Origin of the sequence: Methanoculleus sp., assembly GCF_030019085.1 — an archaeon.
Classification (GTDB): Archaea; Halobacteriota; Methanomicrobia; order Methanomicrobiales; family Methanoculleaceae; genus Methanoculleus.
Genome location: NZ_JASEFJ010000005.1, coordinates 1 through 57,671, shown reverse-complemented (window position 1 = coordinate 57,671; position 57,671 = coordinate 1). Strand labels below are relative to the sequence as shown.

Sequence of the window (57,671 nt, the reverse complement as noted above, 5' to 3'; positions counted from 1 at the left end):
TCTTCCCTCTGTCTGCGCTACGTGCTCAAAGCCGCCGGCCCTGACTCCGTCCTGGTCGTACCAGCCTGTTGTACCAGCGTCATCCAGGGGATCTATCCTGCCACGGCAATGAACGTGCCCGTCTACAACGTGGCGTTTGCCGCGGCAGCCGCCTGCGCTTCCGGGATGAGCGAGGCGTTTGCAGCCACAGGAAGAGATACCAACGTGATCGTCTACGCAGGCGATGGCGGAACCGTCGATATCGGGATCCAGTCGCTCTCCGGGGCGTTTGAGCGGGGGGCCAACTTTCTCTACATCTGCTACGATAACGAAGCATACGGCAACACCGGGATGCAGCGCTCGGGTTCGACGCCGCTGGGGGCACGCACAACCACGACCCCGGGAGGCAAGCCCACGGCCAAGAAAGACCTCGATCGGATAGTCCAGGCACACAACCCACCCTACATGGCGACAGCCTGCAGCGCCTACCCCCTGGACCTCTACAAGAAGGTCAGGAAAGCGCTCTCGATCAAGGGTCCGAAGTTCATCCATATCCTTGCACCATGCCCACCGGGGTGGCGCTACCCCACGGAGAAGACGGTTGAGATGGGGAAACTCGCCGTGAAGACCGGGATGTGGGTACTCTACGAGCGCGAGTTCGGGAAACTCACGATCAACGGCCCCTCAAAGGCAGCGATGAGGAAACCCGAACCTCTGGAGGACTACATCAGGGGTCAGGGCAGGTTCAAGAACCTTAGTCCTGAGACCCTGGATCTGATGCGCCAGCAGGTGGAACAGAACATCCAGCGGCTTGCCCGCGAGGAGGAGGGAATATGCTGACGATCGCAACCGGCAACAGAGCGGTGGCCGAGGCTGTGAAGGCCGCTAAACCGGCTGTCATCGCCGCATACCCGATCACCCCCCAGACCGAGATCGTCGAGCAGATTGCCGAGTACGTCACCAGTGGCGACCTTGAGAGCCACTACATCCCTGTAGAGAGCGAACACTCGGCGATGGCAGCATGTATCGGGGCGAGCGTCGGGGGTGTCCGTACGTTTACTGCGACAAGTTCGCACGGTCTCCTCTACATGCACGAGATGATCCACTGGGCCGCGGGGGGGCGTCTGCCGATCGTCATGGCTAACGTCAACCGCGCCCTGGGGCCCGGGTGGAACACCTGGGCGGAGCACACCGACGCTTTCTCCCAGCGGGACACTGGCTGGTTGCAGGTCTACGTGGGAACCGTTCAAGAGGCCTATGACGCCACACTGATGGCGTTCAGGATCGCCGAGGACGAGCGCGTCCTCCTTCCGGTGATGGTCAACCTGGACGGGTTCTCGCTCAGCCACATCACGCAGTCGCTCGAGACCGAGGAGATCGGCGACTTCCTGCCCCCATACCACCTCCCGCACGCTATCGATACAGAGAAGCCACGCGGTTACGGCCCCATGACAGGGCCAGACAACTATTACCGGTTCCGATGGGATATCGAGCGCTCGATGCGCGATGCCCGGGAGGTGATCACAGAGGTCGAACGCGAGTTTGCAGACCGGTTCGGCCGCTCCTACGGTCCTACCGAAGAGTATCGGTGCGAGGATGCCGATGTCGTTGTTATTGCCCTCGGCACGTTCGGAAAAGAGGCCGAGGTGGCTGTCGACCGGCTTCGCGATGAGGGGATAAGAGCGGGATCGATGCGGCTGCGCTGGTTCAGACCGTTCCCACACCTCGATCTATCTGGCCGGGAGGTCGTGGTCATCGACCGCGACTACTCTTTCGGGTTCGGTGGCGTGGTGGCCAACTCGATCAGGGCGAAGACCGGAATCGAGCCCTACAGCGTGATCGCCGGCCTTGGGGGGCAGGAGGTCACCTACAACGATATCGCGGATTTCGTCAGAGGACGACGTCCCGGTGAGGAGACCTGGTTCGGGGTGAACAACCATGTATGAGGTCAGGATTCATTCACGGGGCGGACAGGGTGGAGTCACGGCCGCAAAACTCCTGGCCCTCGCAGCCTTCAGGGACGGGAAGCACGCAACAGCATGCCCGTTCTACGGGGCGGAACGAAGGGGGGCACCGGTGGTCTCGTTTGTCCGGATCGACGATAAACCGATCAAGGTCTACAGCCAGATCCATGAACCGGATCTGGTCATCGTTCTCGACGCGAGTATCATGGACGTGGTGGACGTCCTGGATGGATTGAAAGAGGAAGGGACTGTCCTCCTGAACTGTGCCCACCCGGTCGACGGTTGCAGGGGGACCTGTTACCACGTCGACCTTACCGGGATCGCGCTCGCACAGAACCTGGTTGTCGCGGGAAGCCCAATCCTGAACACCCCGGTACTCGGGGCGCTCGCGAAGATTGGTGTGATCACACTCCCCTCGGCGTTACAGGCGATAAGGGAGATGTTTGACGACGAAAGGAACGTGAAGGCTGCTGAAGCGGCATACAAGGAGCTGAAGGTATGAGAGAGAGACTTGCGCTCAGCAGACCGGGCGAAGCAGCGTCTGGAAAGACCGGATCGTGGCGGACGTTCCGGCCTGTGGTAGATAAGGAGGCCTGCAACGCCTGCGGGTTGTGTGCCCAGTACTGCCCCGACGGGGTTATTGACGAGGAACTTAATGTCGACCTTGAATTCTGCAAGGGTTGCGGTATCTGCGCAAACGAGTGCCCGAAAAAAGCCATCGCTATGGTGAGGGAGGAGCGTTGACCACCTCCTCATCATCGATGGGGCATTGCGCGATATACTCCAGGTTGAAGCGGTAGAAATGGGTGTAGCCGCAGTTGCGGCAACGAGTCGTGAAGTGGCCTGAACCGATCGCTAAATCGTGGGGGCCAGTGACCCCGCAATGTTTGCAGTATCCTTCGGCCTCCACGCTCCAGAGATCGTGGCGCCCGATCGGCGTAGAGATGCCGGAGATCCCGGTGTTCTCGAACCGGGGGATGAAGATCCGGGTCGCCCCGCATGCCGAACAGACCACCTGTGCCTGTGCTGAGACCGCTTTTATGATCTGATCGGCAACCTCGCCACAATGGTAGCAGCGGGTGCGGTGGCGGGTGAAGATGAACCGCTCGCTCATGCATGATACTTGAGGGGGGAGAGATAAAACCTTGCCATAGCCCCGGACAGGGCTTGCAACCTGGCACAGAGGGGCGAAGAGGTGGTTTCTTCCAACATAAGAAGGCAGCAGCGTTCCTCCTGTGAAAACCGAATTTTCGATTATATTGCCAGAAGTGGCTCACCTTTATCCGTCAGCATATGCACCTTCAGGGTATGAACCCGGCAGACCGGGACGAACCCAGGACCCCTGGTGGGGCAAGAACACCGCCCAACCGGCTGATCAACGAGAAAAGCCCTTATCTCCTGCAGCATGCCTATAACCCCGTAGACTGGTACCCGTGGGGAGAGGAGGCTTTTTCACGCGCACGACGGGAGGGAAAACCGATATTCCTCTCCATCGGCTACTCGACCTGCCACTGGTGTCACGTCATGGCAGAAGAGTCGTTTGCCGATCCTGAGGTCGCAGGGCTCTTAAACGAGACTTTTGTATGCATCAAGGTTGACCGCGAGGAACGGCCTGACATCGACCTGGTCTACATGGCCGCCGCGCAGGCGCTGACAGAGACCGTTGGCTGGCCGCTCACAATCATCATGACCCCTGACAAAAAACCATTCTTCGCGGCCAGCTACATCCCGAAAGAGAGCAGATACGGGATGACCGGACTTATAGATCTCATCCAGAGGATCAGAAGGATCTGGAAGACGCAGCGGCAGGATCTCGAGAACGCCGGCAACCTTCTGATGGAAGCGCTCCAGAACGCCTCCATCACCCCGCCGAAAGGCCGGGTGACCACGGAGGGCGCCCCCGACGAGGGCTACAACACCTTCCTCAGGCTATTTGATCAGAATAACGGGGGATTCGGGAAACCTCCCAGGTTCCCCACCCCGCATAACCTCATATTCCTGCTCAGGTACGGCTATCGCACCGGGAAGGAACCCGCATACATGATGGTCGAGAAGACGCTGCGCGCCATGCGGCAGGGCGGGATCTTCGACCAGATCGGTTACGGATTCCACCGCTACTCAACGGATGCGGAGTGGTTCGTCCCGCACTTTGAGAAGATGCTCTACGACCAGGCGCTCCTGGTTCTGGCATACACCGAGGCCTTCCTGGCTAGCGGGAGGGAAGAGTTCAAGCGAACAGCGCGGGAGACCATCACCTATGTCCTGCGGGAGATGACCGATCCTGGCGGCGGTTTTTACTCGGCAGAGGATGCCGACAGCGAGGGTAAGGAAGGGTGGTTCTACCTCTGGACGAAGGACGAGATCCTGGCACTCCTGGGCCCGGAGGACGGGGAAAGGTTATCGAGGATCTTCGGTGTAACCGGGCCGGGGAACTACCTGGAACTGCCCGGAGGTAAGAGAACTGGCAGAAACATCCTCCGCCTGCACCGTCCCCTTTCAGCCCTGGCAGAGGATCTCGAAACCACAGAAGAGGAACTGGCCGGGTTCGTGGAAGAGGCCAGGCAGAAACTCTTTGCTGTTCGAGAGCGGCGCATCCACCCGGCGAAGGATGACAAGATCCTGACCGACTGGAACGCTCTCATGATCGCTGCCCTTGCAAGAGCCGCACGGGTCTTTGACGACCAGGAATACCTGACAGCGGCGGAGAGGGCGACCGCGTTCGTCCTCAGCAACCTCCGTCGGCCTGATGGGAGACTCCTTCACCGCTACAGGCAGGGAGAGGCAGGTCTTACGGCAACTCTCGATGACTACGCGTTCATGCTCCTGGCGCTAATCGAGGACTACGAGGCCTCTTTCTCCCCGAAATACCTCCAGGCCGCACTCGAACTCGCAAACGATCTCATCGAACACTATCAGGATGGTGACCATGGTGGATTCTTCTTTGTCCCGGATGACGCCGACACCCCCGTCCGCCAGAAACCGATCTACGATGGAGCGATCCCCTCCGGCAACAGCGCGGCCATGTACGCACTCTATCTACTGGGACGGACGACGGCGAAGATCGAACTTGAGAAGACAGCGGAGAGGGTACACCGCGCCTTTGCCGGGCCGGTCACCAGATCGCCTGCGGCGTGCCCATCGTTCCTCACCGGGGTTGAGTTAATGAATGGAGAGAAGACCGAGGTGGTCATCACCGGGGTTCCAGGAGCGGAGGACACAGTGGCGATGACCCGGAAGATCTACTCGCACTACATACCCGGTCTCGTCGTCATACTCCGCCCCTCCGATGAAGAGACCCCGAAGATCGCGGATATAGCCGGGTTTACACGTGATATGGTGACGATCGGTGGCAGGGCAACAGCTTACGTCTGCACCAACCATGCCTGCAATCTCCCGACGACCGATCCAGATGAGATGCTACAACTTACAGGAAGGGGCAGGAAGAACGCGACGACCTAGCGGTAAACCCGGGGTCAGCAACCGCCACCTGGTTCCAGTGGAACCACGAGACGGTAACCGTTGTAGCGCTCAACTGTTACCGGAACACCATAGACAGCCTCGATCGTCTCCGGTGTCACCACCTCCGGGCCACCGGCGGCATGGATCATGCCATCTTTCAAGAGGAGATAGCGGTCGGCGTAACGGAGCGCCATGTTGAGGTCGTGCATCGTCATCACCGCTGCGACGTTGTGCTCTCTCGTCACCCGCCGGACGATCCCCAGGATCTCGATCTGGTTCTTGAGATCGAGGCTGCTCGTAGGTTCATCCAGGAGGAGTAACCGGGGTTCCTGGACAAGCGCTCTTGCGATACTCACCTTCTGGAGTTCCCCACCGCTCATCTCGTCAATGTAGCGGAGTGCAAGGTTCTCCAGATTGAACATCCTTAAAGCCGCCTCGACGATCCGAAGATCGTGCTCCGTCACGTCCCACCCGATATGTGGCCTTCTGCCGAGGAGGACTGCGTCGAAAACAGTCATCCGACCTGCCTCGCACCGCTGTGGAACGTAGCCGACCTTCCGTGCAATCGCCATCCGGTCAGCCTTGAGAATCTCCGAGCCTTCGATCAGGACAGACCCGGTCTTCGGTCGCAGGATGGCGTTCATGCACTTCAACAGCGTCGTCTTCCCGACTCCGTTAGGGCCAAGGATCGCGAGCACCTGGTGCGGCCACAGGTCAAACGCGATATCCTGGATCACCGGGGCACTCCGGTAATTGAATGCCACACCATCGACGTTGAGAATCATCGCCCATACCCCCGCAAGAGCAGATAGATGAAGACCGGTGCACCCAGAAACGCCGTTAGCACGGAGACAGGGAGGACGTAAGGGGCTATGATAACCCTTGCAACCGTGTCTGAGGCGAGGAGGAGGATCCCGCCCATGACGCAGGAACCAGGGATCAGGTAGCGCTGGTCGTCACCGATGATCCTTCTCACCATGTGCGGGCAGACAAGCCCCACAAACCCGATCACACCGAGGAACGAGACAATCACGGCGGATACAAGTGCCGCGACAATCATCCCTGCATCCCTGACCACCACAACGTTGACACCGAGTCCTTTCGCGGTCTCGTCACCGGCATCTATAGCGTTGTAGTTCCAGCGATTCGCGATGAAGTAGAGAGATCCCGCCAGGGTGACGAAAGCCATGATCCCGAGTTCCTGCCATGTGGCCCTACCGACGTCGCCAAACGTCCAGAAGACAACAGCGGCGAGCTGGGTATCGTCGGCGAAGTACTGGAGGAACATCGTCCCGGCCGTGAAGAGGGAGGAGAGGGCAACCCCGGCGAGCACCATCACCTCGGGAGATGTTCCCCGTATACGGGAGATAAGGAGGATCACCGCGGTGGCAAGGAGGCAGAATACGAATGCCACGATCGTCGTCAGGTAGGGGTTGTTCAGGGTGACGGCGTCGGCAACCGTTGAATGCATCTGCCCGCTGCCGAGGAGGATGACCGATACGGCTGCCCCGAATGCGCCAGCGTTCGAGATACCGAGCGTATACGGTGACCCGAGCGGGTTGCGGAGGATCGATTGCATCGCAACCCCGGCCACCGAGAGCCCGATCCCGGCAACGACCGCGGCAAGCGCCTGAGGCAGGCGGATGTTCCATACGATCCGGTCAGTGCTGGAAAGGTCGAGGGTGCCACCGGGATTGAAGAGCAGGTTTATCCGGTCGATGATGCCGTTCAGTATGGAGAGGAAGACCTCTGATACGGGGATACTCACCGCACCGACCGATATCGAGACTATCAACAGGAGGGCGAGGACGACCACCCCGCCGAGTATCCAGAGTTGCTTTCGCCGGACGTAGCCCTGGTAATCGGCGGGGATTACCCCCTTTGCAAAGTGCATCTATTCAACCACTCCTGCCCGAATCCAGTATCAGAGCGGGATCTCCGCAAATCCTAGATTCCTGTACTGGCTGTTCAGATCGCCAAAGACCGGTTTTCCGACGAAGAAAGTGTAGATCTCGTCCGCCTTCCTTTCGGGATCGATATCTGCAAACCGATCGGGATAGAGGGTCTTACCGATGAAGTAGGCGTCGGCGAGGATGGTCTCGTAGTTTGTGCTGTAATAGTTGTACGGCAAAACACCGTAGATACGACCTTCTTTCAACGCCGAAAGCCCCTGGAGCGCGGGATCGTCCCTCAGTTCCCCGATCGCACCATCGTTCTCCATCTGGACCGTTCCAAGGTCAATAAAGATGTAGCCTGGATCCCAGTCAACAAGCGCTTCCTTCGAGACGTCGGCGTGAGCAGTGCCAAGTCCGGCGGCAACGTTCTTTGCGTTAACCCAGGTAAACGGCGGGTAGGCAGGCTCGGTAGAGATGATGCCGTGGGCACCCGCCGAGGAGACGCCGCCGATGTAGACTGTCTTCTGGCTGGATGGCGGGATATCGGCCGTCCGGTTCTCAAGGTCGGCTATTGTCTCCTCTATGTAAGAGATGACTTCCTCGGCGCGATCATCTTTCCCGAGAACCATGCCCATCACACGAAGGCCAGTATACATCTCGGCCTTCTCAGCATCATTTCGAAGTGATCCATAGGGGAAGGCCACAACAGGGATACCGGTCTTCCCCTGGAGTTTGTCGGCCTCTGATGCGCTGATCGAATAGGCCGAACCGGTGGACCCGGTCTTGAAGATGACCTGAGGGTTGATGGCAAGGATCTTCTCCGGGTCGTCCTTGCCACGGAACTCGCCTATCATCGGGAGAGCCCTGAACTGCGATCCGTAGACCAGGGCATATGGACGGCCTTCGATCAACTGCTCCTCTTTCTCGATGTCATCGACACCGACAACGATGTCCTGACCCTGCAGGTAGACCAGGTAACGGAGGCACCCGGCGCCGGAACAGACGACACTTTCCGGCGGTGACGGAACAGCAACTGTCCGGCCGAGGCCGTCGGTGATCGTGATCGTCTGGCTTTCACCGGCACCCCTGATATCGGGGGCGGCGCTGTTATCGCTACACCCGGCGGCGAGAACAAGGGCCGCAAGGATTGCAACCGTCAGGCAGACTCCAGCTCGTTGCGACATAATAATATCCGTTATAATAACACAATTTATTATAGTTATCTAATTTGAATCCACCAGATATTACTAATTTTTAATTTATGATGCTTAACGAGCGGATGGTCTGCGGTCCGTGTTTCCGCCAGCGGAAAAAGACCCCCTCCAGGATGGATAACAATTATGGGCAACTGAACCAACTCCTGCAAACAGGAGAACCAGGTCATGCCGTCGGCACGACCGGCGTGTTTTGAGGGATACAGATGCCGGAAAGAATGTTAACAGAATTTGAGGGTTACCAGTTGCTTGAATCCTGGGGGGTACCCGTGCCGCCCCACACCCTTGTCAGCAGCGCCATGGAGGCACGGGAGACCGCAGGGCGGATAGGCTACCCCGTTGTAATGAAGGTCATATCCCCGCAGATAATCCATAAGAGCGATGTCGGCGGAGTTATCACCGGTATCGAGACACCAGAGGCTGCCGAAGAGGCGTTCCGGGTGATCATGAGAAACAGCACCACAAATGCCCCCGGGGCCACGATCACCGGCATCATAGTGGAGAGACAGATGCCCGGTGGAGTGGAGGTTCTGATAGGCGGGAAGACCGACCCGACGTTCGGGAAAGTCATCACGTTTGGCCTCGGCGGAAAACTGGTGGAACTACTAAGAGATGTCTCCATCCGGGTGCTCCCTGTCGACGAAGATGAGATCCGCAACATGATCCGCGAGATCAGGGGCTACAGCCTCATCCGCGGTTACCGCGGCGAACCCCCTAAGGACGAGGAGGCGCTTGTCAACCTCATCGCCGCAATGGCCCGGAAATTTGTCGAAGAGCCCGGGATCCGGGAGTTCGACCTCAACCCCGTCATCCTCTACGAGAGAGGAGCGAGCGTTGTGGACGCGCGGATCATAGTCGGGGAGGCAACCGGAACGGAGACATCCCCCCGCAGCGGTGCCGATCTCGAGACACCACCAGATATCTTCTACCCCGATTCCATAGCCGTGATCGGCGCTTCCGCAAGCCCAAACAAGGTAGGCTACTCCGTCCTCCGGAACCTGCTCTCGTTTCCAGGTAAACTCTACCCGGTAAACCCGTCCAGGACGGAGTTATTCGGGCGAAAGACCTACCCCTCGGTGAAAGAGATCCCGGGGCCGGTAGACTGGGCGGTCACCGCTGTTCCCGCCCGCATCATCCCGGAGGTTATGGAAGAGTGCGGTGAGAAGGGCATCCGACTCGCGATCATCGTCGCCGCCGGGTTCCGCGAGATCGGTGATGAGGGTGCAGCTCTCGAAGAGAGGGTGACGGCCATCGCACGGAGGCACGGTATCCGGATCGTCGGCCCTAACTGTCTCGGTGTCATGATGCCACACATGGGGATCAACGCTACGTTTGACCCCGTCTCGCCTCGGCCTGGAGACGTGGCCTTCATCTCCCAGAGCGGCGCGATCATCACCACCGTCGTCGACTGGAGTCTGCCAGGGGAGTTCGGGTTCTCGACCGTCATCAGCGTAGGTAACCAGGCGGATCTCGGGTTCGAGCACTACCTCCAGTTTGCCGAGCAGGACAGGATGACACGCTCAATCACTCTCTACATCGAGGAGATCCTGGATGGGCGCAGATTCATGGAGATCGTTCGCGAGATCACCCCGAAAAAACCGGTGGTGGCAGTGAAGTCCGGGTCGTCCAGGAAAGGCCAGGCCACTGCGTCCTCCCACACAGGATCGCTTGCCGGGAGTTATGAGGTCTACATCGCGGCGTTCCGCCAGGCGGGTGTGATCCCCGCCAGAAGCCTGCGAGACGCTTTCAACCTGGCTGAACTCCTGGCATCCGAGGGTTACCCGCGAGGGAATCGCGCCATCGCCGTCACCAGTGCCGGGGGGTTCGCCGTTCTCGCCTCAGATTACGCGGAGGCCTACGGCGTGGACATGGTCGAGATCCCGGACGACGTGCTACAGGAACTAAACGAATTCCTGCCGCCGTACTGGAACCACACAAACCCCATGGACATCCTTGGAGACGCCGACGCCCCACGGTTTGCCGCTCTCTTCGATGTGCTGATACGTCATCAGGAGTTCTGGGACATCGCGTTCGTGATCGCCGTGCCGACCACGACTGTCGATCCAGCACACGTCGCAAACGAGATCGTCAGATTCTCCCGGAACACCAGCAAGATGGTGGTCGGTTGCATGCTGGGCGGCGACAGCATCAAGAGCGGACTGCGCATCCTCCGGGGTGCCCGCATTCCGAACTTCGAAGAACTTGAAGACGCGTTCAAGGCGGTCGGGAACATCCTGGACGGCAGGGCCGCCGAGCAAAAGTGAGGGGGGCTCTGCCCTTCCCTATGCTTGATTGAGACGGTTCACAAAGAACACCCTGCATTCACCCGGTTCTTTCCAAAACATCCAGGCCCGAAGAGGTATTTCTGGTACAGTCAACCGTCCTTTAGAGTCCAGATCTTCGTCAGGTGGTCGTGTGCGGCCTCGACAACGCCCCTTGAGTTTGCAAAGGTGATCGTTTGCAGAACCCGGTCATAGGGGAGCCACTGGTAGGCGATATGCTCGTCAGAGAGCCTCACCTCCTTCTCCGGTGTCTCGATCAGGTAGTAGACGACCTCTTTGTAGACCGTCCGCCCACGGCGCTGGAAGAAGTAGTGAACCTCCTGGCGGAACCCGGGTATGAACCAGGCATGGGTGATCCCGGTCTCCTCCTCCAGTTCGCGGAGCACCGTCTCCTCCTCGGTCTCACCACGTATGCCATGGCCCTTCACCAGGTCCCAGTGACCTGCCCCGTAACGCAGGATCAGGTACTGGGGTTCTTTATCCCGGCGAACGACGACCGCACCACATGAACGCTCTTTTGCCATTATGATTCAATCCTTTGTTGTGAACCCGCCTGCAACGGCGAGTTCGCGCTCAATGACCCGGAAATCCTCTTCCAGCGCCTCCCGGTAACGCGGGTTGTAGAGCACGGCGGCAGGGTGAAGTGTGGGGATCAGGGAGACGGACTGGCCAAAGACGACACCATGGTAGACCCTTCCCCGGATCTCAGTGATCCGATCGAACTCGACCGGCAGGAAGGAGAGGATGTACCTGCTCGAATGCCGGCCCAGCGTCACGATCACCTTCGGCCCGACGTTCCGGATCTGTTCCCCGAGGTAGGGGCTGCAGGCGCGGATCTCCTCCGGCAGGGGGTCCCGGTTCCCTGGCGGCCGGTGCTTGACGATGTTTGTGATAAAGACGTCATCCCGTGAGAGACCGATCCCTGAAAGGAGGTCCTCGAGAAGCCTTCCCGCCCGACCGACGAACGGTCTCCCGCTAAGGTCTTCCTGCTTGCCGGGGGCTTCGCCGATGAGCATGAGAGACGCACGATGGCTCCCTTCGCCGGGGACGGCATGGCGGGTGTTCATCCAGAGGGAGCATCTCCTGCATTCGGCGATTGCGGCGGCAAGCCTCTCCATCGCCGCTTCGCTCCCACTCTCCACTACCATGCCCTCACTATTGCCGATAGCTCGTATAACCTTCTTATGTATTGAGTTTTGCCCGCCCCGCCCGTCTAGCTTACGACAGGCTCGATGATGTGAGGAGGAGCGGGCGTTCGATTCGAGAGCATGGGTGACCTTACCGGGAAAATGGTGGCGACTTATATGCACTGACCGAGGACGCTGTAGCGCGACGAACTGGAGGGAGCGCCCCTGGACGTCAGAACCCTTCCCGGAGGAGGAAAACTACCCTCCGGCTGGTAAACTGAAAGACCCACTGGCGTTCCGGGTCTCTAATATCACCTCCTGTTTTTCCCCCACCGTCGTCCAGAATCCACAGGGCGCTCTCGACGCAATTTGAAAGAGAGGCGAGGTTCCCACACCACGCTCATACCGGACCCGGCCAGCTCCTCAAAATTAATACCAGCAGAAAAGAACATTATATAAAACTCCCCGGCAGACGTGCGACCAGGATTCGCCGGAACGGCGTCTAACCAGGATTTCCAGCCAGGTTCAGGGCTGCGGGACGAATGGAGCGAACTACATTATGAGCGATAGAGAACGCCTCTGTTTTGAGGAGACAAAGATCGAGAAGGTACGGGAACTGCGAGATCGTGGGGTAACGGTCTATCCCTACACCTTCGACCGCAGAGACAGCATCTCCGAAATCAATGAACGATTCACCGAAATCGGACACGAAAAGAGCGAAGAGGAGGTCAGAACAGCCGGCCGCGTTTACGTCATGCGCCAGCATGGAAAGACAATCTTTGCAGATATAGGAGACGCTGGCGGCAGGATACAGATCTATCTCCGTAAGAACGACCTTGGAGAGGAACAATTTGACTTCTTTCGACAGTACATCGATGCCGGGGACATTATAGGCGTCGTCGGCCACCCCTTCCGGACAAAGATGGGTGAACTCACGATCTGGGTTGACCGTTTCGAACTCCTCGCCAAATCGCTCTGCCCTCTGCCTGAAAAGTTCCATGGGCTCAAGAACGTCGAGGCCCGTTATAGACAGCGATACCTCGACCTGATCATGAACGAGGAGACCTGCAGAGTATTCCGGACGCGGAGCAGGATCATATCCCTCCTGCGCCAGTATCTCTTCGAGCGCGACTACCTGGAGTTCGAGACGCCAACACTGCAACCGATCTACGGCGGTGCCAACGCCCGGCCGTTCATCACCTATCACAACTATCTCGAACAGAAGTTCTACCTCCGGATAGCGCCGGAACTCTACCTTAAGCGCCTGGTAGTCGGCGGGTTCGACAAAGTCTTTGAGATCGCCAAGAACTTCAGGAACGAGGACATCGACACCAACCACAACCCGGAGTTCACGATGGTGGAGATCTACGAGGCCTACCGTGATTACAACGACATGATGAACCTCACCGAGGAGATCATATCCTATCTCGTCGGGCAGTTACACGGCAGACCCGCATGCACTTTTGCAGGGCACGACCTGGACTTCTCCCACCCATGGCGCCGCATCTCGATGGAGGAGGCAGTCCGCGAATACGCCGGGATTGACATCTATGACCGCAGCCTCGAAGAACTTCGCAGTTTTGCCAGGGACCACGGAGTCGAAGGCTTTGAGGAGACCACAACCAGGGGCGAGTTCCTTGCTCTCTTCTTTGAGCATTTCGCCGAGAAAAAACTTATCCAGCCGACATTTGTCTACGACTTCCCTATCGAAAACTCCCCGCTTGCAAAGAAACATCGAGAGAAAGAGGGGTTGACGGAAAGGTTTGAACTCTTCATCGCCGGAATGGAGATGGCGAACGGCTTCTCGGAGTTGAACGATCCCATTGACCAGAAAGAAAGGCTCGAACAGCAGGATGCAAGGCGGCGTCTGGGCGACCTGGAGGCGCAGATGATCGATTACGACTTCATCAACGCCCTGGGTTACGGAATGCCCCCGACAGGAGGCGTCGGTATCGGTATCGATCGCCTGGTGATGCTCCTCACCGGTAAGGACTCCATCAAAGAGATACTCCTCTTCCCGCAGATGAGGAACACAGCACCGGGACAGAACGGTCAGGATTCGGATGAGGACGGCAGAGAGGCGTGACCTCTCCCGCACATTTCAGGCCATGAACGGACAGAACCGCGCCGCCATCAGCCCGGGGATGACGGTAGAGATAGTGTTAAAATGCGACCAGCGCACCGGGAAGCGCACCCGCGGCGTTGTCGCCGAGATCCTGACAAACTCTTCCTTTCACCCTCACGGGATCAAGGTCAGGCTAAGGGACGGCAGGGTAGGCCGGGTTCAGGAGATCATCGGATCAACCGCCCCCGACTGAAATCGGGGCCCCATCAACCCACGCCGTGGAACGGGCTGCCGTGCCACAAATTACCTGATCCAATCTTTTTCACACGCCTTACCTCCCTGCTGCTATCTGCAATCACGCAAGGAGTGGCGGACTCCCTATACACGGGTTAGAACAAAAAATGTGGCCCCGGGCCTCATGGCCAGAGACCCCGCAGGTTGTTGGATTCCTGTCTGACGACGGGCAATCTTACATCGGTGGCATGCCGCCCATGCCGCCCATCTCGTCCATGCCCGGTCCACCCTGTTGTGGTGCGGCAGACCTGGCCGCGGCGATGACATCATCAATCCGGAGGATCATGATAGCGGCCTCAGCGGCGCTCGCAACCGCCTGGGTCTTCACCCGGAGAGGTTCAACGACCCCGGCCTCGAGCATGTTCCCGGCAGTGGCCTTGAAGACGTCAAGACCCATGTATTTCCCGTCAGCTCCACCCTGCTCGTGGGCTGCACGGAGGGTGACGAGCATATCGATCGGATCGAGACCCGCGTTCTCGGCAAGGGTTCGCGGGATGATCTCAAGCGCGTTTGCAAACGCCTCAATGGCGAGCTGAGCACGCCCACCAACGCTGGCAGCGTAGTCACGAAGCCGCAGCGATAGCTCGATCTCGGGTGCACCGCCACCGGCAACAAATTTCTTGTCCTCGATAGCAACACTTACAACCCGGATGGCATCCTCCATGGCCCGGTCGAGCTCATCAACAACGTGCTCGGTGCCGCCGCGGATGATGATCGAGACGGCCTTCGGGTTATCACACTCGGTGACGAAGATCATCTCCTCGCCGGAGACCTTCTTCTCCTCAACGGTGCCTGCCTTACCGAGCTCTTCTGGGGCGATAGCATCGATGGAACTGACGATCGAGGCTCCGGTGGCGCGTGCGAGTTTCTCCATGTCACTCTTCTTTACACGGCGTACGGCAAGGATCCCGGCCTTTGCCAGATAGTGCTGGGCTATGTCGTCGATGCCTTTCTGGCAGAAGAGGACGTTTGCACCACTTGCAACGATCTTGTCGACGATGCCCTTGATCATCCGCTCCTCCTCATCGAGGAACATCTGGAGCTGGTCGGGGCTCGTGATGCTGATCTCAGCGTCAACCTCGGTCTTCTTGAACTCAACAGCGGCGTTCAAGAGCAGAATCTTCGCGTTCTTGACGACACGAGGCATGGCAGGGTGCACACGCTCCTTGTCGATGATCATGCCCTCAACGATCTCGGAGTCCTCGATAGAGCCACCGACTCTCTTCTCAACCTTCACAAAATCGGTGTCAACGGTGCCGTCCTCTTCGGCGACCATCGTGATCGCTTTGACAACGAGCTCGGTCAGTTTATCTTTCGCGGCCTCAGCGCCCTTGCCGGTCATCGCGGTGTCGGCAATCTTTCGGAGCAACTCAAGGTCGTTGGGTTTGACGGCGACGGCGATCCCCTCAAGGATCTCATTTGCTTTATCCGCGGCCATGCGATAGCCATGTGCAATGACCGTGGGGTGCACATCCTGCTCAAGGAGATCCTCGGCATACTTCAGGAGTTCGCCAGCGATCACCACTGCGGTTGTTGTGCCATCGCCGACCTCGTCGTCCTGGGTCTTGGCGATCTCAACCATCATCTTCGCGGCGGGGTGCTCGATATCCATCTCTTTCAGGATGGTCACACCGTCGTTTGTAATGACGACGTCGCCGATTGTGTCAACAAGCATCTTGTCCATACCCTTCGGCCCGAGTGTCGTCCTTACAGCGTTTGCTACAGCCTTTGCAGCTGCTATGTTGGCTGCCTGTGCGTCACGACCACGGGTACGCTGGCTACCTTCTTTCAGAATCAGGATTGGTTGTCCTCCAAGACTTGACATGGGTATCACCGTTATTAAGCGATACAAAGGTAGGTTTGTAGTTCTATATAAACTTATTCATTCGTTTATAAGATCTATAAGTTCGGAACCGTCCTTCAGGTTATGGAGTGGCTCCTCTCCAATAAGAAGCGTCTTCCCGATTTTTTTCTGCTTTTTATAATCCGTAGCAATACATACCGCAGATGTCTCCGTGAGCCTGGATATGTTGCCTATGAAGGAAGCGCGCTTCATGACCTTCTGGGAAGTGCCATACGCTGTCAGGATCGTATGCTTGTTAAAAAGCGCAAGTGCCTGGAACGGCGCCTGCCGCATTGCGTAAATCTCCATCCCGATACGCTCGAGATCGGAGAGTATATCCCCGGGTCTGGTCTCTGGAGGTCTCATGGGTTCCGGCGAGTGACAGCCAATGAGATCGATCGTCTCCACAAGAGGGGCGTTGAAGACCTCTTCGAGTTTGATGGCGACCTCAAGGGTGGTGCCCATCCCGCTCTCGTACTTACTGATCGTCCTGCGGGAGACACCGAGGTGCGAGGCGAGGTCCCAAAGCGACATCCCGGAACGCTCCCGCATCTCCCGGAGCAGATCACCCTTGATCTTCACGTATAGGCCACCGGGAGAAGCGTAGACCATCGGCGAGTTTCCTTCCACAAAGTAATCATACAACGTCTCGGGGCTGATGGCAAAAAGCCCATAACGGATGTAGACGACGCCACGCTCCAGGTCGGTATCACGCGCCCGTTCACCGATGATGAGGGGGGTGGCCTCCAGGTACCTGGCGATCAGGTTAAGATCCCAGGCTATATCGGCGGTTATGCTATCAATGTGGGAGACCACCTTGATGGTTACGAGGGTGTCGCCTTTTTTTGCGATAAGGTCAAAACTCCGCGGGCGGATGTTACACCGCTCCGAGACGTCGAAGCCAGCAAGTAGCATGATGCTGATGACCATCTGAGAAAGGCGATCCTGTGACATGACCACTAAGAATCGATATAGTCAGAGAGTAATATAAACTATAGGGTTATGTGGATCGGGATCGACGACACGGACTCCCCTGCAGGGATGTGCACCACATACATCGGGGCGGTGCTGGTGCGGCGACTGGAGCACGCCGGTATCCGTGTCGTCGATACAAGGCTTGTCAGACTGAACCCAAACGTCATCCACAAGACACGGGGTAATGCTGCGATATGTATCGAGGCCGTTGGCGATCTTGAGGCGGCATTCGACCTCGTCGCCAGATGTGTGGAAGAACTCGCAGAGTTCGACAACCCCATGACCAATCCCGGTTTGGTGGTCTCCCCTGCCAGACCACCACCTGAATTTTACTACGCGGCGCTCAGGGACTTCTGCACCGTGGACGAAGCGGTTCGTCTCCTTGAAGCAACAGGAGCGCTGTACCGCGGCTACAAAAACCGGCGCGGGCTGATCGGTGCCACAGCGGCGATTGCAAGCGAGTTTCCGGATAAAACCTATGAACTACTTGCATACCGGAAGCGGGGGGTGTGGGGCACTCCACGCCATGTGGACGCGAGAAGTCTCTTTCGCGCCGAGGAGATGACATATCCACACACCTGGGACACGGTTGACCAGGAGAACGGTGTGGTGGTCGGCGTGCCCCATACACCCGACCCGGTTCTATTTGGTATCCGCGGCGAGAGTCCGGCCTGGGTCGAGATGGCGCGTTCTTTCGTCCGCTCTGAGGAGTCGGCCTTCGAACAGGTCTATGTCACCAACCAGGGAACAGATGCTCACCTGATCCCCGGATCGATCGGAACCCTGCGTGAGGGTCGGTCATACATGGTAGGCGGGCGGGTCATCGGCAGTCCAAAAACCGGACGGGGCGGTCATGTCTCGATCATCCTTGAGAATAACGGTGCTGAAGTCCGTTGCATGGCCTACGAACCGACAAAAGGGTTCCGGGACGTTGTGAGGGCGCTCCTCCCCGGCGACATCGTCGTGGCGACCGGGAGCTACAAGGGCGGGAGCCTGAACCTGGAGAAGATCGGCGTCGCATGCCTTGCTGACGCCGTCCGGGTCCGCCCCCCTGTATGCCCTGCATGCGGAAAACGGATGACTTCTGCCGGAACCGGGAAGGGTTACAAGTGCAGGACCTGCAGTGAGCGCAGCCGCGAAGCCGGGATAGAGCGTATCGAGCGTCAGATGAGGCCCGGATGGTATGAAGTTCCTCCATCCGCCCGCCGGCACCTGGCACGCCCACTGGTGCGCGGTATTCCTCAATGGGAAGAGGATTTGCGTCAATCGATTCGTGAATACGACACGCCCTCATCACAGGTAAACTAAATGCGTTTTACAAAAAAAGATTTATAATGTTTGTGAGTTAACTTATCTTCCGGTGATCCCGTGCCGACTATCTGCGGCAAAGGTAATACTTGCCCTGACCTTTACATTCCAACACCGGTTGTCCGGGGTGAATGGGGTTCAGAGGCAGGTTGTGCAAGTTCGCGGTCGAGTATGCACGGAGGGAGGACGAAGATAACCCTCCGGGTTTCTTTCCGTTTCCGGCCCTAAAGTCCGCTCTCTAACGAGATCGTCCGGTTATACCGGGCAGCCGACACGGTGGGACGAGTGGGATCATCCCGTGTCGAATATAACCAGTCATCCCCTGTCTGGCAACGGGGCCCCATCGGGGTTCCCAAACATCATTTTTGTAAACCCGCATTCGTGAGAGATGGCGATCCATTATTTGCGCATTAGCACCAACTCATCTCATAGAATTACAGGGACTGGTGTAACAGAAACATGACCTCGCGGTACGCGGATGCGGTAGAGCAGGCACGGGTGCGCCCCGGTATGACGGTCGGCGAACTCGTCGACGAACTCGGGAGAGCAGGGGCTTATAACGGTGGGTCGCTCTGGCAGGCTGTCAACATCTACGAGCGAATGCTCCGCGACGATAAGGCGTTGAAATTCTTTGGCCTCTCGGGTGCCATGGTGCCCGGCGGGATGGGCGGAATCGTTGCCGACCTCATCAGGCAGCGCCACATCGATCTGCTTGTATCGACCGGGGCAAACCTGACACACGACGTCATCGAGGCGATCGGCTGCCATCATTTCCATGGAAGCGCACAGGTCTCCGATACCGAACTCTGTGAGGAAGGAGTAAACCGGATCTACGATATCTTTCTCCCGAACGAGGCCTTCATCCGGTTTGAAGAGTTCATGCAGGACGTCTACTCAACCCTCCCGGAGGGATCGACCATCTCGATCGCCGATCTCCTCAACCTGATCGGAAGCAGGTTAAAGAGCGGGATCCTGGCCGAAGCGGCAAAGGCCGGGGTGCCGGTCTACTGCCCGGCCATTCAGGACTCGATGATCGGGCTGCAATACTGGCTCTTCTCCCAGACGCACAACGTCACCGTCAGCGCGTTTTCCGATATGTCCGGGATGCTCGAGAGGTGCTTTGAAGCCGAACGGGCCGGAGCGATCCTTGTTGGTGGCGGTGTTCCGAAGAACTACATCCTGCAGAGCAAACTGATGACCGAGAGCGGGTTTGACTATGCGGTGCAGCTCACGGGTGACCGCCCAGACCTCGGTGGTCTCTCGGGGGCAACCCTTGACGAGGCGCGGTCGTGGGGCAAACTCACCGGAGAGGCCACTGCCGTTACCGTATACGGAGATGCCACCATCACCCTGCCGCTGCTTGTGGCCGCTACCCTGGAGAGGCTGGAGAGATGACCGAACTTATACTTGCGCTTGACGTTCCTGACCGAAAACGGGCATTAAAGATCGCTGAGTCCTGTGCGCCATTCATCGACGCGATCAAGGTCGGATACCCTCTCGTTCTCTCGACCGGGCTCTCGATCACTGAAGACCTCGCCGGCCCTGGCCTCCCGCTCATCGCCGACTTCAAGATCGCGGATATCCCGAATACCAACCGACTCATATGCGAGGCGGTCTTCTCAGCCGGGTTTGATGCCGTGATCGCACACGGCTTCGTGGGATCTGATGCAGCAAGGGCCTGTATCGAGGTGGCGCACAGCCACAGCGGCTCAGCATACATCGTCGCCGAGATGAGTCATCCGGGGGCAACCGAGTTCTTCCACGATGGTGTGGCCGAACGCATCGCGAAACTTGCCGTCGCCTGTCGGGCGGACGGCATTATCGCGCCCGCGACGAGACCGGAAAGAGTCGTCAGGCTCCGGCAGATCGTGGGCGAGAAGGCGATCTACTCGCCTGGCGTCGGGGCACAGGGCGGGGACCTAGATACGATAGCCGGACTGGTCGATGGGGTCATAGTGGGCCGGAGCATCTACGCGGCAGATGACCCTGCGGCCGCTGCCGAGCGTCTCTCCTGCATCCGCCGATGATGAGTTCTCCGATCCGATCCCCTCCGGGATATGACGAGCCCTATGAGTGATCTGAGGCGGATACGGCCTCGAGCCCGCATCTTAAGGTTTATATTATATATTTTCCCGTAGATACTGATATCATGAACTGGAGCCCTGAACAACTCAAACTGGTGGAGGAATACCGGGATATAAACAAGATCCCCGAGACCGAGCGGCGCTACAAGTGTCACACCTGCCACCTTGTCGTGGACGAGACGCCCTGCCCAAACTGTGGCGAGACGTCGCTTGAGATCATGTGTCCGCTCGACCACTGCGATTGTCGCCACTCGATCGTTGAGAGTATCGAGTACTGCCCGCTCTGCGGTCATGCCGTCTGCCCGGAGTGCGGGAGCCACGATGTCATGCAGATCAGCAGGGTCACCGGCTACCTCCAGGACGTGGCAGGCTGGAACGCGGGCAAACAGCAGGAACTGAAGGACCGGGTCCGCTACTCCGTTGTATGAGATATTTTGTCAGGGACGAAACTCTTTTTCTTCGTGGCCGGTTCAGGGCGGCAAGCACGGGGGTCAAAGGTGGCATCGCCGACGTTACGACCGTTCTTAACCACACGGTGCCGCACGATTTCCAGGAAGACCCCGTGCGCCGTCTCGAACTCGTCGCTGCCAGGCACGGGATATTCCGGGACTATTTCGGCCTCCTGACCGCCGTTGATATGAGTCACCTCTGTGTGCTCCAGTACGACTCTGTCATGGTCTTCATCACCGCCGGCGTGAGCAATCCAATTGCGCCTCCAGGCACCCCTCAAACCATCAACGTAATAGTCTACAGCCATGAGGGGATGGTTGATGCAGCGCTCCTCGAGGCTATCATCACCACAACCGGCGCCAAAGCCCTGGCGCTGCACCACCTCGGGTACGATTTCCCGGGGACCACAACAGACGCTGTAGTCGTTGCCTGCGACCACGACGCAGAACCCATCCACACCTACGCCGGGGCGCTGACGGAGATCGGCAGGCGGGTTTACGAGGCAGTCCTCTATGGTCTGCCAGAGGCGCTCGCAAGACAGCAGGGCAGAGTAAAGCGTGAAGGACCCTCCTTCTTCATCTACAGCCGTTATGGCGGCGACCACTGGGTCGAATGGCAGAAAGAGAACTGTCCCTATCATCCATGTCACTTCGCCGGGCAGAGCTGCGACTACTGTTACTGCCCCTGCTACCCCTGTGGAGACGATGACCTCGGCGAGTGGGTAGATAGCTCAAACGGCGGCAGGGTCTGGGGTTGTGCAGACTGCACGCTGCTCCATGCCCCGCCGGTTGCAGATTACATGAAAAGGAATCCCGAAGCCACTCTCGCCGAGCTCAAGCGGTTTCGGGAACGGTTATAACCGATCTTTACGCCTCGGCGATCCCGAGGGCAGCAAGCATCTCTTCTACGGGGACGCCGTGCACCTGGGCAGCCTCCCGGATCGTCTCGTTGTTTGCGATTGCACACCCAAGGCAACCCATTCCGAACCTGAAGAGTACCTGTGCTGATTCGGGCTTCTCCCGGAGAAGTTCAGCGATTGTACTGTCCGCAGTCAGTGCCATACAAGCTGGGTTTGTTCTTTCCCCTATATACATTTGACCCGGTGATGCAGGATTTGCGCAAATTACCAGCCGATACAAAAACCCGACCCTTCCCGTCGAGAATAAGGCTGAGGTACCACAGTCAGCGTCTATTCCGTTACAGCGGTTAGCGAGGTGGCCGGGTATGATTACTTTCACACCGCGCGCCCGAGGGTTAATACCCTATAGGATCCGAATTAGAGAGTGGAGATGTATGTATGAACCTATCCGAGGTAACAGAGAGAATCTCCCGGAAACTTGAAGCAAAAGGCGCACAACCTGACCGGCAGAAGATCGAGTCCCGCCTCCGTCGTCTCGTCGAGGAGTTTGGTGTCAATCTGACCGAGGCAGAGCGTACTGTGACCACCGATCTAGCCCGCGAGTACAAAGTCAGCGGTGTCGGTAACACTTCTGCAGAACTCCGCCCGATAAGCGAGATCGCAGCCGGCGAGTGGGTGACGATCGAAGGGAAGGTCGTTGCCCTGACCCCGCCCGTCTCACCCTCGATCGCACAGACCGGGATCATCGCTGACTCAAGCGGTGCCATCCGTTTCGTGACCTGGGCCAGGTCGAACGTTCCTCCGATGGAGTTTGGACAGTGGTATCGGATCGAGTCCGCTGTCGTTGACAATTACAAGGGTGCGCCGAACCTGAAGATCCACTCAGGCACCACCATCTCGCGGATTGATGAAGATGCTCCGCTCCTTCCGTCGATAACACCCATTGCTGACCTGAAACCTGGTGTCGGGAGCGTGCGGGCGAAGGTCATCCAGGACTGGGAGGTCGCCCACGACCGGATGCTCCAGACGGGACTTCTTGGCGACGAGAGCGGCACCATCAAGTTTGTCATCTGGAAAGATGAGGAGAGAGAGAAACTGGAGTTAGATACCGTCTACAACATCTATTACGCCACTGTGGACGAGTACAACGGCAGGCTCTCACTGGTGCTGAATACCGCGATGTACATCGCCGATGAGGGTGACATCGAGGTTGGGCGGAACGAGACCGAGAGTTATGGAGCCATTGTCCAGGTTGCTCCAGGCTCCGGCCTGATCAAGCGGTGTCCGGTCGAGGGCTGCAACCGGACGCTCTCCCGGCAGAACTACTGCCCGGTGCATGAGATCCAGCCCAATTTCCGTTACGACCTCCGCATAAAAGCGGTTCTCGACGACGGTAACCGCGCCAGAAACGTCCTGATGCAGCGTGAGATAGTCGAGAGACTCACCGGCATAACCCTGGAAGAGGCCATCCAGATAGCAGAGACCAACCCGCTTGGCATGGACGAGATCTTCTACCGCGTCAGGAACGCGGTGCTCGGACACTACTACTCCTGCAGCGGGAACGAGTTTGATGGTAGATTGCTCGTAAACTCCTGTAGCCCGATGCGGTTTGATCCGGTAAAACTGGCAGAACTGCTGAACCGTGCCGGAGGTGAACCTGCATGAGGTCGCAGACCGCCTTCGAGCGCGAACCTGCACGCAGGGTCTTTGCAGCCGAGTTCCGGGAGACACGATACCAGTTCAAGGATGACGACGACGAGAAGAGCCCAACCTACGTCATCTTCCCGACCGGTATCCGGAGCAACCGCGTGTTCATCGTCGGAACGCTCACAGAAAAGCAGCGACAGGGCGACCAGAACGTCTTCTACCGCGGGAGGGTGGTCGACCCGACGGGTACATTCTTCATCATGGCCGGGTCATATCAGCCAGAGGCTATGCAGCAACTCGCCCGTATAGAACCACCTGCGTTCGTCGCCGTCGTAGGTAAGCCAAATATATACACGACCCAGGACGGGAACCACCTGGTCTCCGTCCGGACGGAGTCGATCACGGTCGTCGACCGTGAGACCCGCGACCTCTGGGTGCTGGATACCGCAAGGGCAACTCTGGATAGACTTGATGCGTTCGGGACAACAGATGACGCCCGGAAAGCCATGGATGAGTACGGGACAGAGGTCCCGCATGTATACCGCAAGATAGTCTACGACGCCCTCACCCAGGTGCAGATGTAAAGACCACGCTCAACCTCCGAAAATTTTTTTCTCCCGGCGCCTTCGTGATACGAACTCCTGGATAAGTAGCATCAGGGGAAAATCCCGGGTCTGCTACTCATATCCTGAACCCGGAACCGTGACAGGGAATAACCGACTTAACGTATTTTCACATGAAAATCCGATTGGAAACGGAGTTCAAATTGTTGCCCTCCCACCCGCGGCATCCCATTGGCTATTGTGCCTCGGGGATTTTCATAAGTTTAGCCTGTGACCGAACGCGGCCCCATAGGGGTTTTCATAGAGAGACTGCAGGAACCCGGACTGATATTATGCCTGCTCATCTCCAGGCTCCTGCCTGGTACCCTTCCACTCCCCTTTTAATTCAGGGTAGTCCGCGAGAACCTTGCTGACCGTGCTCCTGCTAACGTCGAACATCCTGCAGATCTGGCTGATACTTGTCCCGGCCTGCCGTAGCGTGATTAGAGCCTGTACCTGACCCTCGGTGAGAGCCTTTGGCCTACCTATGGGACGTCCGCTATCCTTCTTTGCTTTTTTCGAGGACACCGGGGCTATTTTCCGTGCGTTCTCACGGTAGTGCTCCATATACTCGAGGAAGTCGGCAATGGCCGCTCTCCTCTGCTCCGGATCATCCAGGAACCCGAAGAAATCGTTATGCACGCAGTAGACGGTATACAATTCATTCAAAGACTTTAGAGCGGCAAGCCCTGCATCAGGATCCTTTGCGAGCCCTGCAAGATCGTAGATGATGATATCCCGGCAGTTGTTGGTAGCACAGTAGTCAAACATCCCGCTAAAACCCTTACGCTTCTCCGGAGGGGTTGCGTATGCGCGGTGATCGTGGAAGATTTCAACAACACGAAATCGATACTTGCAAAAGTCATCAAACTCCGCTATTTGTGCCGCAAAATCCTCCTTCCTCTTAGTATTCAAGTATGCAACTGCATCCTTTTTCATCCGTTTATGATGCCGTACGATCGTATATATTGTTTTTGGAAACGCACAAAGTGCGTCTTTTTGTGCCACGGCACGATATACCGCGTATATTCCAATTCCCAGCTAAAGATGTACAAAAACAGCCCGAGAATAACTACGTCAGGAAAAAGATTCTCTTTGCGCAAAAAAGCCAGATAAACTCCGGGAAAAGAAGGCGCGCACGGTGCGCGCCTCCATCCCAATCAACAACCAGATAACTATCCAGGGATTTTTCCCGGCTGCAACCCTGGACCGATGGACACACCACTTATAGCACTGGTCTGCAGGACTGCCAGCGCTCCAGAACCTCTCTTCCCTCGACAAATACGAGTCCACGCTCTCGCGCATACTCCATCGCATCCTCTTTTGCGAGGGCAAATCCTGTCTCGTCATCCAGCATCTCGCAGATCGTCACCGCCGGGGTGATCCTGGCCATAAGCGCGAGTGCTATCGAGAGTTCGGTCTGGCCGTGCCGCTCGTCAAGCAGTCGGTCGGCGGCACGGAGAAGTGCTACGTGACCGGGGGTCCTGAAGTGTGCGGCAAAGTCGTGCCCTCCGCCGTTGAGCGAGTGTTTCACCTCTTCGGCTATGGCGGTGATCGTCAGCGCGCGGTCCCTGTCCGTGACGCCGGTATAGGTATCGCGGTGGTTCACCCAGAGGGAAAAAGACGAGTGGTTCCTGGTGTCGTAGGGTATCTCGCCGTCCTTCTCGACGAGACCGCAACCGCGCAGGACCTCGTGCGCGAACGGCAGACCGAGCCTCTTAGCGGCCTCGCCGTGCACTGCCGTGCAGATAAGTCCACCGCCGTCCTTACGCATCTGCCGTATATGGGCGGACGTGACCGCATCTGAGCGTATAGCTAGATCGGTCTCGCGCTCCCGATCATCGAAGTCATATAACAGGACAAACTCGCCCCTTGCAAGGGCGTCTATGGCTGCATCAATCATGGGTAATCTCCACCTCGATCTTATCGTTATCGTTAAGGTTCAGGACTTTGCGAAGTTCGCAACCGGCGATGATCTCGATGATATCATCGGGATAATGGGTGCGGGAGGGGACGACTATCGCACACTTATGTCCCCGAATGCGGCATGGTAGCACCCTTGCTCCACCAAAAGTCCGGTCATCTGCGGTGAACCCCGGTATCTCGATCCATCCCGCATTCTCGAGGTGTTTGCGGACCTGAATGGCCGGAGGATCGAGCCTGACGTTCAGCGTTCCAGGGAATGGTTCGAACCCAAGAGATGCGCTGAATTGCTCTCTATAGTATGGGAGGCTCATGTAGTAGCGTCCCTCGCCGAGGCCACTGATCACCGTACCGGTCAGGGTATACTGCCGACGTTCTGGATTGAAGATCCGGACGTAATCCGCATACTCGCGTCTCAATACCTGCTCACCCTCGGGGGTGAGGGCAACGTACTGACCATCTGGCCTCATCGACCGGGCGATCAAACGCTGTCGCTCGAGAGCGATCAGTCTCCTTGAGGCTGTCTGGGGACTGATCCCGAGTTCATTCCCGAGCGACTGCGAGGATAGCCAGATCGGCCCCTGGCACCCGCCAAGCAGCGCAATCGTCTTTAAAGACTGCAGGTCTTCAGGTTCAACCATTATACCATACTTGAGACGCATACTATTTACGGGTTGTGAAACCTCCAGGATCCACTTCGTGAAATGTCGAAGTCGTCTACGCTAATTATTTAAGTTGTCGTGGTGACATTACCTGGATGAAATCCGGGGTGCGGCATCAACTTGCCGAGAAGATGGCAGGAGAGATCACGCTCTCGGACTCACCTGGACTGGCCCTAAAGAAGTGGCGGCAGAGTTTCAACATCCCGCAAGGGGTGCTCGCCGAGCGCCTCGATGTCTCTCCATCAGTTATCAGTGATTACGAAAGTGGAAGACGAAAGAGCCCGGGAACCGCCATCGTTGGAAAGATCGTTGATGCGATCCTATCGATCGACGAGGAGAACGGCGGCCGATACATCAACAAATTTGCAAAAATCCTGTACAACGAGTTTGACGAAGACGTTATCTACGACATCCATGACTATGCATCGCCGGTGCATCTCACCGAGTTTGCAGAGGTCATCGACGCTGTCCCGCTCTGTGGCCCTATGGATCAGACCATCTACGGATATACGGTGATCAACAGCCTAAACGCGATCTTGCAACTCTCTTCAAGTGAGTTCAACCGCATATATGGCTGGAGCACAGAGCGTGTTCTCATCTTCACCGAGGTCTCTACCGGAAAATCCCCCATGGTGGCGATCAGGGTCACACCGTTCAAGCCACGCTGCGTTGTTCTGCAGGGCATCGGACCTGAACAGGTGCACCCTCTGATCCCGAAACTGGCGGAACGCGACCGTATCAGCGTGCTCTGCACAAAGATGGACGTCAAGACGATCATCAGTTCACTACGAGGAAAGTTATGGTAGGAATCTACTCCTACGGTGTCTACATCCCGCGATACCGGATAAAGGTCCCGGAGATCGCGCGGGTCTGGGGCGCCAACGCGGACGATATCACGCGGGGTCTCGGAGTCTATGAGAAGTCCGTCCCCGATCTGGATGAGGATACAGCGACCATCGCCGTGGAGGCGGCGCGCGCCGCTCTCCGGCGCAGAGAGATCGACCCGGAAGCAATCGGGGCAATCTATGTGGGAAGCGAGTCCCACCCTTACGCCGTCAAACCCACCGCCTGTACCGTCGGCGAGGCCATAGGGGCAACCCCAAACATGACCGCCGCCGACTACGAGTTCGCGTGCAAGGCCGGTACAGCCGGTATCCAGACCTGTATGGGTCTCGTGAAGAGCGGAATGATCCCGCTGGGGATTTCCATAGGCGCGGACGTGGCTCAGGGCGCTCCTGGCGACGCGCTCGAGTACACGGCAGCGGCAGGTGGGGCTGCGTTTGTAATCGGCGGAGAGGAGGTCATCGCCGAGATCAACCGGACGTGCTCGTTTACCACCGACACGCCCGATTTCTGGCGTCGCGAGGGGCAGAACTACCCGCGCCATGGCGGCCGGTTCACCGGCGATCCAGGTTATTTCAAACACGTCCAGGGCGCTGCCATGCTGATGTTCGAGAAGGCTGGCACAACCCCGAAGGATTATGACTACGCCGTCTTCCACCAGCCCAACGCCAAGTTCCCGCAACGGGTGGCAAAGATGCTCGGATTCAAGGAGGAACAGATCGAGCCCGGTCTTGTCGTCCCGAGGCTCGGCAACACCTACTCCGGGGCATCAATGATAGGGCTCGCCGCAACACTCGACGTCGCGAAGCCCGGTGACAGGATCTTCGTCGCATCGTTTGGATCAGGTGCCGGGAGTGACGCCTTCGATATTACGGTCACCGATCTCATCGAGTCAGAGGTCTTCGACCGCGCGGCGGCACCGAGCGTTGAGCAACTGCTTGCAAACCCCGTCTACCTCGACTACGCACTGTATGCCAAACACAAAGGAAAGATTGTGATGCAGAGATGAGAGACGTAGCAGTAATTGGAATCGGGTGCACGGAGTTCGGGGAGCACTGGAGCGCATCGTTCCGCGAACTCTTTGTCACTGCAGGGGTGCTGGCCCTCCAGGACGCCGGGGTTGCCGGCGAGGAACTCGACGCCCTATACGTGGGGAACATGAGCGCCGGCCGATTCGTTGAACAGGAGCACATCGGTGCCCTGATCGCAGATTACGCGGGACTTGCAAGCAACCACATCCCATCCACAAGAGTGGAGGCGGCCTGCGCTTCGGGTGGACTTGCATTCCGGCAGGCGGTGATAGCGGTCGCAAGCGGTATGGAGGATATCGTGGTCGCCGCAGGCGTCGAGAAGATGACCGACGTCGGGACCGGAGCGAGCGTGGATATGCTTGCGAGTGCCGCTGACCGCGAGTGGGAGGGGTTCGCCGGGGCGACCTTCCCGGGGTTATACGCGATGATTGCAAACGACTACATGCACCGCTACCCCCTCACCCGTGAGCAGCTTGCACAGGTCGCGGTGAAGAATCACGAGAACGGTGCACGGAACCCGATCGCCCAGTTCAGGAACAGGATCACAATCGATACCGTTCTTAACTCATCACTGGTCGCCGACCCGCTGCGGCTCTTCGACTGCTCGCCGATCACCGATGGTGCGGCAGCGGTCGTGGTGGTTCCGCTTGAGCGCGCCAGAGAGTTTACAGACTCACCTGTCCGTGTTCTCGCGAGCGCCCAGGCAAGCGATACCATTGCTCTACACGACCGGCGTGATATCTCCACCCTGGACGCGACCGTTGCGGCCGGGAAACGGGCTCTCGACCAGGCTGGACTCGAGCATAAGGATATTGACCTGCTCGAGGTTCACGACTGCTTCACAATCGCCGAGATCTGCGCGATTGAGGACCTGGGGTTCTGCAGGAAGGGTGAAGCGGGAAGACTCACCGAGGAGGGTGTGACCGCCCTCGACGGTGACCTCCCCGTGAACACAAGCGGCGGCCTGAAGGCCTGCGGCCATCCAGTAGGCGCGACCGGCATCAAGCAGGTCTGCGAGATCGTCGCGCAACTCCGCGGTGAGGCGGGAAGCAGACAGGTGGACGCTGAGATCGGTATGGCGCATAACGTGGGTGGAACGGGTGCAACGGTGGTGGTGCACATCCTGGGGGTGTGAAAAAGATGTCAGTATCACGTTTCTGGAGAAAGATCCCACAACGCTACAACCTCATAGGGACGCAGTGTACGAACTGCGGCCGCTACTTCTTCCCGCCGCGAACACTATGCCCCGACTGCCGACGAAGCGGCAGGATCGTAAACCATAAGTTTTGCGGGTACGGGACGGTTGTCACCTACACGGTGATCCGGTCGGCAAGCGACCAGTTTGAGTACACCACCCCCTACGTCCTCGCGATCATAAAACTAGACGAAGGGCCACGACTCACCGCCCAGGTGGTCTGCTCTCCGGAGGAGGCAAGGATAGGGATGCGAGTGAGAAGCGTCTTCCGCCGCGTGGTAGCGGACGGAGAGAGCGGTGTCATCCACTATGGAACAAAGTTCGCGCCAGTGGAAGAAGACGGGGCTCATCTGACATAGATAAGAGACCACGCTCTATACTCTTATTTTTCTGGTTTCCACAAACTCCAGCAGAGACTGTGAGTTGCCCCAACCGGCATCTCCCGATGCCATCCACAATCCCTTTTGATCATCAGGCAGTGGTGTGATAACACGCACTTGCGAGGCCATCAAACCGGCGATCTGAAAGGTGAACCCCCGAGATTCCTGACATCGAGATAGACAGGCGGTCTCCTGCAAGCGATCGCGCACCCCCCCAGGGTAGCCGTCACCGGGCGGGGTTAATCATACCTGGAGGTTACCGGGTTGACGGCCTCTTCACTTGCAAGAAAAATATGACGGTGGCTTAATATTATACCCCGGTTATATATTCCTCGCAGGAGAGAAAGGGCGGTGCCGCTTTCGTCCCCGGAGGCCAGTAGCGGGGAGATCCGTTCCGCCCCCCATCTCACCCCCCATAACTTCGCAGGACACCCGGTGAACCCGGGAGAACAGAGACCTGAAGGAGGTGAATAAGGGCAGACTCCCCCGGAGATCCCGAACCGGGGTCTTCCTGCCCGGTCTGGATGAAGATCATAAAGGATCCGGTGCATGGTTACATCGAGGCGGACACCCTTGCGCTCAGACTGCTGGATACCGAACTCCTCCAGAGACTCCGCCACATAAGCCAGCTGGGGTTTGCAAACCTGGTATACCCCGGCGCGAACCACACCCGGTTTGAACACTCCCTGGGGACGATGCACCTTGCCGGACTGATGGCGGCGAGACTCGGGCTTGATGAAGATGAGAGCCGGCTCGTAAACACGGCCGCCCTCCTCCACGATATCGGTCACGGACCATTCTCGCACGTCACCGAACCCGTGATGGAGGAGTTCACAGGCCGAAGCCATCACGAGATCGATCACCTCCTCCGGGAGGGAGCGGTCGCAGAGATCCTGGAAGACGTGGGGCTCGACCCCGCAGAGGTCTGTGCCATCGTCGCCGGGAAACATCTTCATGCAAGCATCATCCACGGCAGCCTTGATGTCGACCGGATGGACTACCTGATGCGGGACGCCCATTACACCGGCGTGCCATACGGGACAGTTGACGCCCAGCGGTTGATCCGGTGCACTATCCTGTCCGAAACAGGGATCGCACTGGACGAGGGCGGGATCAATGCCGCCGAGTCGCTCCTGATAGCCCGGACGCTCATGCGTCCGGCGGTCTACTTCCATCACGTCAGCCGTATCGCGACAAGCATGTTCAGCCACGCCCTCCGGGAAGAGTTGCAGAACGTCCCGGCAAAGGACGCATGCAAACTGATGCGGATGGACGATGCCGCCTGCATGGAACGGTTGAAACATTCACCACACGCCATCAGCCGCGACCTTGCCCGCCGGGTATACAACCGAAACCTCTACAAACGGGCGCTCTATATCGGCGAAGACCGGGTGAATGCCGTAGCCCTCCGCCAGGAAACAGGGCCTGCACGTGAACGCGAGATCGCCCGTGCCATCGCCGAGACCGCAGGGGTCGGGCAGGACGAGGTTCTGGTGGACATTCCTCCCCTCCCCGGGGCTCTCTCGATGGAGATCAGGGTCAGGAACAGCCACGCGATGATGGATATCGAGGAGGTCTCGCCAATCATCAACACCCTGAACGATACCAGGCGACGCCAGTGGCGCCTCGGCGTCTATACCCCCGCAATGCACCGTCAGGTGGTGGAGCAGGCGGCGATGGAGGTCCTCCGGGTGAAGCGAGCGACAAAACAGGATAAACTTGTAGTTATATAAAGGATGTAGAAGACATGAAGAGGGAATTCGTCGTCGGGGTGACGGGGGCAAGCGGGGTGATCTACGCCCATCGCCTGCTCGAGGTGCTCTGTGAGCGGGCCAGGGTGCATATCATCATATCCGATACCGCCCGGCAGATCGCCGGGATCGAGGGTGTTGACCTCATGGGGTTTGACGCCATATACGCCGATAACAGCAATCTCGCTGCCGATATAGCGAGCGGGTCGTTCTGTTGCGACGGGATGGCGATCGTGCCCTGCAGCATGAAGACTCTTGCAGCGGTCAGCAACGGCTTCGCTGACAACCTGATCACCCGGGCGGCGGACGTCTGTCTCAAGGAGAGACGACCGCTGTTGCTACTACTCCGGGAGATGCCGCTCTCCCGGGTCCACCTGAAGAACATGCTTGCCGCCGATGAGGCCGGGGCGACCGTGATGGTCGCAAGTCCTCCCTTCTACCAGCAGCCGAAGACCATCGATGACCTTGTCGATATGGTGGTTGCCCGGGTGCTCGATCACATGGGGGTCAGACATGACCTTGGAACCCGATGGAGCGGATATGATGCGTGATTTCATTGAGATGATGCGGGAGCAGGGGAAGGTCGAGGAGATCGAGAACCCCTGCTCGAGCGTATACGAGGCTCCCCGAATGGCGAGCAGAACCGATAAGATCGTCTTCTTCCATAACCTCGACGGCCACCGGGGTGTTATGAACCTGCTTGCCAGCAGGGGAGCGCTTGCCGCGGCGCTCGGTGTTGATGAACGAAGACTCGTTCCCCATCTTGCGACCGCGACCTACAACGGCCGGGTGCTGGACGCAGGGCGGTGCGAGGGCGGCATTCCTGCAGACCTCTCCCGCCTCCCGGTGATGAAACACTTCCCGGGCGATGCCGGGCGCTACATCACCGGGGGTATCGTTTTTTCAAGTTACGACGGCGTTGAGAACGCCTCCATCCACCGGATGATGGTCATCGACGACCGTCACGTGGTGGCGAGGCTTGTTGAGGGACGTCACACCCACACCATGCTGAAGACGGCGCTCGCCCATGGGGAACGACTCCCGGTCGCGGTCACCATCGGCACCCATCCCCTGGTGACCTTTGCCGCCTGCACGCGCGTTCCTGAGGGGAAAGAACTAGCCTACGCTGCGGAATTGATGGGCGGGGAACTCAGTGTCAGGGAGTGCGAGAACGGAGTCCGGGTTCCCGACGCCGAGATCGTGCTCGAGGGCTACATTGGCCCGGAGACTGCACCGGAAGGGCCGTTCGTCGATATCACGGGGACATACGACCCCGTGCGCCAGCAACCGGTGATCGAGTTCAACCGTATCTACTGCAAGGACGACCCCATCTACCACGGCATCCTCCCTGCCGGCGATGAACACAAACTCCTGATGGGGGCGCCGTATGAACCGAAGATCTACCGTGCCGTGAGTGAGGTGACAACGGTGCGCGATGTCCTCCTCACAAAGGGCGGCGCCGGTTACCTCCACGCAGTTGTCAAGATCCGGAAGAACACACAGGGGGACGGGAAGAACGCTATCATGGCGGCCTTTGCGGCCCATACGTCCTTGAAGCATGTTGTGGTGGTGGACGAGGATATCGAGATCCACGACCCAGAGGACGTAGAGTACGCGATCGCGACCAGGGTGCGGGGGGATACCGATATCATGGTCATCACAGGAGTGCGGGGCTCGTCGCTTGACCCGATGCGCCTTGCCGACGGGACAAACGTGAAGGTCGGGATCGACGCCACCATGGTCATGGGAAGGGAGGATGAATTCAGGAGAGCGGGGTGGGTGTAAGATGTATCTTGATAACGATGATGAACGGGTGCTCGCAGGCGAGTTCGGCGAGACCCGGCAGAAGATGATGGAGATCCTGGTCGCGCTCGGAGAGGTCTACGGCGCCAGCAAACTCGTCCCGATCACAGGTGCCCAGGTGAGCGGTGCATCCTACAAGACGATCGGGAGATGGGGACTTTCCTGGCTGCAGAGCCTCAATGCCCGGGTGGTGGTCCCGACTGTATTAAACCCGATCGGTATGCCACGGGAAGGGTGGCAGGAGTTCGGGATCGATGAGGAGTTCGCCCGCCACCAGGCGGAGGTCGTCGAGGCCTACAGGAGACTCGGCGTCAGGTTGGAGTGCACCTGCACCCCCTACTACCTCCGGATCACCGAATACGGCGAGCACCTGGCATGGTCAGAGTCTTCGGCGGTTGTCTACGCAAACTCCGTTATCGGGGCCAGGACAAACCGGGAGGGCGGGCCGAGCGCCCTTGCGGCGGCGATCATAGGAAAGACGCCTTACTACGGTCTCCACATCGTCGAGAACCGGCGGCCACAGGTCGTCGTCGATATCGAGGCGGGAACCGGACCCCACGCCGGACACTGGGGCGCCATCGGCCATATTGTCGGGAAGAAAGTCGGGAACCGGATCCCGGTATTCCGGGGAATCCGGCCGACCCGCGACCAGCTCAAGGCCCTGGGTGCCGCGATGGCTGCAACAGGAGCAGTCGCGCTCTTCCACGTGGAGGGGATCACACCGGAGGCAAGGGTCTTTTCGTTTCCAACTGACGATCTTGACCGTGTGACGGTAACGGAAGACGAGATCGAGGCTCTCTTTAAAGAGACCGATGTCGAGGCGGTAGCTGTGGGCTGTCCCCACTGTTCGGTCGACGAACTCAGGGAACTTGCGGAACTCCTGCGAGGGAAGACCGCAAAAAAACCATTTTACGTCTTCACCGCGGCGGGAATCGCGAAGAATAACCAGGACCTGGTGAGGGTGATCGAGCGGAGCGGTGCCAGGGTGATCACAGACACCTGTATGGTCGTCTCACCACGGATGGACCTGTTCAGATCGATCATGGTGGACTCAGGGAAGGCCTTTGCCTACGTTCCTGGGATGTGCGGGGCGATCGCCCGGATAGGAACCAGGGCAGAATGCGTCAAGGTCGCAACTTCGTAAACCCCGCCCCGCTAAAAGCACCCGATACCCGGATCAACCCGCGCAGTATCCCTTTTACCCGGGCATGTGGCCACATGGGGACGGGAGAGAGCCTTTTTTTCACGTCCCGACGGCATCGCTCGCCATCCGGCCGATCTTCAACCGCAGGACCTTGTAAACCTCCCCGGCGATCAGCACAGGCAGACCGAGGATGGCAAGCAGTCCCCAGTCGGCAAGTGTGAGGGGTGCCGTCCCCATGAAGACCTGCATCAGGGGGACGTAGACCACCACCACCTGGAGGGCAAGCGTCCCGACGATCGCCAGTATCAGGGCGGGGTTTGAGAAGACCCCGATCCGATAGAGAGGAGACCGGAACGAACGGAAGTTCAGCGCGTTGTAGACCTCAAAGATTATGAGCCCGGTAAAAGCCATCGTCCGCGCCCGATCAAGGTCAACCTCATAGACACCCAGGAAGACGTGGAGGGCCAGGAGACCGATCAAGGCCCCCAGGGAGAGGATGATCAGGTAGGCGTTCCGGTTGAGTATGGGCTCCCCGGGGTCGCGAGGTCGTCGTTGCATGATATCCCGCTCGGCGGGTTCGAACCCGAGGGCCAGGGCGGTGAACCCGTCGGTGACAAGGTTGATCCAGAGGATCTGAACGGGGACGAGGATCAGCGGAAGACCGAGGAGGAGCGCCCCGACAATAGCGACGATCTCCCCTACATTGGAGGATAGGAGGTAGCGTGTGAACCGGGCGATGTTGTCATACTCCCGTCTCCCTTCCTCCACACCGGCGACGATGCTTGCGAAGTTATCGTCCACGAGCACCATGTCGCTCGACTCTCTGGCCGCGTCCGTCCCTTTGATACCCATGGCAATCCCTATGCTCGCTTTTTTGAGCGCCGGGGCGTCATTGACGCCATCCCCGGTCATGGCGATCACCTTCCGGTCGCGGGAGAGGAGGTCGACCACCCGGAGTTTGTGCTCCGCCGTTACCCGGGAGAGGACCTTTGTCGTCCGGAGACGCTTTGCAAGTTCGTCGTCGGAGAGAGATTCGAGATCGGCGCCGGTCAGCGCACCTTCACTGGAGAGACCGAGACCGCGGGCGATGGTGGATGCGGTCAGCGGGTTGTCTCCCGTGATCATGATGACGTCGATCCCGGCGCTCCGACAGAGGCTGATGGCTTCCGCCGCCTCCGGACGCGGGGGGTCGACTATCCCTGCGAACCCGAGAAAGACCAGGTCTTCCTCCACAGTATCAGGTGTCCAGTCTATACCCGGGGGGAGCGGGCGGCAGGCCGCCCCGATTACCCTGAGGCCCTGCAAAGCGTAGCCCTCGATAGCGGAGAGGATCTCTCTCCGGAGTTCGTCGGTGAGCGGGACGACCGACCCGCCCGAAAGCAATCGGGAAGAGAGGGTAAGGAGAACTTCCGGTGCCCCCTTCACGCAGGCGACGTAACCACCCCCTTTACGGGGACAGATGACTGTCATCCGTTTCCTGGTGGAGTTGAACGAGAACTCTTCCACCGGTTCGGGGAGGTCTGCACGGGAGAGACCGGCTTTGGCCGCCGCGACCACGAGTGCCCCCTCGGTTGGCGTGCCGAAGATCCTCCACCCCTCATCGTCCTGGCCAAGGCTCGCATGGTTACAGACGAGGACTGTGCGCAGAAATTGCCGGAGACCGGGATCCTCGAGCGGGTCGATCGGGGTGCCGTTGAGGATTAACTCACCCTCAGGGGCATATCCTGCACCCGTGACCTCGACCTCCGCGCCTGGCGTCCACACCCGGACAACAGTCATCTCGTTCCGGGTGAGCGTCCCGGTCTTGTCGGTACAGATAACAGAGACCGCACCAAGTGTCTCCGATGCCGGGAGGTGGCGGATAAGGCAGTTCCTCTGCATCATGTTCTTGACGCCCAGGGCAAGCGTCAGTGTCACGACCGCCGGAAGCCCCTCCGGGATCACCGCCACCGCAAGCGAGACGCCGACAAGGAACATCTCCAGAAGGTCTCGCTGTTGCAGGAGACCGATGACGACCGCGATCGCGGCGATCCCGAGAGCGATCAGTCCGAGGTCGCGGCCGAGCCTGTCCATCTGCCTGGCGAGAGGGGAGGTCTCATCCTCGACCTGCCTGGAGAGACCGGCGATCAGACCGAACTCCGTCTGCATCCCGGTGGCGACCACATACCCCCGACCGTGGCCGTTGACCACCGTTGTGCCGGCAAAGAGCATGTTGCTCCGTTCGGCAAGGGGCGTCTCCGGCGGGAGTGAGCCCGGTGCCTTGTCCACGGGCGCCGACTCACCCGTCAGCGGTGCCTCGTCAACCTGGAGCGATGTCGCCTCGATGAGGTAGATATCTGCGGGAACCCGCTCCCCCATCTCCACCACGACCAGGTCACCCGGGACTATATCCGCGGCATCGATCTCCCGCCGCGCCCCGTCGCGAATAACGACTGCACGCTGGACGAGCATCTTTTTGAGGGCCGCGATCGCCTCCCCGGCCTGCCACTCCTGGGTGAAACCGAGGATGGCGTTTAAGAAGACGATGCACAGGATGGCAGCAGCGTCCAGCGGTTCGTCGACCGCAAACGAGACCGCGGCAGCGATAATAAGGATGATTATCAGGACGCTTTTGAACTGGCGTAAAAAGACCTGAAACGGGGTCTCACGTGCCTCCTCCTGGAGTAGGTTCTTCCCGTAACGTCGCAGCCGCTCCTCCGCCTCCGCGGCGGAGAGGCCCGTAGGGCCTGTCCCGAGATTCCGCTGGACATCCTCCACGGAGAGGGTGTGGTAATCGGTCAGGGGTCAGCCTCCTGCAGGCGAGGCCTCTCCATCCTGCTCCCGGAAAAGACAGGCATATGCTCCCTGTTCTGCACCAAAAATATAAAAAGCAGACAGATCAACTCCAGGAACCCGGGATCTGCTGCTTGAGTGGCAGAGTAACCTCAAGAACGCAGGCGTTGCTTTCCAGAACTCGATGCAACCCGCAGCGCATAAACTCTTTTATGGGTACACACCGCATCCACTCTTCGGTATGACTCCTGAAGGGAGCAGAGAGTGGTTAGAGAGAGTGGCCAGACCTGCGGTCATCGTTCTCGTCACGGTACTTGCGGTCTCACTCGACCTCGCGTTTGGCACGGTCACCTACACCCACTTCTTCTACCTGGTGCTCATCCTGACCGCTTTCTGGTACCGCCGCCGTGCCGTTACCGTCGGCGTGTTGCTCGCCGCAGTCCACGTAACCATCGAGTATCTCTTTCGCGGCCCGCCTGATGCCTCGACCCTGGTCAGTGCAGGCACCTTCATCATCGCCGCCTGGCTTCTCGGTTACCTCTTTGAGGTCGCGAGCAGACGCACCGGGGGGCTGCACTTCCGCATCGGCGAACCTGCCGCGGCATCATGCGAACGTGATACCAGCCGACTGATCGCCCTCCTCTCAAACCGCGACCCCGAAACGCGCTACCGTGCAGCCGGGTGTCTGGGTGATACGGGCGACCCTGAAGCGGTCGAACCACTTGCCGCTCTCCTGACCGACCCCGATACCGGCGTCCGCTGGAAGGCGGCGGAAGCGCTCGGTAAACTCGGTTCCCCCGCCGTTGGCGCGCTCACAAAGAGTCTGCAGCACGATGACAGCGACGTCCGCTGGATGGCCGCGGTCGCCCTCGGGGAGATCGGCGATCCCGCTGCAGTCCCCGGACTGCTGGCCGTACTCGACGACCCCGACACCTACGTCCGGAGCAGGGCGGCCCTTGCGCTGGGTGAGATCGGGGAGGCTGCGCTGGAGGGCGTCCTTACCGCACTCCGCACCGGAGGCGAGCGCGTAAGATGGGGAGCGGCGATCGCGCTTGGAAAGATCGGAGGGGAGAGGGCTGTTGAAGCCCTGATCGGGGCGCTTTGCGACCCCGATGATGATGTGAGGCTGCGTGCCGCGGCGGCGCTTGCGGATATTGGTGAGGCGGCAGTCCCACGCCTCATAGCCGCTCTCGGGGCGGACGATGACCGTCTCCGGGAGGGGGCAACCGCCGCTCTAAGCCAGATCGGGAGAGTCGCCGTCCCCTCACTTGCCGCAGCGCTACGCGACGCTGGCGACTGGCGCATCCGTGCGGGGGTAGCCCGGGTTCTCGGTGAGATCGGCGACCGGCGAGCGATCGAGGCCCTGATCCAGGGGCTCGATGATACCCGGGAAGAGGTACGCAGGGCCGCCCGGGAAGCTGCTCTGGCGACATCAGGAAGACATAACTCTCGCGAGGAAGCACCTGAACGGTATGACTGACAGGATCGAGGAACTGATCGCCGACCTCCGGCACGATTCTCTCGAGGTGCGCCGCACGGCAACCGCAAAACTCGGGGCGAAAGGAGAAGAGGCCATCAAACCGCTCATCGCCGTAATGCAGACCGGGGATAACGACCTCCGGTGGTATGCCGCCAGCGCACTGGTGCTGATAGGCAGTCCGGCGATCGACCCGCTGATTGAGGCGATGCGAGGCACGGATGAGATCGATTTCAGGCGATACGCCGCCGCGGCCATTGCAGAGATAGGTGAACCCGCCATCGAACCCCTCATCGAGGTCATCGAGAGAGTCGACCACGACCTCATGCAGTTTGCCGTGATGGCCCTGTGCCGGATCGGTGAACCGGCGGTTGAACCGCTCCTCCAGTTGATGGAGAGTCCCGACCCCGATACGCAGGAACGCGCCGCTCTCATCCTCTGGAGGATGGGTGAACCCGGGGCCGGGCCGCTTGCCGAGGCGCTGAAGGCAAAAGACCGGCACCCCCACTGATATCTGATCAGGGTCGTCTGGTGTACCAGGCGGGAACGAGTCCCCTAAATGCCTGGAGGACGCATACTTCATCATGGAAGTTTCGCCCGCTATCGCCCGCTACTTTGAGGAGATCGATGCCGGACTCAAGGCTGCGATGCGCCTTGCCGGTGCCGCTCGCGCCCGCGGTCTTGACCCCCGAACGGAGGTCGAGATCCCGGTGGCAAGCGACCTTGCCGACCGTGTGGAGGCGCTCCTCGGGTACCGGGGTATCGCCGCCCGGATCCGGGAGCTTGAGCGGGAGATGTCCCGCGAAGAGGCCGCGCTCCGGATCGGCGACGATTTTGTGGCAAGAAAGTTTGGAGAGACCACACGAGAGGAGATCCTGGACCACGCCATCCGTGCGGCGATGGCCCTCCTTACCGAGGGTGTGGTGGCCGCCCCCACAGAGGGTATTGCAAAGATCGGCCTTGGAAAGAACGATGACGGTACGGATTACCTGAAGGTCTACTACGCTGGCCCAATCCGGAGCGCCGGCGGGACCGCCCAGGCACTCTCTGTGCTCGTGGGGGACTACGTCCGCCGGGCGCTCGGGATCGGCCGATACATCCCGCGGACGGAGGAGGTGGAGCGCTACATCGAGGAGATCCGGCAGTACAACAACATCATGAGTCTCCAGTACCTCCCGAGCGAGAAAGAACTCCGGATGATCATCGAGAACTGCCCTGTCTGCATCGATGGCGAACCGACCGAGCAGCAGGAGGTTAGCGGTTACCGGAACCTGGAACGGGTGGAGACTAACACCGTCCGTGGGGGTATGGCGCTGGTCGTTGCGGAAGGTCTGGCGTTGAAAGCCCCGAAGGTCCTCAAAAACGTCCGAAAGATGAAGATGGAGGGCTGGGACTGGCTTGAAGAGATGGTCAGCGGCGGCGCCCAGGCACAGAGCGATGAGGACGATGCCGGTGCCGCGATCAAACCCAAAGACAAGTACATCCGCGACCTCATCGGCGGGCGACCGGTCTTTGCGTACCCGATGCGCAAGGGGGGGTTCCGGCTGCGCCTGGGTCGAGCGCGTAACACCGGGTTTGCTGCGGCCGGCCTGAACCCCGCAACGATGCATATCCTTGGAGACTTCCTGGCGGTCGGGACCCAGATGAAGATTGAAAGGCCGGGGAAAGCAGCAGGGATTGTGCCGGTAGACTCGATCCAGGGGCCGACTGTCAAACTCCGGAACGGTGAGATAAGAAGGGTCGACGATGCAACAGAGGCCGGGAGGCTCGCAGGGCAGGTCGAGGAGATCCTGGACGTCGGTGAGATCCTGATCAGTTTCGGGGAGTTTATGGAGAACAACCACCCGCTGATGCCTCCTGCCTACTGCGAGGAGTGGTGGATGCTCGAAGGCGGGCAGCGCCACCCGGAGAACGAACTCGAGGCGATCGAGTTCGCGATCGAGGGGGCGCCCCTCCACCCCGACTACACATACATGTGGGACGATATCACGCCGACTGATATCGCACGGCTTGCGGATATGGTCTCAACCGGGGGCAGGATCGAGGATGGGGTGTTGCTGCTCCCGAACACCCCGGAGGTAAAGGCGATCCTTGAGGAACTCCTGGTGCCCCACCGCATCTCCGGGGAGAGGATCGCGATCCGGGAGCACCTGGTGCTCCTTGCCTGTCTCGGGTTGACGCTGCAACTGGAGAAGCGGCCGGAGTGGCAGGACGCCCCGATGGAGAACCCGCTTGACCTGGTTATGCACCTCTCGGGTTTCAGGATCCGTTCGCGGGCCGGGACCCGGATCGGAGGCCGGATGGGCCGACCAGGGAAATCGAAACCGCGGGAGATGCGTCCCCCGCCCCACTCACTCTTCCCCATCGGGGACGAGGGGGGTTCACGCCGGTCGTTCCAGGCGGCCTGCACCTCAAAACCCCGTTCCAACACAGATGGTGGGATGATCGAGGTTGAGGTCGGGGAACGGCGCTGTCCTTCCTGCGGTGCGTTCACCTACAGGAACCTCTGTGACTGCGGGACGCACACAAACCCGGTCTTCCGCTGCCCGAAGTGTGGAAAAGAGGTGGGCGAGGGTGCCTGTCCCCGGTGCAGGGTGGAGACGGTCTGTCTCCAGAAGGTCACGATCAATGTCAGGGAGGAGTATGCAGCGGCACTCGAACGGCTGGATGTGCGCGAATCATCGATAGCGCTCTTAAAGGGTGTCAGGGGACTGATCTCCCGCGAACGACCGGTGGAACCGATCGAGAAGGGGATCCTCCGATCGTTGCAGAACCTTTATGTATTCAAGGATGGCACCGTCCGTTACGATATGATCGACCTCCCCCTCACCCATTTCCGGCCGGACGAGGTAGGTGTCCCCATCGAGCGACTCCACGAACTCGGATACACCCGGGACATCAACGGTCGGGAACTTGTCTCGGCCGACCAGGTGCTGGAACTCCGTCACCAGGATATCCTGGTCTCGGAGGACTGCGGCGAGTGGCTTGTCCGGGTATCGAAGTTCATCGACGACCTTCTGGTGAAGGTCTACGGGCTTGAACCGTTTTACAACGCGGAGAAACCCCTTGACCTTGTCGGCCACCTGCTGATAGGGCTTGCCCCGCACACGAGCGCCGGGGTTCTCGCCAGGTTGATCGGGTTCTCGAAGGCCCCGGTGGGCTACGGCCACCCGTTCTTCCACGCGGCGAAGAGGAGGAACTGTTTTGCCGGCGATACCGAGATAACCGTCTCAGATGGGCGACGGTGGCTGACGATGCCCATACGGCAGTTCGTCGTGGAGAACTTCGATATCTCAAAGCCGGGGCTCGACCATCTCGGGACATACTACTCCGACCCCAAACAACCGTTCTATGTGAGAAGCATAGACACCCAGGGGAAGGTCAGCCTGAAACGGGTGACCTCGGTCTCCGTCCACCGCGCCCCGGCGCACATGATCCGGTTTGAGACCCGACGGGGGAAGATTCTCACGGTCACGCCGGATCACGCGATGCTTGTCTGGGAGACGGATTATCTCCGGAAGGTCCGGGCTCTCGAGGTCGCACCCGGTGACCGCGTCCCGGTGGAGGAGGGCGGGATCGTCGTGAGCGATGAGGTTGTGGCCTGCGAGGCGGTGCAGACGCTCGATGACCGGGTATACTGTCTCACGGTTGCCGATAACCACACCCTGGTTGCAAACGGGATCTTCTGTGGGCAGTGTGACGGTGACGAGGACTGCGTGATGCTCCTCCTCGACGGGTTGATCAACTTCTCCCGCTCCTACCTCCCGGAGACCCGGGGCGGGACGATGGACGCCCCGCTCGTACTTACGACCCGGATCGACCCGACAGAGGTCGACAAGGAGTGTCACAACGTCGATGTCTGTGACCACTACCCCCTGGAGGTCTACAACGGTTGCCTCGCTTACGTCCACCCAAAGGACCTCGACGACTACGTTGACAGGGTGGAGCGGCGACTCGGCACCCCGGCCCAGTTTGAGGGGTTCTCTTTCACCCACCCTACCTCTGATATCTCGGCGGGGCCGCTCGAGTCGACCTACACAAAACTCGGGTCGATGCTTGAGAAACTGGAGGCGGAACTTGAACTCGCGAAGAGGATCCGGGCGGTGGATGAGGATGACGTCGCTGAACGTGTCCTGAACACGCACTTTATACGCGATCTTCAGGGGAACCTCAACGCCTTTTCAAAGCAGAAGGTGCGGTGCATGAAGTGCAACGCGAAGTACAGGCGGATGCCGCTTGCCGGGAAATGCACCCGTTGCGGGGGAAACGTTATCCCCACGGTTCACGAGGGTTCGGTGAAGAAGTACCTGGAGATGTCGCGAAACATCTGTGCAAACTACCGGGTCTCTGAGTACACAAAACAGCGGGTGGAGGTGCTCGCGATGCAGATCGAGTCCACCTTCGGCGAACCCCCACAGCGGCAGCTCGGGCTTGCGGACTTTATGTGAAGAGGGAGGCTGCGTTACAACGCTCCCGCCCGCAGAAGTCCTGGCTGCTCTGAGGTCAGGGATCCCCCCTCCCTGAGGGAGGAATCCCGGCAGCCCTGGATGGAGCGGCCGGGATGCGGCACGCCGGCATACCGTTTAACGACGCCCGCGTCAGCACCCTGCCGGACGCTTCTATTCTTTCACGCCGGGGGATTTACATCCGGCTCTACGGCCGACCACCTCGACCTCTGCGCGAGGCCTCGCGGATGCCGGGGGCGCCGAGATCGTCTCCGGTTGACTATCGTCTCGCCCCGGAAGACCCGTTCCCTGCGGCGGTTGAGGACGCTCTCTCAGTCTACCATTACCTGCTGGAGAGGGGTTACTCTCCGGCTCAACTGGTGCCGGTCGGTATATCGGCCGGGGGGACGCTCGCCCTCACGATGCTCCTTGCCGGGCGAAGACCGGGGTTGCTGATGCCGGCAACGGGTAGATCTGCTATTACAGGGTGAGTCGATGGCGTTCAACTGTGATACCGACTGGCTCACGCCGGTCTACCTTGCAGGGTACGACCCTTCCGACCCGCCGGCCTCACCTCTGTATGCGGACGTTGATGGGTTGCCACCGCAATTTGTGCAGGCATGGTGTATGGGAGGTGCTGATCGAGTGTATCGGAGCCTTTGTGGAGACCGCATGGTTCCAGGGAGGTCCCGTAACCTTTGACTGTGTCAAGGGGATGTTCCATCTATGGCAGGCGTTTGTCGCCGTTCTCCCGGAGGCCGCGAGGGCGGTTCAAGCGGGGAGGAGAACGTTCGCCCTAAGGTGCGTGTCTCAGGAGGAGTGGGGGGGCGTGTTGCCGGACGCCATCAAACTCATTACTCTTCAGGTTCAAGAGGTACAGGCGCGAGGGTAGCCAAGTGGTCAACGGCGATCGACTCAAGATCGATTCTCGAAGGAGTTCGCGGGTTCGAATCCCTCCCCTCGCATTCTTGAGACACGGTCTCAAATATCAGATGATGACACATATTTGGGGCCACGTTCGGTTTCAGGCATGCCAGATATCAGGGCAGATTTCACACGTGCTCAATTAATGTAATTTGATCTATTCTTTCAGAGTCGTGGGATCGTCCCAGGAATCGTTTTTAAACACTGCATAGAGTCTCTTCAGGTCGCGTCGATCATCCCGGCGAGCACCTCGCGCTCGTGCGGGGCCTCCGCCGCCGCGAGACGCCTGTTCAGGTTGAGCATCTTCTCCACGAGGGTGGCGATCCGGTCGTGGCGGGCATTAGGGTTTGCATTTTACGCGGGACCAGAGGTCACAGAACACTGAGCCAGATCAAAAATATTCAGAGATCTGTTAGCCATTTACTTTATCCCAGTCAATGGCGTTCCATTGCCGGGCGAGTTCCTTATCAGTATGTTTCTCGCCTTTCGGCGTCGTTGAATGACATACTTTCACGGGTATACCTCCCTTCTTTGCTGTGAAACACCTGTCCCAAGTGGGCGCCCTTTCAGGCCGAGGCAAAGGCCTCTATCCTGCCCATTACAGGGAGGCATTCGCTTCTTGGGACGTCCTGTTCCGTCTACACCGTTTGTTGACCTCACGGCCTCCATACCTCTTCCGAGGGGTGTATACAGGTTCCCAAGTTCCGTATCGGAGATACTGATGGTTGCTGTAGGAGCCGCCTTTAGACCGGGAACCTCTCTGTCCGTTTGCCACCCAGTATCGAAAGCTGTGATGGCCCGATTCCTTTGCCGATTTTGGCTCAAGTGTAGTATCACCCTGGTTTCACTTGTCGCGGATTACGATCCTTTCAGCGATTCAGCGTTTGCTTCTCCCTGGCATCATTTACCTGGCGGATGGAGCGGATCAGGTTCTGCTCTTCTCCACGTTTTCCCGCGGGCTTCACACCCCTCCGTTCCCAGAGGCGCATGCCACGGTAGGTACATCCCAAACGGATAGGACAGCGGATTGATCCGCAATCCCCGATACAGCTTCTTGTCGCACACCGACTTTCCGCAGTAAGTGTTCTGGTCCGGCATTTTTCTCACATTCCTCACACGAAATCAGATTACCAGGGCCAAGCTGACAAGGTCTCACGCCCACGCACCCGCACCATATGGTGAATCGATCCACTCGTTCATTATTCCAGGCGGGATCGTCTTACTGTGGAAGATGGGGTAAATGCATATTCGTTTTTAAATCACGCCATCTCGCCGCGGGCGATCCCCGCAAGAATATCCGCGAGGTGCTCCCGGCCGCTCGGCTCCGGGATCTCCCGCCCCACTCCACGGGCAACCTCGATCCAGAGGCCGATAGCCACCTTCACTTCGGAGAGCGCCTCCTCTTCGGTCTCGCCGAACGCGGAACACCCCAGAACCTCCAGGACGACGACGATGAACCTCACGTCCTCGTCGCTGCGAAAGAACTCGATTGCATATGCGACATCTCAATCGCTCCGATCATCGCCCCGACTACGCGAAACCTCGCCAGGTCGCAGGGTGTAGAGTTCGACACAACCCAGCACCCTTCCAAATGCCTCCTCGAAATCCGGGACGACCTTCATCTGGTGCCGGAGTGATGCGTTCCATGCTGCTGAGAATAGTTCACGCCTCCCCGCGAGCACGGAGTTGTCCGGGACGACCTCTTTGCATTCGCATTTCCGGTGGAGAATGGCCCTCACGGCGTCCGGGTCCACGCGGTCGGCCAGGTGCCGGATATCGTAGATATCTCGGGGACGTACCCGCTGGAAGAGAGAGCGGATCTTCTCGGCCATGATCTCCTCCAGGCAGTAACAGGTCACCCCGGCGGTAAGTCTGTCTGAGTACGGGTGATAGATCTGTCTCGTCTCAACGGGGAGCAGAATGCTCTCGTTACTCATGGTCGTGAGGTCGATGACGATCCTGGTCGGGGTGGATGCGTTCATGGGAATGATCCTGAACAGGGTTGTCGCCCGGAATCCGGTCGCCGTCTCGGTAATGCTAATATCCTCCTCAAACCCTATGCCGCTCTCCTCTCGCGCGCGGGATACCACATCCTTCACCGCCTCCTGCAACGCCTCCTTTTCATACGGCTCCAGCAGGGTGAAATCGAGATCGTCCGAGAAGCGGTAGTTCTCGATGAAAACTTTCCGGATTCCCGTCCCCCCTTTCAGCGCCATGGGGAGGACGCTCAGATGAGCGAGGAGCCAGTTCTGTGCGTAGTCCCGCTCGATGGTCGAGGGTGGAACCCCATAGGCACGGGCGGCCTCTTTGATCTCGCGGACCGGTATCATCCCGAGCCCTCCGGAAGCGCGATCTCGGTGTTGATGACCAGTCGCCACCTCGTGTCGTTCTCTCCCTGGCGTGGCATCGTAGGATCGAGGAGGAGGTAGTTCCTGGATCTCGGAAGAGGCAGATCCAGTGGAACTCCCGCCTGTTCGCTCAGATAACCGAGCCTCCTGACGACGGCGTTGTTCCCGATCATCCGGGCGTACCGGCTCAGGTTCTCGCGATCCAGCGATGCGTTCTCCAGCGCTTTTGCGGCCTCGACAATCCCTCCGGCGTATTCAGGTCTGTCGAGGCAGTCGATGACCGTCTTCTCCCTGTCGGTGACGGTAACCGGTGTCTCCTCGATCCACTCCTTCGCAAAGCCGAAAAACTTCTCCGGTTTTACCCGCACGATCCGGTAGTCCACGCCAAACACCTCGAGCTGTCTCTTCTTCTTCCGCGCCGTCGTCTGGACGAAGACCGTTATCGGGATCTGCTCTGTCAGGCCGTGGTAGTGGAGAGCGCTCCAGTACGCAATCGCTGAAGGCTGGACGAGGTGCGATGCAATCACGAACTCGTGAAGCGTGTACTTGCCCTTCTCGCTCTCAAGCGGGATGATCAGGTATTTCCCTCTCTCGATCCGCTCGACGAGACCCCGATCTTCCCACCGGGAAAGCATCACCGAGAGTATGTTTTTCGGGATCCCTGTCTGCCGGTGCAGCTGCTCGAGTGTGAATACCTGCCCTTCGCGGGCGATGGCCTTCAGGATATCAATTGTCACCTGCTGTTCCCCATGATCCTCATTTAGTACACCAACCTTATCAAAATTGTTAATCTTGGTGTACTTGATGGTGATTTCACTCCCACTCATGTGCAGAATCGCGATCGTACCGGATCTCTCCAGGATCGGGAAAGCGAGAAGGTTCTATCTTTTTGACCTGTTTGTGGGCACGTGACAGAGAAAGATTCCATCACACTTCACACCAGATCACCTCGCTCTCCACATCCTGCCGGATGAGAGGGTCGATCCCTCCGACGGTGAGTAGATCGACCTTCCGCCCGTAGAGTTCCTCCAGGAAGTCTTCTACCACAAACGGCTGATCCACGCAGGGAGACGTGAGGTGGAGGGGGTGACGCTCTACCTCTACGAGGATCTCGACCTGGCGGCGGAGGGGGAGAAGATGCTATATCGGTTGCTGGAAGAGGGAAAGATCGATCGGGAGAAACTTAACCGACGGCTGAAACGCGTCGGCAGGATCCTGGTGGTCTCCTCTCTTAAGGCGGAACCACGGGAGGTCTACGACCTCTACAAGTCCCGGAACCTGGTGGAAGAACATTTTTCAGCGTTTAAGAGCCTGATCCAGGCGGATAAACTCTACCTCCGTGATTCTACGGCGGTCTTTGGCCACGTCTTTGTGGGGTTCCTCTGTCTCTACCTCTACTGCAGGATCCTGAACCGGATCAAGAAAGCGGGGATGACCGCTCATCTCTCGCCACACGGTCTCCTCCTCAAACTTTCAAAGGTCTATGCGGTGGAGAGCGGCGAGGAGAGGGGGATCACCGAGGTGCCAAAGCAGGTACGGAAGATTGCGGGGAGAGTTGGACTGGATATATTCCCTAATATGTGAGGAGTTCGGGTTCAAATTTGCTGGCAGGTCCTCCATAGCATGATTCCACTCGACCCTGCCGACTGCGAACCGGTCAGACCCGCACGCAACGGGAGACCCCCGGCGGTCGGTTCTGTGCTACTACTGCAACGCTCCGGCAGCCTACCGGGAGACTTTTGCGTCTCGAGACCGCGAAGGCAGGATCCAGATGCGCGGGGTCTGTAACGCATGTTACCCGGCAGCGCGAGATGGCCGACACGACGGGGTCCCTTACCGGACCGGGCTGCGGCAGGCCTCCGTCTCGGGCCGAGCGGGACATAGTGGGGACACATTCTCCCAGGACCTGATGCCCCCCTGTCTATAACGGGGTCAACTGAGTTAACCCAGCAATACTATTTTCACCCATCGAGACAGATATTAAAAGAAGCATGGTAGAGTTGACTTTAAAGATAATAAAAGGCAACAAATACCTCTACCTCAGAGACAGGGTAAAGGTTAACTCCAAATCACTTTCTGTCCAGACATACGTAGGTAGACTCGAAACGGTCGAGCCACAGGACTTTTCGGTGAAACTGCTCAATCTCTTCTCTTCGAGGTTAACCAAATACCTTGAGTATCGGCTGGAACACTACGCCTTCACGGTCCTTGATCGGGACCAGGCCGCCAACCTCGAGAGTTTGCGCTACTTCTACGATCTGTTCAAGGATCTCTATCCAGACGAGAGTAAACGGTATCAGGACGCGATGTACGTCCGCTACGTCCAGGGTACAACCGCAATTGAGGGGAACACTATCACCCTTCGAGAAGCGCAGGAACTCCTAGAACACAACATCTCGCCAGCCGGGAAGAGAATGGACGAGGTGTACGAAGTCCTCAACTATATTACCCTCAGGAATTACCTCAGCGGATATACCGGGGACATCACCGGGGCGTTTATCAAGAAGATCCACGAAATCTTGATGAACCATATCCTTCGGGATCCGGGAAACTACCGGAACATTCAGGTTGGTATAGCAAGCGTCGATTACCAGCCGCCGCCCGCAATCCTCGTGTCTGATGAAATACAGAACCTCATCAGATGGTATCGGCAGAACAGGAAGACTCTCAACCCCTTCGAACTTGCGATCCTGTTCCATACAAAATTCGAGATTATCCACCCCTTCGTTGACGGAAACGGGCGAGTGGGACGAGCGTTAATGAATTTCATCCTGGAACGCTCCGGATATCCGACACTCTACCTTGGGCGGGAACACCGAAGTGCTTACCTGGATGCACTCGTGCGAGCTGATGACGGGGAATTCGCGCCGATTGTTAAGACCCTCTACGAATTTTACCAGAACCAACACGGCCAGATTGCACAGGAAGTCCAGCAAAAACTTAAGGACGGTGGAAGCAAGTTCCGTGACGATGTCGAGGATCTTCTCCGGCAGTATATTGAGTTAAAAAAGAACGGATAAATAACCCATCCCGGTCCGGCCTGCGTTGACATCGAGTTCCATCCCCAAAATCTCAACGAGGGACGGGAAATCATGGTGCTACGCGCGCGAGGTGGTCATGCTCCTCAGGCCGGAAGGGCTCCGTGAAGAACTCCTGGTCACCGAACGGTTGATCTTCCTCGCCGAGGACGAGGGCTATGCGTCCTGGTGCCAGCATCCGGAGCCCTAACGGAGCCCGGATAGGCCACCATTGCGGATACATCAGTATCGGTGGGGCGAGTTACTGCGGCGACTGCGGGAAACTCATCCACATTCCACGAATTCTAACCCACTTTGAAAAGTTCATCGAACTTAAGGTGCCGCAATCAGTTCACAAAACTCACTTTGCGAACCCTCTGGCACAGTAGCACATAATTATATTTACATATCAAAAAGTACGACCACTCCCTCTACGATATACTTCTTATGCCTCATCCTCCAGCAACTCAGTTCTCTTCCCTCACCCATCTCATCCAACAGACCGCCGAAAAGAAGCATCTTGTTGCCTCGCAAACACCCCTCACCGCCACCGTCGTTGCCTCGTTCCTCGACCGGATCGAGTTTGTCGAAACCATCAATGCAGCTCTTACCTGGGACCAGAGCCAGTGGCGGGTGAGCCCTGGCAACCTGGCAAAAGCCATTGTTCTGCTTCCTTTCATCCATTCCGGGTCACGTCTCCCGATCTACAGCATCTTTGAACACTACCAGGGAATGGATATGGCGCTCCTCTTCACCCCGGAGGTGCGTCCTGAATGGCTGACCCGGGATGCCTTTTCCTGTTTCTTAGACCGGCTCTTTGCCGCCGGGTGTGAGCACCTCTTCACCTCTCTCGCCCTCCGGGTCTACACCGCGTTCTCTATCCCATTTCACCTCGTTCTCCACGGTGACACCACCTCGATCTCCCTATACGGCGCCTACGAAGGATCGGAAGACTCTCTCCCCATGGCCCCCACCATCTGTCACGGTCACAGCAAAGAGAAGAGAGATGACCTCGTTCAGATTATGCTCGACCAGGTCTGCGACCCCCACGGGATCCCGCTCATCACCACCATCCGTGACGGGAACGAGGCAGATTGTACCTGGAACACTGCGATCATCCAGAGACTCGCTGAGCTGGATCCCCTCTCTCGTACTGATGTCATCTACATCGCCGATGCGAAACTGGCAACTGCCCCGAACATCCGGAAGTTGCTGGAAAACAATATCCAGTTCGTCACCCGGTGCCCGGCAAGTTTCAGCAAGAAGATTGCTGCCCAGGTGACCGGGACAGCCTACGAGGCGGATGCCTGGATACCGATCGGGTCATATCGGGAGGATGACGGGGATAACCCGGAGACCTACGACGTACAGGAGTTCACTCGAACAACCGATGACCGGATATCTTGTCGCTTTCTGGTTTTCCGGGGCAATCATCGACGCGATGAATTCGAGACAGACCTGTTGAAAAAGCAGGAGGAGTTCGTTGCAGTTCTCAAGGGAGTGACTAAAAGGCGGTTTGCCTGTGAGACAGACGCACAACGCGCGCTTGAAGAAGCACGCAAAAGCCTTCGCAAGCATCGACTCTGGAAGGTCGATCTGTCTCTTGAAACTCTCGTCACCGAGAAGAATCCACGGGGAAGACCGGGAAAGAATCCGCGACCAACGATCCAGGTTACCGAATGGGTGATCCGGGCCAGTGAACCACAGTTGCAGCAAAAGGTCTACCTGACCGAACTGCGCAAGGCTGAGTCGTTTGTCTTGATGACAAATGTTTCTGAAGAGAATGCACCGGCACGTGAGGTTCTCCGACTCTACAAGGAGCAGAAGAAGGTGGAGGATAACTTTTCGGTCATCAAACGGCCGATGATGGTCGATACTCTTTATCTGAAGAAACCGGAACGGATCACGGCTCTCGTGACGCTGCTGGCGGTGTCTCTCCTGATCCAGGTGGTGATCGGGGTGGTGGTACGCCGGAATCTGGATGCTCTGCCAGAACCACCGGGGCTCGATCACGGCTGTAAACCGCTTATCCGGCCAGGGTTGAAGAAGATCCTCCGGTTCATTGGGTATTACTCGATTGTTACGATCGCGGGTGAGCGCTGGTTCAGGTGCATCTCGCGGGATCATGAGAAGAATCTGGGAATCTGGTTAAAACTGCTCGAGTTTGAGGTAGGCGTGTAGCATCTGCGTTATTGCGGATCTCTTACCGGAGGGTGAAGAGCGGAAACTCTTGAGAAGGTTGGACGCCAGAGGGGTTTGGGGGAGAATAATGAGTTGTGGGGTTCTGGGTGGTACCCCGGAGTGGGTGCAGAGACAACACTGTGATCATGGATTCGGCGAGGGAAGGGGAAAATACTCAGGAAGGTGGGACAAGGTCTCGCAAAGTGAGCTTTACGGAAACTGCACCGATATTCACGGGTGTCTGTCCAAAAGATCGTTGCTGTGAGTGTACTTCTGGTAGGAGCGACCGTTTCAGCCGGCGTTAACAAAAAGACAAAGATTCAGAAGGTGGCCGAGTGGTGAAATGCGGAGGGGGCTAATCTCCTCTTTGTGAAGCATCAGAACGGCACCATATCATAGGCCTTATCTGTTCCAACCCTGAATGGTCTCATACGGATAAACTGACTCCGGAGGAACACCACAATGCAGCGAAAAGGATGCCCGTGGCTCGGATCGTATTCAGCCGCGGCGTACATGGCCGATAGTGTCGCCCGGCTGCTCGATGAGCCGCCGGCATTCGCGTCTCCCAGAGTGCGGCGATACGCACACTACCGGAGCGGGTTTACCCTCAAAAAGCCTGAACGCTGCGGACCCGGGAGGCATGAGATTGTCGGCCCGGTCCTTGGAAAGATTGCCCAGCGCGGGATCCCTGCTCCCTGCAGTCTCCAGGTCGAACGATACGTTCTCAAAGAAGCAGAAGCCGCTGGCCTCCTCGATGTTGCGGAAGAGACAGATTCCGGGGCGTTTGTATTCCGGTGCACGCCGCGCAGGGAAGACCTCGCCGTGTTGCTGCAGGCCTGCTGTATCCCTGAACTGCTGCTCGATGAGAATGAGGTCGATGCACTCCTTGAGCGCTACCGGTCGCTCTGCACCGCACCTGAAGGAATCTTCTTCGACATGCTGGTCGATTGGCTCCCCGATCCTCGCCTTGGTCTGCTCTTCCTACCGCAACGTTCCATGGACTCAATGGGGGTTTCGGATCACCATGACGAGCGGGTCGACTTTGCGCTGGAGGTGCCGAAGTATCGCGACGACTGGCTCAAAATTGTCGTCGAGGTAGACGACAGCAGCCACACCTACGCACAGATATCGAAGGACCTGAAGCGGGATCGGGCTCTCAAGGGTGCGGGGTGGGAGGTCTATCGGTTCGCCCTTGGAGAGAGAGCGGAGTGGCAGGAGAAACTTGAGCAGATCGTCAGAAAGATCTCCGAAGCCATACCCCACGAGATGCTCGCCGCGGCCGGGACCGTGCGCCGCATGCATCCCCGGGCAAAGGCTGCGCTCTGCAACCTCGTCACGCTCCCGGTCGCTGAAGCGCAGATCTCCGTCGCGGTAGCGCAGATAATCCACGCCGGCGGCAAGCGATCCGTCGGGATCGGGAATCCGCAGAGCCTCCCCCTCGAGCCGGTCGTTGCCGCGGTCCAGGGGATGGTTGATGCGATCACCGCACTCCACGCTCCCGGCGACCCGCTGACGCTGACCCTCGTCCCCAGTGCAGACCCGGATGCCGATCTGGTCTACTACGGGTATCCGTCGGCAGCGGCGTGGGACGCACTCGCCGCTCGCCGGGACAGCATCACCATAGCACCAAGCCAGGTCTGGTCGGAGTATGTCGAGCCATTCATCGCGGCCACACCCCGCGCGGTTGAGTTCGACGGGATTGATGCCGGGGCGGTGAGCGCAAACCTCGAATATCTACTCCAGAACGTCTTCCGGAAAGTCGCGTTCAGGCCGAAACAGCAGGAGATAATCGTTCGGGCGCTCTCGCTCCGTCCGGTCATCGGCCTCCTGCCCACCGCCGCCGGAAAATCGCTCTGTTACCAGATCTCCTCACTCCTCCAGCCGGGTTTCACCTTCATCGTCGATCCGCTCCGGTCGCTGATGATCGACCAGATAAGCAGTCTGGAGGCGATGGGAATCCACCGCTGCCACGCCTTCATGAGCGGTGCGGGCGATGCCGATACGAAAGATGCCGATCTCCGGCAACGCGGATACACAAAGATGGAGCGGGGTGAGTTTCTCTTTGTCTTCAACGCACCCGAAAGGCTCCAGATCCCGGAGTTCATCGATCTGGTCAACCGGCAGATGGACAACATCAGCTACTGTGTCGTCGATGAGGCGCACTGTGTCAGTGAATGGGGGCACGACTTCCGGCTTGCCTATATGAATGTCTGGCGGCGAATGGGTGAGCATGCCACCCGGAAACCCGTCCTCATTGCCCTGACCGGCACCGCCTCGCAGAACGTCCTTGTTGATATCAGGCATATTCTCAGGATCTACGATCTGGATGCGGTCATCGAACCCTCGACGTTTGACCGTGCGGAACTCACCTTCGAGGTTCACCGTGTTTCAGAGGCAGACCGGATTAAGGAAATTGCACAGATCCTGCAACGCCTTACCAATGACCCTTCACTTGCTGCCAGCGGAGCTCCCTGTGGTCTCATCTTCTCAAATTTTGTAGGGGGCAATGCAGGGGTTACCCAGATTGCAGGGGAACTGGGGAGCAGACTTGATCGCGACATCCCGACATACTCGGGAAAAGCACCACCCGGCGTCAACGATGACGAATGGGAACAAAGAAAAGCAGCGCTACAGGTCGACTTCAAGAACGACCGGATCCCCCTCCTGGTCTGCACCCACAGCTTCGGGATGGGGATTGACAAACCAAATATCCGGTTCACCATCCATGCGATGCTCCCCAGGTCGCTCGAAGACTTCTATCAACAGGGAGGCCGCGCCGGTAGAGATGGGAAACCGGCCCGGTGCGTGGTAGTGTTCGTGGACGAAGAGGCCTCGGTTGCAGACCGGTTGCTGGACCCCGAAGTGACACCACATGATGCGCTCGCTCTCAGGTCTGACTACGATCTAAGTCAGCGGGGGGATGCTGTGCGGAACCTCTGGTTCTTCAGGCAGACTTTCCGCGGGACCGATCATGAGATCAGGGCGCTCTACTACACCATTTACAATATCCTCTTGCCCCAGATACCGGGCTCGGATGAAACAAAACGCTTTGAGTTCTCTATCTGGGATTTCCCGCCACGGTTTGCTACAACAGGTGATCCGAACCAGGCATCTGGTGGCGATCTCAAACAGACACTGGAAATGGCGCTCCACCGTTGCTATCTCATCGGAGCAATTGTGGATTATGCCTACGATTACACCGGAAAGCGATTCATCATCGACATAAAACGTCTCAATCCCGACGACATCTATGCGCATCTCAGGGGGTATCTCAGTGAACGGATGACCGAGAGCGAGATGAACGCCCTGCTCCGCGGAAGATCCTTGAAAGACACGTACGCGGAAGCCGCATATGATGCTGGGTGTATCCTTATCAACTACTTCTACGAGACGGTCGGGAAACGCCGTCGGCGGGCCATTCTTCACATGCTCCAGGCAGCACGAGACGGAGTGGAGCAGGGGCCGGCGGCGTTCCGTGAGGCGCTCCTCGCGTACCTCGAAGAATCTGCGTTCACCGAGAATATCCGGCGGATAGCGAGGAGTGATGATCACCGCCTCTGGCTGGCGGTACTTGCCCAGGTACAGGGCATGGACGATCTCACCCAGGTTCTAGGTGCCTGTCGCCGGCAACTTGAAGAGCATCCCTCCCACCCGGGACTCCTGATACTGGCAGGATTCTGCCGTGCTGCCGGTACAACCCCGGAAGAGGGGTTCAAGGACATCACCGAGGGCTTCAGGAACCTCAACCGACAACAGGTGGGGACAAAGATTCTGGTTGAGGTGGGAGATGCTATCATCAAAAACACCCGGCGGTTGATGCCCTCAAGAGAGCCTGATGTAAGCCGGGCGGTATGGATGGGCGGCGTTTGGGTAATCGATCCCGATCTCTGTGAACTGGAACCGTTTGACATTTATGAGGAGCAACAACTCCTGCAGGAGTTCGAGCAAATAGAGGGGTTGTATGCATGTTCGTGGGACGGGATATTGCGCGGGGATGAAGAGCAGCAACTCTTGCAGGAGTTTGAGGAAATAGAGGAGTTGTATGCATGTTTTGGGGATTTCGGGCTGCGTCAGGATGAGGATGCCATAGACATTATAGATCCGGATATTGCCATCCAGATAGACGAAATACGCCAGAAGATTCTATTTCTGCAGGATCTGCTGCTTGACACCCAGCGACAGGGATCGGTAGAACCTGAGGTCTGGGACGAGACCATCCAAGATGAAATTGATGCATTGGAAGAAGAAATTGCCGATCTCGAATATACTCAGGAGTGTCGTATTATAGACGATTTCGATGAGGTAGGTAATGGACCCGAGGGGTTTGAAATGGAGGTAGATGAATTCGATGAATTCGTGGCGGTAGATGGTCTCATCGATCTCGAACATCAACGGATACGGCATGATGAACTACAGTTTGCGGTTATTGAGGACGAGCGTCGATGGCGGCTGATGGAGACGTTCTCTCAATTGGATTCCTTTATCGGCGAGCAGCAGGAGCCGAATGACCAACTGGGGGCTGCATTTGATGACGATGGGCACCACCAGCGTCAAATCCTCACAGAGAGGATCAATGAGCCTGAATATAATAATGAGGGGGGCGGCGATCGCCCGGTCAGGGAGTCGGTTGTGCGCAAGCCCGGAGATCATCTGAGTCCTCCGCAATCCGGGACGAAATACGCACCAGAGGCTGGGTCTGCCGAGAAATGGAGCAAAACTCGCAGGGAGGAATTGAGAGCGCAGGATTCGGATAATGTTCCTCAAGGGGTAGAATTCCAGCACGGAACAGATGATAAATCACCCGAGCTCAAAGTTCCTAAGGATAGTGGCTATACAACGACCCCACGCCATGAAGAAGGTGGCGTCGATGAATGTCGTGCTTTCATAGAGGTGGAGCATGGAGACAGCACAACAAGTATGCCCCCTGTATTCCCTGTAAAACAAACCGGTTTGCTGGGCAGGGTTTTGCTAAAACTGTTGGCCTTTTTCCGAAAGTAGGTCCTTCAAACCACAAGAAGGGAGGAGGGACATTGGGCGAAGTTCACCTGGTCCCGTCTTGCATTTATCGAATCAAACGTCTGTGACAACCCCTCCGCCCTCTGCAGGAGATCCCCGAAACCCTGATATGCCGGAATACTATTAGCCTGCCCGAGGTCGAGCAAATGAGAAGATCGATAAGATTGCTGGCAGGCTGCCTGCTGGTGACGTTGCTTGCGTGTCAGGTCTCTGCCATGGCCCCGCCCGCCTGGGCGCAGCCCGGAACGACGGTGACGTATCAGGCCGCATTGACCCCGTACTACGGTATCGACCCCGACGACCCGATGGAGCGGTGGGTGCATTACGAGGGGACCGGGGTCTACGGCTTCCTGACCGATACGATCACCGGCGGGGACGCCGCGGGCGGCTATTCCGGAGACTCGGTGGTGATCAGCGGTATTGACGGAAGTACCCTGTATACGGGCACATGGTCATATCAACCGGGAGACCTGGGCATGGGGCTGATACCGTTCTGGGTTGACCTTGAGAATCCCGCCTTCGGCCAGGATTTCCTGGTTCTTGAAGATCCGCTGGAACTTGCCGGCCAGGTCTGGAATGCGCAGGTGTACTACTATTAGCCCCCTCCAAAACCATCTGGATCTCCAGCCTTATTTTACCGTTGGATTCGCGCTCTGAAGGCCAAAGATCGCTCCCCTTGCAAAAGTACACTCACCATTAAGCCCGATCTCTG

50 protein-coding genes and 1 tRNA gene (1 of these 51 running past the window's edge) are annotated in these 57,671 nt (G+C 58.4%); 34 read left to right on the top strand and 17 right to left on the bottom strand.

Annotation, left to right across the window (positions count from 1 at the left end):
• The 4 genes in view from QMC91_RS03955 to QMC91_RS03940 are tightly spaced (each overlapping or abutting the next) and all read left to right on the top strand, a layout consistent with a single transcriptional unit that may run on beyond the window.
• Positions 1-819, top strand: partial view of a thiamine pyrophosphate-dependent enzyme gene (locus QMC91_RS03955; protein WP_300235636.1) — the 3' portion only. The gene continues 96 nt to the left of window position 1, outside the view; only the last 819 of its 915 coding nucleotides appear in the window; its start codon lies off the left edge, out of view; it ends in the stop codon at positions 817-819.
• Positions 813-1,925, top strand: a complete 1,113-nt coding sequence (locus QMC91_RS03950; RefSeq protein WP_300235633.1) for a transketolase C-terminal domain-containing protein — start codon at positions 813-815, stop codon at positions 1,923-1,925. The genes QMC91_RS03955 and QMC91_RS03950 overlap by 7 nt, the downstream gene beginning before the upstream one ends.
• Positions 1,918-2,445 carry a 2-oxoacid:acceptor oxidoreductase family protein gene (locus QMC91_RS03945; protein WP_300235630.1) on the top strand — a complete coding sequence of 176 codons (528 nt, stop codon included), beginning with the start codon at positions 1,918-1,920 and terminating at the stop codon, positions 2,443-2,445. Before QMC91_RS03950 ends, QMC91_RS03945 begins: the two co-directional genes overlap by 8 nt.
• Entirely contained in the window at positions 2,442-2,687 is a 246-nt protein-coding gene (locus QMC91_RS03940; RefSeq protein ID WP_300235628.1) for a 4Fe-4S binding protein, read from the top strand. Before QMC91_RS03945 ends, QMC91_RS03940 begins: the two co-directional genes overlap by 4 nt.
• Here the strand turns inward: QMC91_RS03940 and QMC91_RS03935 are convergent.
• Entirely contained in the window at positions 2,665-3,057 is a 393-nt protein-coding gene (locus QMC91_RS03935; RefSeq protein ID WP_300235627.1) for a hypothetical protein, read from the bottom strand. The two genes, QMC91_RS03940 and QMC91_RS03935, sit on opposite strands and share 23 nt — an antisense overlap.
• Before the next feature lie 194 nt (positions 3,058-3,251).
• Between QMC91_RS03935 and QMC91_RS03930 the strand changes: the two genes are divergently transcribed.
• On the top strand, positions 3,252-5,402 hold the full coding sequence (locus QMC91_RS03930) for a thioredoxin domain-containing protein (protein WP_300235626.1): 2,151 nt from the start codon (positions 3,252-3,254) through the stop codon (positions 5,400-5,402).
• A 14-nt stretch (positions 5,403-5,416) separates the two neighbouring features.
• On the opposite strand, the gene QMC91_RS03925 is transcribed toward QMC91_RS03930, so the two are convergent.
• The 3 genes from QMC91_RS03925 to QMC91_RS03915 are packed head-to-tail and all read right to left on the bottom strand — an operon-like array spanning position 5,417 to position 8,481.
• Positions 5,417-6,187 (bottom strand): ABC transporter ATP-binding protein, encoded by a 771-nt coding sequence (locus QMC91_RS03925; protein WP_300235625.1) that lies wholly within the window; start codon positions 6,185-6,187, stop codon positions 5,417-5,419.
• The gene (locus tag QMC91_RS03920) at positions 6,184-7,296 is read right to left on the bottom strand and encodes an iron ABC transporter permease (RefSeq protein ID WP_300235623.1); all 1,113 of its coding nucleotides are present in this window, start codon (positions 7,294-7,296) and stop codon (positions 6,184-6,186) included. The genes QMC91_RS03925 and QMC91_RS03920 overlap by 4 nt, the downstream gene beginning before the upstream one ends.
• Positions 7,297-7,326: 30 nt before the next feature.
• On the bottom strand, positions 7,327-8,481 hold the full coding sequence (locus tag QMC91_RS03915; protein WP_300235620.1) for an iron ABC transporter substrate-binding protein: 1,155 nt from the start codon (positions 8,479-8,481) through the stop codon (positions 7,327-7,329).
• 248 nt (positions 8,482-8,729) lie between these two features.
• On the opposite strand from QMC91_RS03915, the gene QMC91_RS03910 reads away from it, so the two are divergent.
• Positions 8,730-10,775 carry an acetate--CoA ligase family protein gene (locus tag QMC91_RS03910; protein ID WP_366944368.1) on the top strand — a complete coding sequence of 682 codons (2,046 nt, stop codon included), beginning with the start codon at positions 8,730-8,732 and terminating at the stop codon, positions 10,773-10,775.
• 110 nt (positions 10,776-10,885) lie between these two features.
• On the opposite strand, the gene QMC91_RS03905 is transcribed toward QMC91_RS03910, so the two are convergent.
• Together QMC91_RS03905 and udg are read right to left on the bottom strand one after the other, a co-directional pair.
• Positions 10,886-11,317, bottom strand: a complete 432-nt coding sequence (locus tag QMC91_RS03905) for an NUDIX domain-containing protein (RefSeq protein WP_300235617.1) — start codon at positions 11,315-11,317, stop codon at positions 10,886-10,888.
• 6 nt (positions 11,318-11,323) lie between these two features.
• Positions 11,324-11,941: a type-4 uracil-DNA glycosylase gene (udg, locus tag QMC91_RS03900; RefSeq protein WP_300235614.1), complete on the bottom strand. Its 618-nt coding sequence runs from the start codon at positions 11,939-11,941 to the stop codon at positions 11,324-11,326.
• 538 nt (positions 11,942-12,479) lie between these two features.
• Here udg and lysS point away from each other — a divergent pair.
• A complete protein-coding gene (gene lysS, locus QMC91_RS03895) occupies positions 12,480-14,006 on the top strand; it encodes a lysine--tRNA ligase (protein ID WP_300235612.1) in 1,527 nt (508 codons plus the stop codon).
• Positions 13,984-14,238, top strand: coding sequence for a YwbE family protein (locus tag QMC91_RS03890; protein ID WP_300235609.1), 255 nt, complete (start codon positions 13,984-13,986; stop codon positions 14,236-14,238). Before lysS ends, QMC91_RS03890 begins: the two co-directional genes overlap by 23 nt.
• 216 nt (positions 14,239-14,454) lie before the next feature.
• Here the strand turns inward: QMC91_RS03890 and thsA are convergent, their stop codons facing one another.
• Together thsA and QMC91_RS03880 are read right to left on the bottom strand one after the other, a co-directional pair.
• Entirely contained in the window at positions 14,455-16,104 is a 1,650-nt protein-coding gene (gene thsA / locus QMC91_RS03885; RefSeq protein ID WP_300235606.1) for a thermosome subunit alpha, read from the bottom strand.
• Positions 16,105-16,161: 57 nt separating this feature from the next.
• Positions 16,162-17,076, bottom strand: coding sequence for a transcriptional regulator (locus QMC91_RS03880; RefSeq protein WP_300235603.1), 915 nt, complete (start codon positions 17,074-17,076; stop codon positions 16,162-16,164).
• Between the two features lie 48 nt (positions 17,077-17,124).
• On the opposite strand from QMC91_RS03880, the gene QMC91_RS03875 reads away from it, so the two are divergent.
• The 5 genes from QMC91_RS03875 (at position 17,125) to QMC91_RS03855 (ending at position 21,798) form a co-directional block, all read left to right on the top strand.
• Entirely contained in the window at positions 17,125-18,405 is a 1,281-nt protein-coding gene (locus QMC91_RS03875; protein WP_300235601.1) for a tRNA(Ile)(2)-agmatinylcytidine synthase, read from the top strand.
• A 459-nt stretch (positions 18,406-18,864) separates the two neighbouring features.
• Positions 18,865-19,800, top strand: a complete 936-nt coding sequence (locus QMC91_RS03870; protein WP_300235598.1) for a deoxyhypusine synthase — start codon at positions 18,865-18,867, stop codon at positions 19,798-19,800.
• Complete coding sequence (gene pyrF, locus QMC91_RS03865) at positions 19,797-20,432, top strand: orotidine-5'-phosphate decarboxylase (protein WP_300235595.1); 636 nt, start codon at positions 19,797-19,799, stop codon at positions 20,430-20,432. Before QMC91_RS03870 ends, pyrF begins: the two co-directional genes overlap by 4 nt.
• 122 nt (positions 20,433-20,554) lie before the next feature.
• Positions 20,555-20,917, top strand: a complete 363-nt coding sequence (gene nrdD / locus QMC91_RS03860) for an anaerobic ribonucleoside-triphosphate reductase (protein ID WP_300235592.1) — start codon at positions 20,555-20,557, stop codon at positions 20,915-20,917.
• On the top strand, positions 20,914-21,798 hold the full coding sequence (locus QMC91_RS03855) for an adenosylcobinamide amidohydrolase (protein WP_300235589.1): 885 nt from the start codon (positions 20,914-20,916) through the stop codon (positions 21,796-21,798). Before nrdD ends, QMC91_RS03855 begins: the two co-directional genes overlap by 4 nt.
• 7 nt (positions 21,799-21,805) lie before the next feature.
• On the opposite strand, the gene QMC91_RS03850 is transcribed toward QMC91_RS03855, so the two are convergent.
• A complete protein-coding gene (locus QMC91_RS03850; RefSeq protein ID WP_300235586.1) occupies positions 21,806-22,000 on the bottom strand; it encodes a DUF1858 domain-containing protein in 195 nt (64 codons plus the stop codon).
• A 236-nt stretch (positions 22,001-22,236) separates the two neighbouring features.
• Between QMC91_RS03850 and QMC91_RS03845 the strand changes: the two genes are divergently transcribed.
• Both QMC91_RS03845 and QMC91_RS03840 read left to right on the top strand, forming a co-directional pair.
• A complete protein-coding gene (locus tag QMC91_RS03845; RefSeq protein ID WP_300235583.1) occupies positions 22,237-23,463 on the top strand; it encodes a nucleotide-binding protein in 1,227 nt (408 codons plus the stop codon).
• Positions 23,460-24,029 (top strand): nucleic acid-binding protein, encoded by a 570-nt coding sequence (locus QMC91_RS03840; protein WP_300235580.1) that lies wholly within the window; start codon positions 23,460-23,462, stop codon positions 24,027-24,029. Before QMC91_RS03845 ends, QMC91_RS03840 begins: the two co-directional genes overlap by 4 nt.
• A gap of 309 nt (positions 24,030-24,338) precedes the next feature.
• Here QMC91_RS03840 and QMC91_RS03835 read toward each other — a convergent pair whose 3' ends face one another.
• From QMC91_RS03835 to QMC91_RS03825, 3 genes are all read right to left on the bottom strand, one after another.
• On the bottom strand, positions 24,339-24,986 hold the full coding sequence (locus QMC91_RS03835; RefSeq protein WP_300235577.1) for a helix-turn-helix domain-containing protein: 648 nt from the start codon (positions 24,984-24,986) through the stop codon (positions 24,339-24,341).
• A gap of 286 nt (positions 24,987-25,272) precedes the next feature.
• A complete protein-coding gene (ribB, locus tag QMC91_RS03830; protein ID WP_300235574.1) occupies positions 25,273-25,950 on the bottom strand; it encodes a 3,4-dihydroxy-2-butanone-4-phosphate synthase in 678 nt (225 codons plus the stop codon).
• Positions 25,943-26,611: a DUF120 domain-containing protein gene (locus tag QMC91_RS03825; protein ID WP_300235572.1), complete on the bottom strand. Its 669-nt coding sequence runs from the start codon at positions 26,609-26,611 to the stop codon at positions 25,943-25,945. Before QMC91_RS03825 ends, ribB begins: the two co-directional genes overlap by 8 nt.
• Before the next feature lie 116 nt (positions 26,612-26,727).
• Between QMC91_RS03825 and QMC91_RS03820 the strand changes: the two genes are divergently transcribed.
• The 8 genes from QMC91_RS03820 to QMC91_RS03785 all read left to right on the top strand — a co-directional run bounded on the left by QMC91_RS03820 (position 26,728) and on the right by QMC91_RS03785 (position 34,779).
• Complete coding sequence (locus QMC91_RS03820; RefSeq protein WP_300235570.1) at positions 26,728-27,438, top strand: helix-turn-helix domain-containing protein; 711 nt, start codon at positions 26,728-26,730, stop codon at positions 27,436-27,438.
• Positions 27,432-28,484, top strand: a complete 1,053-nt coding sequence (locus QMC91_RS03815; RefSeq protein ID WP_300235568.1) for a hydroxymethylglutaryl-CoA synthase — start codon at positions 27,432-27,434, stop codon at positions 28,482-28,484. The genes QMC91_RS03820 and QMC91_RS03815 overlap by 7 nt, the downstream gene beginning before the upstream one ends.
• Positions 28,481-29,641: a thiolase domain-containing protein gene (locus QMC91_RS03810; RefSeq protein WP_300235566.1), complete on the top strand. Its 1,161-nt coding sequence runs from the start codon at positions 28,481-28,483 to the stop codon at positions 29,639-29,641. The genes QMC91_RS03815 and QMC91_RS03810 overlap by 4 nt, the downstream gene beginning before the upstream one ends.
• A 5-nt stretch (positions 29,642-29,646) precedes the next feature.
• Positions 29,647-30,060: a Zn-ribbon domain-containing OB-fold protein gene (locus tag QMC91_RS03805; protein WP_300235564.1), complete on the top strand. Its 414-nt coding sequence runs from the start codon at positions 29,647-29,649 to the stop codon at positions 30,058-30,060.
• Positions 30,061-30,605: 545 nt separating this feature from the next.
• A complete protein-coding gene (locus QMC91_RS03800; RefSeq protein WP_300235562.1) occupies positions 30,606-31,814 on the top strand; it encodes an HD domain-containing protein in 1,209 nt (402 codons plus the stop codon).
• 14 nt (positions 31,815-31,828) lie between these two features.
• The gene (locus QMC91_RS03795; protein WP_300235560.1) at positions 31,829-32,383 is read left to right on the top strand and encodes a UbiX family flavin prenyltransferase; all 555 of its coding nucleotides are present in this window, start codon (positions 31,829-31,831) and stop codon (positions 32,381-32,383) included.
• A complete protein-coding gene (locus QMC91_RS03790; RefSeq protein ID WP_300235808.1) occupies positions 32,376-33,617 on the top strand; it encodes a UbiD family decarboxylase in 1,242 nt (413 codons plus the stop codon). The genes QMC91_RS03795 and QMC91_RS03790 overlap by 8 nt, the downstream gene beginning before the upstream one ends.
• A gap of 1 nt (position 33,618) precedes the next feature.
• Complete coding sequence (locus tag QMC91_RS03785; protein ID WP_300235558.1) at positions 33,619-34,779, top strand: aconitase X catalytic domain-containing protein; 1,161 nt, start codon at positions 33,619-33,621, stop codon at positions 34,777-34,779.
• A 99-nt stretch (positions 34,780-34,878) separates the two neighbouring features.
• On the opposite strand, the gene QMC91_RS03780 is transcribed toward QMC91_RS03785, so the two are convergent.
• Entirely contained in the window at positions 34,879-37,560 is a 2,682-nt protein-coding gene (locus tag QMC91_RS03780) for an HAD-IC family P-type ATPase (RefSeq protein ID WP_300235804.1), read from the bottom strand.
• A gap of 232 nt (positions 37,561-37,792) precedes the next feature.
• Here QMC91_RS03780 and QMC91_RS03775 point away from each other — a divergent pair, with 232 nt between their 5' ends.
• The 5 genes from QMC91_RS03775 (at position 37,793) to QMC91_RS03755 (ending at position 44,438) form a co-directional block, all read left to right on the top strand.
• Positions 37,793-39,031: a HEAT repeat domain-containing protein gene (locus QMC91_RS03775; protein ID WP_300235556.1), complete on the top strand. Its 1,239-nt coding sequence runs from the start codon at positions 37,793-37,795 to the stop codon at positions 39,029-39,031.
• Positions 39,024-39,539: a HEAT repeat domain-containing protein gene (locus QMC91_RS03770; RefSeq protein WP_300235555.1), complete on the top strand. Its 516-nt coding sequence runs from the start codon at positions 39,024-39,026 to the stop codon at positions 39,537-39,539. The genes QMC91_RS03775 and QMC91_RS03770 overlap by 8 nt, the downstream gene beginning before the upstream one ends.
• A 73-nt stretch (positions 39,540-39,612) precedes the next feature.
• A complete protein-coding gene (locus QMC91_RS03765; RefSeq protein WP_300235553.1) occupies positions 39,613-43,476 on the top strand; it encodes a DNA-directed DNA polymerase II large subunit in 3,864 nt (1,287 codons plus the stop codon).
• Positions 43,477-43,589: 113 nt separating this feature from the next.
• Positions 43,590-43,964 (top strand): alpha/beta hydrolase fold domain-containing protein, encoded by a 375-nt coding sequence (locus QMC91_RS03760; RefSeq protein WP_300235551.1) that lies wholly within the window; start codon positions 43,590-43,592, stop codon positions 43,962-43,964.
• A 391-nt stretch (positions 43,965-44,355) separates the two neighbouring features.
• Positions 44,356-44,438, top strand: a tRNA-Leu gene (locus QMC91_RS03755).
• Positions 44,439-45,656: 1,218 nt separating this feature from the next.
• Here QMC91_RS03755 and QMC91_RS03750 read toward each other — a convergent pair.
• The 4 genes from QMC91_RS03750 to QMC91_RS03735 all read right to left on the bottom strand — a co-directional run bounded on the left by QMC91_RS03750 (position 45,657) and on the right by QMC91_RS03735 (position 47,807).
• Positions 45,657-45,860, bottom strand: a complete 204-nt coding sequence (locus QMC91_RS03750; RefSeq protein ID WP_300235549.1) for a type II toxin-antitoxin system HicB family antitoxin — start codon at positions 45,858-45,860, stop codon at positions 45,657-45,659.
• A gap of 42 nt (positions 45,861-45,902) precedes the next feature.
• Complete coding sequence (locus QMC91_RS03745) at positions 45,903-46,727, bottom strand: nucleotidyl transferase AbiEii/AbiGii toxin family protein (protein ID WP_300235547.1); 825 nt, start codon at positions 46,725-46,727, stop codon at positions 45,903-45,905.
• Positions 46,724-47,482: a type IV toxin-antitoxin system AbiEi family antitoxin domain-containing protein gene (locus QMC91_RS03740; protein WP_300235544.1), complete on the bottom strand. Its 759-nt coding sequence runs from the start codon at positions 47,480-47,482 to the stop codon at positions 46,724-46,726. Before QMC91_RS03740 ends, QMC91_RS03745 begins: the two co-directional genes overlap by 4 nt.
• Before the next feature lie 190 nt (positions 47,483-47,672).
• Positions 47,673-47,807: a hypothetical protein gene (locus QMC91_RS03735; RefSeq protein ID WP_300235542.1), complete on the bottom strand. Its 135-nt coding sequence runs from the start codon at positions 47,805-47,807 to the stop codon at positions 47,673-47,675.
• A gap of 15 nt (positions 47,808-47,822) precedes the next feature.
• Between QMC91_RS03735 and QMC91_RS03730 the strand changes: the two genes are divergently transcribed.
• The 6 genes from QMC91_RS03730 (at position 47,823) to QMC91_RS03705 (ending at position 57,558) form a co-directional block, all read left to right on the top strand.
• Positions 47,823-48,329 carry a transposase gene (locus QMC91_RS03730; RefSeq protein WP_300235541.1) on the top strand — a complete coding sequence of 169 codons (507 nt, stop codon included), beginning with the start codon at positions 47,823-47,825 and terminating at the stop codon, positions 48,327-48,329.
• A gap of 407 nt (positions 48,330-48,736) precedes the next feature.
• On the top strand, positions 48,737-49,765 hold the full coding sequence (locus tag QMC91_RS03725) for a Fic family protein (RefSeq protein ID WP_300235539.1): 1,029 nt from the start codon (positions 48,737-48,739) through the stop codon (positions 49,763-49,765).
• 25 nt (positions 49,766-49,790) lie between these two features.
• Positions 49,791-49,973 carry a hypothetical protein gene (locus QMC91_RS03720; RefSeq protein WP_300235537.1) on the top strand — a complete coding sequence of 61 codons (183 nt, stop codon included), beginning with the start codon at positions 49,791-49,793 and terminating at the stop codon, positions 49,971-49,973.
• A gap of 236 nt (positions 49,974-50,209) precedes the next feature.
• The gene (locus tag QMC91_RS03715; RefSeq protein WP_300235535.1) at positions 50,210-51,943 is read left to right on the top strand and encodes an IS1634 family transposase; all 1,734 of its coding nucleotides are present in this window, start codon (positions 50,210-50,212) and stop codon (positions 51,941-51,943) included.
• A 462-nt stretch (positions 51,944-52,405) separates the two neighbouring features.
• Entirely contained in the window at positions 52,406-56,941 is a 4,536-nt protein-coding gene (locus QMC91_RS03710; RefSeq protein WP_300235533.1) for a RecQ family ATP-dependent DNA helicase, read from the top strand.
• Positions 56,942-57,105: 164 nt separating this feature from the next.
• Complete coding sequence (locus QMC91_RS03705; RefSeq protein WP_300235531.1) at positions 57,106-57,558, top strand: hypothetical protein; 453 nt, start codon at positions 57,106-57,108, stop codon at positions 57,556-57,558.
• Positions 57,559-57,671 lie beyond the last annotated feature (113 nt).

Coding starts and splice junctions, on each gene's coding strand:
- QMC91_RS03950 (WP_300235633.1), top strand. CDS start 813: ATGCTGACGATCGCAACCGGCAACAGAGCGGTGGCCGAGGCTGTGAAG.
- QMC91_RS03945 (WP_300235630.1), top strand. CDS start 1,918: ATGTATGAGGTCAGGATTCATTCACGGGGCGGACAGGGTGGAGTCACG.
- QMC91_RS03940 (WP_300235628.1), top strand. CDS start 2,442: ATGAGAGAGAGACTTGCGCTCAGCAGACCGGGCGAAGCAGCGTCTGGA.
- QMC91_RS03935 (WP_300235627.1), bottom strand. CDS start 3,057: ATGAGCGAGCGGTTCATCTTCACCCGCCACCGCACCCGCTGCTACCAT.
- QMC91_RS03930 (WP_300235626.1), top strand. CDS start 3,252: ATGAACCCGGCAGACCGGGACGAACCCAGGACCCCTGGTGGGGCAAGA.
- QMC91_RS03925 (WP_300235625.1), bottom strand. CDS start 6,187: ATGATTCTCAACGTCGATGGTGTGGCATTCAATTACCGGAGTGCCCCG.
- QMC91_RS03920 (WP_300235623.1), bottom strand. CDS start 7,296: ATGCACTTTGCAAAGGGGGTAATCCCCGCCGATTACCAGGGCTACGTC.
- QMC91_RS03915 (WP_300235620.1), bottom strand. CDS start 8,481: ATGTCGCAACGAGCTGGAGTCTGCCTGACGGTTGCAATCCTTGCGGCC.
- QMC91_RS03910 (WP_366944368.1), top strand. CDS start 8,730: ATGTTAACAGAATTTGAGGGTTACCAGTTGCTTGAATCCTGGGGGGTA.
- QMC91_RS03905 (WP_300235617.1), bottom strand. CDS start 11,317: ATGGCAAAAGAGCGTTCATGTGGTGCGGTCGTCGTTCGCCGGGATAAA.
- udg (WP_300235614.1), bottom strand. CDS start 11,941: ATGGTAGTGGAGAGTGGGAGCGAAGCGGCGATGGAGAGGCTTGCCGCC.
- lysS (WP_300235612.1), top strand. CDS start 12,480: ATGAGCGATAGAGAACGCCTCTGTTTTGAGGAGACAAAGATCGAGAAG.
- QMC91_RS03890 (WP_300235609.1), top strand. CDS start 13,984: ATGAGGACGGCAGAGAGGCGTGACCTCTCCCGCACATTTCAGGCCATG.
- thsA (WP_300235606.1), bottom strand. CDS start 16,104: ATGTCAAGTCTTGGAGGACAACCAATCCTGATTCTGAAAGAAGGTAGC.
- QMC91_RS03880 (WP_300235603.1), bottom strand. CDS start 17,076: ATGTCACAGGATCGCCTTTCTCAGATGGTCATCAGCATCATGCTACTT.
- QMC91_RS03875 (WP_300235601.1), top strand. CDS start 17,125: ATGTGGATCGGGATCGACGACACGGACTCCCCTGCAGGGATGTGCACC.
- QMC91_RS03870 (WP_300235598.1), top strand. CDS start 18,865: ATGACCTCGCGGTACGCGGATGCGGTAGAGCAGGCACGGGTGCGCCCC.
- pyrF (WP_300235595.1), top strand. CDS start 19,797: ATGACCGAACTTATACTTGCGCTTGACGTTCCTGACCGAAAACGGGCA.
- nrdD (WP_300235592.1), top strand. CDS start 20,555: ATGAACTGGAGCCCTGAACAACTCAAACTGGTGGAGGAATACCGGGAT.
- QMC91_RS03855 (WP_300235589.1), top strand. CDS start 20,914: ATGAGATATTTTGTCAGGGACGAAACTCTTTTTCTTCGTGGCCGGTTC.
- QMC91_RS03850 (WP_300235586.1), bottom strand. CDS start 22,000: ATGGCACTGACTGCGGACAGTACAATCGCTGAACTTCTCCGGGAGAAG.
- QMC91_RS03845 (WP_300235583.1), top strand. CDS start 22,237: ATGAACCTATCCGAGGTAACAGAGAGAATCTCCCGGAAACTTGAAGCA.
- QMC91_RS03840 (WP_300235580.1), top strand. CDS start 23,460: ATGAGGTCGCAGACCGCCTTCGAGCGCGAACCTGCACGCAGGGTCTTT.
- QMC91_RS03835 (WP_300235577.1), bottom strand. CDS start 24,986: ATGAAAAAGGATGCAGTTGCATACTTGAATACTAAGAGGAAGGAGGAT.
- ribB (WP_300235574.1), bottom strand. CDS start 25,950: ATGATTGATGCAGCCATAGACGCCCTTGCAAGGGGCGAGTTTGTCCTG.
- QMC91_RS03825 (WP_300235572.1), bottom strand. CDS start 26,611: ATGGTTGAACCTGAAGACCTGCAGTCTTTAAAGACGATTGCGCTGCTT.
- QMC91_RS03820 (WP_300235570.1), top strand. CDS start 26,728: ATGAAATCCGGGGTGCGGCATCAACTTGCCGAGAAGATGGCAGGAGAG.
- QMC91_RS03815 (WP_300235568.1), top strand. CDS start 27,432: ATGGTAGGAATCTACTCCTACGGTGTCTACATCCCGCGATACCGGATA.
- QMC91_RS03810 (WP_300235566.1), top strand. CDS start 28,481: ATGAGAGACGTAGCAGTAATTGGAATCGGGTGCACGGAGTTCGGGGAG.
- QMC91_RS03805 (WP_300235564.1), top strand. CDS start 29,647: ATGTCAGTATCACGTTTCTGGAGAAAGATCCCACAACGCTACAACCTC.
- QMC91_RS03800 (WP_300235562.1), top strand. CDS start 30,606: ATGAAGATCATAAAGGATCCGGTGCATGGTTACATCGAGGCGGACACC.
- QMC91_RS03795 (WP_300235560.1), top strand. CDS start 31,829: ATGAAGAGGGAATTCGTCGTCGGGGTGACGGGGGCAAGCGGGGTGATC.
- QMC91_RS03790 (WP_300235808.1), top strand. CDS start 32,376: ATGCGTGATTTCATTGAGATGATGCGGGAGCAGGGGAAGGTCGAGGAG.
- QMC91_RS03785 (WP_300235558.1), top strand. CDS start 33,619: ATGTATCTTGATAACGATGATGAACGGGTGCTCGCAGGCGAGTTCGGC.
- QMC91_RS03775 (WP_300235556.1), top strand. CDS start 37,793: ATGACTCCTGAAGGGAGCAGAGAGTGGTTAGAGAGAGTGGCCAGACCT.
- QMC91_RS03770 (WP_300235555.1), top strand. CDS start 39,024: ATGACTGACAGGATCGAGGAACTGATCGCCGACCTCCGGCACGATTCT.
- QMC91_RS03765 (WP_300235553.1), top strand. CDS start 39,613: ATGGAAGTTTCGCCCGCTATCGCCCGCTACTTTGAGGAGATCGATGCC.
- QMC91_RS03760 (WP_300235551.1), top strand. CDS start 43,590: ATGCGGCACGCCGGCATACCGTTTAACGACGCCCGCGTCAGCACCCTG.
- QMC91_RS03745 (WP_300235547.1), bottom strand. CDS start 46,727: ATGATACCGGTCCGCGAGATCAAAGAGGCCGCCCGTGCCTATGGGGTT.
- QMC91_RS03725 (WP_300235539.1), top strand. CDS start 48,737: ATGGTAGAGTTGACTTTAAAGATAATAAAAGGCAACAAATACCTCTAC.
- QMC91_RS03715 (WP_300235535.1), top strand. CDS start 50,210: ATGCCTCATCCTCCAGCAACTCAGTTCTCTTCCCTCACCCATCTCATC.
- QMC91_RS03710 (WP_300235533.1), top strand. CDS start 52,406: ATGCAGCGAAAAGGATGCCCGTGGCTCGGATCGTATTCAGCCGCGGCG.
- QMC91_RS03705 (WP_300235531.1), top strand. CDS start 57,106: ATGAGAAGATCGATAAGATTGCTGGCAGGCTGCCTGCTGGTGACGTTG.